Raw genomic sequence first — 57,671 nt, 5'->3', positions numbered from 1 at the left:
ATCCCACAACTGCCCCACCAGCCCGGCGGGGTCATCGTCGCGGCTGTGCAGCACCCGCACCTTGGTCCGGATGTCCTCGGGCAATTCCACCGCGAGGTTGTCCGGCCGCAACCACGCACCTTCGCGGAGCTCGCCGAACCGGCTCTGCAGTAAGGTGTTCCGTAACTCGGCACGGGTACGGGCGTCGGCGCCGACGCTGGTGATCAGCAGCGTCGTCCAGATGCCGCCCCACGGTCGTTCGTGCGGTTCGATGGCGCCGTCCTGGCGGCGCTGCCGCGCCAGCAGCCGGTCGGAGAGCCGGTAACCGTCCGCCGAACGCACCAGATCGCCCGCACCCACCATCCGGGTGAGCGCCACCCGCAGCGTCGACTCCCGGATACCGAAATCAGCTGTCAACAGCACGAGTTCGGCCGCCGATGCCCAGGCGGGGTGCGCACCGAGCAGGACGCTCAGCACCACCGAACGGGCGGTCAGGCGCACCGGTCAGACTCCGGAGGCGCGGCGGCCGTGATCGCCCAGCGGTTCGTCGCGGTGCCGGACGGCCTCCCGGAAACCGTGCTCGCGCGCGTCGGCGACGAACGCGTGCCCCTCCGGGGTGTGCCGGGCGATACCGTCGAAGACGGTGCTGACCATCCGGCTGGTGGCCACGCCCTGTTGCAGCAGCGCGGTGTTGCAGGCCAGCTTGGCCATGATGAGCTGGTTCACCGGCATGGCGGCGATGCGGGCCACCAGGCGCTCGGTGCGCTCGTCGAGGTCCTGCGGTTCGGGGGCTTCCACCGCCAGACCCCATTCCGCGGCTTGCGCGCCGGTGAGGCAATCACCGGTCAGCAGTAGGCGTTTCGCGCGTTGATCACCCAGGCGGTGCGCCCACAGGCCGGCCGCGGGCACACCCCACACCCGCATCGGCGGGTAGCCGATCTTGGCGTCCGAGGCGGTGATGACCTGGTCGGCGTGCAGCGCGATATCGGTGCCACCGGCGATGCAATAGCCGTGGATCTTGACCACCGTGGGTTTGTCGCAGTGCATCAGGCTGGAGAAGCCGCGCACGAACCGGCTCATCATCTGGTAGTCGATCATCGGATCCCACGGCTGATCGGGCAGGTGGTTGACGGCCTGGGTGCGGCCGTCGAGCACGGTGCCACGGCGGTCCGCACCGGCCGAGGAGCTGCCATCGGCATAGGCCCCGAGATCGAAGCCCGCGCAGAAGCCCGCTCCGGCACCGGAAACCAGGATGACGTGGACGCCCGGGTCCAGATCGGCGCGCTCCACCAGTTCCGCCAGTTCGACGGGGGTGGCGGCGATGATGGCGTTGCCCTTGTCGGGGCGATTGAAGGTGATCCGGGCGATGCGGCCGGTCACCTCGTAGGTCATGGTCGTCAGCGTGTCGATGCTCATCCCTTGACCAACGCGCGCTCGATGATGGGCGCCAGGTCCAGGCCGGTCGGCAGCGTGCCGAAAGCGCCGCCCCACTGCCCGCCGAGCCGGCTGGCCAGGAACGCCTCGGCGACCGCGGGATGCCCGTGGCGCACCAGCAGCGCACCCTGCAGCGCCAGCGAGATGTCCTCGGCGACCTGCCGTCCGCGGTACTCGATATCGCCGAGGCTGCTCAGCGACGCCTTCAGCGCGGTCACGTGCGCATCAAGCCGTGGGTCCTGCGCCTGGGCGAGTTCGTCGAACAGCACGTCCACACATTCCGGGCGGGTTGCCATGGCGCGCAACGTATCCAGTGCGCTGACATTGCCCGACCCCTCCCAGATGCCCATCAGCGGCGCCTCCCGGTACAGCCGCGGCATCCCGGAGTCCTCGACATAACCGTTGCCACCCAGACACTCCATCGCCTCGGCGGCATGCGGTGTCGCCCGCTTGCACACCCAGTACTTCCCGGCCGCCAGGCCGATCCGGCGCAACAGCGACTCGCGTTCGTCACCGCGCACCGCTCGATCGGTCGCCCCGGCCATCCGCATGGCCAGCATGGTCGCGGCCTCGGCCTCGACGGCCAGGTCGGCCAGCACGTTGCGCATCAGCGGTTGGTCGATCAGGTAGGCGCCGAACGCCTTTCGGTGCTGGGCATGGTGAACGGCACGGCTGAGCCCGGTGCGCATGCTGGTGGCGCTGCCCAGCGTGCAATCCAGCCGGGTCAGGTTGACCATCTCGATGATGGTCTTCACCCCGCGGCCCTCCTCGCCGACCAGCCAGGCCGTCGCCCCGTCGTATTCGACCTCGCTGGAGGCGTTGGCGTGGTTGCCGAGCTTGTCCTTGAGCCGCTGCAAGAACATCCGGTTACGGGTGCCGTCGGGCAGCACCCGAGGCAGGAAGAAGCAGCTCAACCCACCGGGTGCCTGGGCGAGGACCAGGAACACGTCGCACATCGGTGCCGAGGTGAACCATTTGTGTCCGGTCAGCGTGTAGGTGCCGTCGGCATTGGGTGCCGCCTCGGTGGTGCCCGCCCGCACATCGGAGCCGCCCTGCTTCTCGGTCATCGACATACCCGCGGTGAGACCGGCCTTGGTGGTGGGCACCTTGAGCTCCGGGTCATAGACCCGGCTGGTCAGCAGCGGTTCGTAGGCAGCGGCCAGTTCGGGGTTGAAACGCAGCGCGGGAACCACCGCGTAGGTCATCGAGATCGGGCAGATGTGGCCCGGTTCGGGTGTCCACACCGAGGTCTTGGCGGCCCGGACCACGTGGGATCCGGTGCGATCATCGGCCCACGGTGCGCCGTGCAGTCCGTGCGTGACAGCGACATTCATCAGTTCGTGATAGGCCGGGTCGAATTCGACCTCGTCGACGCGGTGACCGTAGCGATCGTGGGTGTGCAGCACCGGGCGGTGACGGTCGGCGAGTTCGCCCCAGCGCTGCGCCTGATCCGACCCGCTCAGGGCGCCGAGTTCGGTGACCTCGTCGGCTCCCCAACCGCCGCCCTCTCGGACCAGCGCCTCCATGAGCACCGGTGAGGCGGCCGGATTGTGATCGCGCAGCGGAGGAACCTGGTTGGTGACGACGTGAGTGGCCATGCCCCACTGTTACATTTTCTCGACAGCTGCACAAGATACGTAACACAGTGCATACTCGTGCGGTGCAGCCCAATACCGCCATCCACGCCGCCGCGCTGGCGCTCACCCACGAGCCGGTGCCCGCCGACCAGTCCGTCGCGGGCGACCCGAGCACGGCAGCCTCGACGCTCGCCCAGTTCGGCGGTTTGGAGATCGGCGTCTGGGAGATGTCGGTCGGCACCATGACCGATGTCGAGGCCGACGAGGTGTTCGTCGTCCTCGCCGGTGCCGCCACCGTCGAATTCGCCGACGGCACTGCGCCGCTGCACCTGCGCGCCGGCGATATCGGACGCCTGGCCGCCGGAGCCGAGACCACCTGGACGGTCACCGACACCCTGCGCAAGATCTACCTGACCTGAGCCACCGAGGCCTTACGCCGTGACTCGTAGGCGTGCCCGGCGTAGATCACCGCGGCGGCAAGGGCCCAGCCCAGCAGGATGTCGATGACGTAATGCTCGGCGGTGTAGACCAGCGTGAACGCCATGACCAGCGGATAGGCCACCAGCACCGGACGCCACCCGCGGTGCAACCGGTTCCACAGGAACGCGGCCAGCGCCGCCGACATCCCCGCGTGCAGGGACGGGATCGCGGCCACCAGGTTGACGCTGGCCTGGCCCTGGTCCAGCAGGGCGGTCGCGGTGTGCATGTTCAGGTTTCCCCACCCGCGCGTCACGATGCGCTCGATCCAGTCGTTGGCGCCGTCCCGCACGCTCTCCATACCGCCGAGCACACCGCCGTCAGGGACGCCGCGCGCGGACTTGAACATGCAGCGCGGGCCCGACGGTCCGCCGGCGACGTCCTCGGGGGTACAGCGCGCCGCCGCCCACGGCGGCGCGGCGGGCACCAGCGCGTAGATCACCAGCCCGGCGAAGTTCAAGCCGACGAAGAGCTTGACGAACCGCTTCCATTCCTCGCGGTCGCGCAGCCACAGCACCCCGGCGATGACGTACGGGAGCACGAAGAACGACATGTAGACGGTGCTGATCCCGACTTCCCACCAGGGTGGATGCGGCAGCTTCAGGCGCTCCTGCAGCCAGACGGTCGGCATGGTGCCGCCGAACAGCCAGCGGTCGGCGTCGGCCTGCCAGTGCCACAGCGTCGGGCGACCGACGAAATCGGCCGCTCCCCGGCTGAGGTCGTATGCGATCAGCAGCAGCGCGAAGGGCAGCCAATCGCGCAGCACGTAGAACATGCGCCGGCCCTGGCCGATGCTGGCCGCGATGAGTCCGGTGCTGATGTAGAGCAGCACCAATTCCCGGTTGAACGCGAAACCGTCGGTCACCGTGCGCCACAGCACGACGCCAGCCCAGACGGTAATCGCGGCGTAGCGCAGATAGCGCAGGCGCTGGGTGCGACGGCCGGGCGTCGCGACGCGATGGACGACGATCGATTGTTCCTCGTCAATCGTCGCCACGAGTGGTGAGCCTAGTTCACCTGTGCGTCGCCCGCCGTTTGCCGAAAATTCCGGTGTGCCGTCAGAGGTTGTCGCGCAGGAAGGCGATGTCGTCCTTGCGACCCTCTTCTGAGGTCTCGCAGATCACCGGGGCGCCGGCGGCCTTGACCACAGCCACCAGCAGGTCGGGGTCGATCTGCCCGGTGCCGAAGTTGGCGTGCCGGTCCGCACCCGAGCCCGCGGCGTCCCGCGAATCGTTGCAGTGCACCAGGTCGATGCGGCCGGTGATGGACTTGATCCGGTCGACGGCGTCGATCAACGCCTCGCCGGCCGCCCAGGCGTGGCAGGTGTCCAGGCAGAAGCCGATCCCCTTGTCGCCGATGTGATCCCACAGCCGGGCGATGGTGTCGAAATGCCGCGCCATGGCGTGGTCACCGCCGGCGGTGTTCTCCAGGTACACCGGCACCTCGGTGTTCAGGCTGGCCAGCGCCTTGACCCAGCGCTCGAAACCGGCCTCCATGTCATTGTCGTCGGCGTGCCCGCCGTGCACGATGACCGCGGTGGCGCCGATCTCGGCGGCCGCATCGCAGGTGTCCTGCAGGATCTTGCGCGACGGGATCCGTACCCGGTTGTTCGCCGAGGCGACGTTGATCAGGTACGGCGCATGCACGTATAGCGGCACGCTGGAGGCCTTGAGCGCCTCGGCGTCCTCGCGCGGCTTGGGCTTCTTCCAGCTCTGCGGGTTACCGAGGAAGAACTGGACGGCGTCGGCACCTTCGGCGGCGGCCGCGGCGATCGGGTCTTCGGGATTCACATGTGAACCAATGAGCACGGGGCCCAGTTTAGGCGCGGGGTCCGACGCGGCGATTTGGGCGCGGCAGCGTTCACTGAGCGGACGTCAGCGCGCCTAAGCCAGCTAGAACTCGTCGCTGTCCGGGCCGCACGAGACTGAAGTCAGGTAGACATCGGTGCCCAGATCCCTACGTGGCTTCCGGATCGTCGACCGCGGCCGCACGAGACTGAAGTCAGGTAGGTCCCGTGAACACACGCGATGACATTTCGGATCCGGGTAGGTCTGCACGACATGAGCAATGACGTATGGCCCCTCGTGCACGCCGAGCGCCGGGCTCTCATCGCCGAACTCGAAGGCCTCGCTCCCGATCAGTGGGCGCAGCCGTCGCGGTGCGCGGGATGGACCGTGCACGATGTCGTCGCCCATCTCGTCGACGTTGCCGAGTCCACCCGGCTCGGCTTCGCCCGCGACATGCTCACGGCTCGCTTCGACTTCGACCTCCAGAACGAGCGCGGTATCGCGCGGGCCAAAGGCGCGACACCCGCCCAGACGCTGCAGCGCCTGAAGAAGGCCGCCGCCCGCACGACGACACCGCTCGCCCCGACGGACACCCGCATCGTCGAGGAGGTCGTGCACGGCGAGGACATCCGCGGCCCGCTGGGTCTGCAGCGCAACTATCCGGTCCAGTCCATCGAGCGTTCGCTACGCCAGCAACTCCGCACCTCGACAAAGTTCGGCGGGGCCAGAGAACTCGTCGCCGGGGTACGGCTCGTCGCCACCGACACAGATCTGACCATCGGGACCGGGCGCGAGATCCGCGGCACCGCAATCGAATTGCTGCTGGCCTGCGCGGGCCGCAATGACCTGCTCGCCAGCTGACACGAAAAAGCCCCCGCTCGAAAGCGGGGGCTTCTCCGTACTGAGTTAGCGGTAGTCGCTGTATCCGTAATCGTCCAGCGGCACCGCAGCACCGGTGCTCTGGCCGAAGTCCGGGCTGTAGTACTGATCCTCGTAGGACGGGATCGTGTACGCCGCGGCGCGGGCCTCTTCGGTCGGCTGCACCTGGATGTCCCGGTACCGGGCAATACCGGTACCGGCCGGGATCAGCTTGCCGATGATCACGTTCTCCTTCAGACCCATCAGCTTGTCGCTGCGGCAGTTGATCGCCGCATCGGTCAGCACGCGAGTGGTCTCCTGGAACGACGCCGCCGACAGCCACGAATCCGTGGCCAGCGATGCCTTCGTGATACCCATCAGCACCGGACGGCCGGCCGCAGGCTCGTTGCCCTCGGCGACGACCCGACGGTTCTCCGACTCGAACTCGCTGCGCTCGGTCAGCGATCCGGGCAGGAACTCCGTGGCACCGGAATCGATGATCGTCACGCGGCGCAGCATCTGCCGCACGATGACCTCGATGTGCTTGTCGTGGATCGACACACCCTGGGCCCGGTAGACCTCCTGGACCTCCCGGACAAGGTGGATCTGCACCTCACGGGGGCCCTGCACACGCAGCACCTCGTGCGGATCGGCAGCACCTTCCATGAGCTGCTGACCCACGGTGACGTGGTCACCGTCGGAGAGCAGACGCTCGGAACCGTCGTCGTGCTTGAACACCTTCAGGCGCTGGCGACGGGTCAGCTTGTCGTAGACGACTTCCTCGCCACCATCGTCGGGGACGATGGTGATCTTGTAGAACTTGTCGGTCTCCTCCAGCTGCACCAAGCCGGTGACATCGGCGATCGGGGCACGGTTCTTCGGCACGCGGGCCTCGAACAGTTCCTGCACACGCGGCAGACCACCGACGATGTCGGCGCCACCGGTGACACCACCCTGGTGGAAGGTACGCATGGTCAGCTGCGTACCGGGCTCACCGATGGACTGCGCGGCGACGATACCGACGGCCTCGCCGATGTCGACGAGCTTGCCGGTGGCCATCGAGCGGCCGTAGCACATGGCGCAGACGCCGGTGCCCGTGGTGCAGGTCAGCACGGAGCGGACCTTCACCTCGGTGATACCGGCGGCCAGCAGCGCGTCGATGGCCGGGTCACCCAGGTCATGGCCGCGCTGGATGACGACGTTGCCGTTTGCGTCCACCGCGTCGGTGGCCAGCGTGCGGGCGTACGCCGACGTCTCGATGTGCTGATCGCGGACCAGCGAGCCGTCTTCCTGCTTCTCAGCGAGGGTGACGTTGATACCGCGCTCGGTCTGGCAGTCGGTCTCACGCACGATGACGTCCTGGCTGACGTCCACCAGACGGCGGGTCAGGTAACCCGAGTCGGCGGTACGCAGCGCGGTGTCGGCCAGACCCTTACGGGCACCGTGGGTGTTGATGAAGTACTCCAGCACGGTCAGGCCCTCGCGGAACGAGGACTTGATCGGACGCGGGATGTACTCACCCTTCGGGTTGGTCACCAGACCCTTCATGCCCGCGAGTGTGCGGGTCTGGGTCAGGTTGCCCGTGGCGCCGGACTTCACGATCGTGATGATCGGGTTGTCCTCGGGGTAGTAGGCCTCCAGGGCCTTACCGACCTCTTCGGTGGCCTGCTGCCAGATCTTCACCAGTTCGCCGTTGCGCTCGACATGGTTGAGCTTGCCGCGCTGGTACTGCTTCTCGATGCTCTCGGCTTCGCCCTCGTAGCGCTCCAGGATCTCCTGCTTCTGCGGGGGAACCAGCACGTCGGACATGGAGATGGTCACACCCGAACGCGTCGCCCAGTGGAAACCGGCGTCCTTGAGCTTGTCCACCGTCTGCGCGACGACGATCATCGGGTAACGCTCGGCGAGATCGTTGATGATCGCGGCCTGCGCCTTCTTGAACATCTGCGCGTTGACGAACGGGTAGCCCTTGGGCAGCAGCTCGTTGAAGAGCACGCGACCCAGCGTGGTGTCGGCAATCCAGGCGTCGCCGTATTTCCAGCCCTCGGGGAACAGCTGTGCCTCGACGTCGGCGGACGGACGCTGGTGGGTCAGCCGCACCTTGATCTTGGCGCGCACCGACAGCGCACCGCGGTCCAGGGCCATGATGGCCTCGGCCGGGGAGCTGTACACGCCGGTCTCCGGGGTGTCCGTCGCCGCCGGGGTGTACTCGCCGGTGTCACCGGGGATCTCGGTGGTCAGGAAGTACAGACCGGTCACCATGTCCAGACGCGGCATGGCCAGCGGGCGGCCCGACGCGGGAGACAGGATGTTGTTCGACGACAGCATCAGGATGCGTGCCTCGGCCTGCGCCTCCGCGGACAGCGGAAGGTGCACGGCCATCTGGTCACCGTCGAAGTCGGCGTTGAAGGCCTCACACACCAGCGGGTGCAGCTGGATGGCCTTGCCCTCGACCAGCTGCGGCTCGAAGGCCTGGATACCGAGGCGGTGCAGCGTGGGTGCACGGTTCAGCAGCACCGGGTGCTCGGCGATGACCTCTTCGAGGACATCCCACACCTGGGGACGCTGACGTTCCACCATGCGCTTGGCGCTCTTGATGTTCTGCGCGTGGTTCAGGTCGACGAGACGCTTCATCACGAACGGCTTGAACAGCTCCAGTGCCATCAGCTTGGGCAGACCGCACTGATGCAGCTTGAGCTGCGGGCCGACCACGATGACCGAACGGCCCGAGTAGTCGACGCGCTTGCCGAGCAGGTTCTGGCGGAACCGGCCCTGCTTGCCCTTGAGCAGATCGGACAGCGACTTGAGCGGACGGTTGCCCGGCCCGGTGACCGGACGTCCACGACGGCCGTTGTCGAACAGCGCGTCCACCGACTCCTGCAGCATCCGCTTCTCGTTGTTGACGATGATCTCGGGCGCACCCAGATCGATCAGTCGCTTGAGCCGGTTGTTGCGGTTGATCACGCGGCGGTACAGGTCGTTGAGGTCGGAGGTCGCGAAGCGGCCACCGTCCAGCTGCACCATCGGGCGAAGCTCCGGCGGGATCACCGGCACGGCGTCGAGCACCATGCCCATCGGCGAGTTGCGGTTCATCTGGAACGCCGCGACGACCTTGAGCCGCTTCAGCGCACGCAGCTTCTTCTGGCCCTTGCCGTTCTTGATGGTGTCGCGCAGGCTCTCGGCCTCGGCGTCGATGTCGAAGGTCTCGATGAGCTTCTTGATCGACTCCGCGCCCATGGCGCCCTCGAAGTACTCGCCGTAGCGGTCGATGAGCTCGCGGTAGAGCACCTCGTCCACGATGAGCTGCTTGGGAGCCAGCTTGGTGAAGGTGGTCCAGATCTCGTCGAGACGCTCCAGCTCACGGCCGGCACGGTCGCGCAGCTGGCGCATCTCGCGCTCGCCGCCGTCGCGCACCTTGCGGCGCACGTCGGACTTGGCGCCGTCGCGCTCCAGCTCGGCCAGGTCGGCTTCGAGCTTCTGGGCCCGGGCCTCCAGGTCGGCGTCACGCTGATCCTCGACGGCCTTCTTCTCGACGACCATCTCGGCCTCAAGGGTCGAGAGCTCGTTGTGGCGCATCTCGGTGTCGACCGCGGTGATGACGTAGGCCGCGAAGTAGATGATCTTTTCCAGATCCTTCGGGGCCAGGTCCAGCAGGTAGCCCAAGCGCGACGGAACGCCCTTGAAGTACCAGATGTGCGTGACGGGTGCGGCCAGCTCGATGTGGCCCATCCGCTCACGGCGCACCTTGGCACGGGTCACCTCGACGCCGCAGCGCTCACAGATGATGCCCTTGAAGCGCACGCGCTTGTACTTGCCGCAGTAGCACTCCCAGTCGCGAGTAGGTCCGAAGATCTTCTCGCAGAACAGGCCGTCCTTCTCTGGCTTGAGCGTGCGGTAGTTGATGGTCTCCGGCTTCTTGACCTCGCCGAAGGACCAGTTACGGATGTCGTCCGCGGTCGCGAGACCGATGCGGAGTTCATCGAAGAAGTTGACGTCTAGCACGTAACTCCCTTTCCCCTTGCGGGACTAGATATTTAAGCGAGATCTTCGACAGAGGCAGATTCGTTGCGCGACAGGTTGATTCCGAGGTTGGCAGCAGCGCGCTCCAGGTCCTCGTCGTCTCCGTCTCGCATCTCGATCGCCGCGCCGTCCGAAGACAGCACCTCGACGTTCAGGCAGAGCGACTGCAGCTCCTTGAGAAGCACCTTGAACGACTCCGGGATACCGGGTTCGGGGATGTTCTCGCCCTTGACGATGGCCTCGTACACCTTGACGCGACCCACCGTGTCGTCGGACTTGATGGTGAGCAGCTCCTGCAGCGTGTAGGCCGCACCGTAGGCCTGCATGGCCCAGCACTCCATCTCGCCGAACCGCTGACCACCGAACTGCGCCTTACCACCGAGCGGCTGCTGGGTGATCATCGAGTACGGACCGGTCGAGCGGGCGTGGATCTTGTCGTCCACCAGGTGGTGCAGCTTCAGGATGTACATGTAGCCGACCGTCACCGGGTACGGGAACGGCTCGCCGGAACGACCGTCGAACAGCTCGGCCTTGCCCTGCGCGTTGACCATGACGTCGCCGTCGCGGTTGGGCAGCGTCGAGCCGAGCAGGCCCTCCAGCTCCCCTTCCTGGGCACCGTCGAACACCGGGGTGGCCACGATGCTGTCGGCCGGAGCGGACAGCATGCCCTCGGGCAGTTTGGCTGCCCACTCGGGTGAGCCCTCGATGTTCCAGCCGGCCTTGGCCACCCACCCGAGGTGGGTCTCCAGGATCTGGCCGATGTTCATACGACGCGGCACACCGTGGGTGTTCAGGATGATGTCCACCGGGGTGCCATCGGGCATGAACGGCATGTCCTCGATCGGCAGGATCTTGCCGATGACGCCCTTGTTGCCGTGGCGTCCGGCGAGCTTGTCACCGTCGGAGATCTTGCGCTTCTGGGCCACGTAGACGCGGACCAGCTCGTTGACGCCGGCGGGCAGCTCGTCGTCATCCTCGCGGGAGAACACGCGGATGCCGATGACCTTGCCCGACTCGCCGTGGGGCACCTTGAGCGACGTGTCGCGGACCTCGCGGGCCTTCTCACCGAAGATGGCACGCAGCAGACGCTCCTCCGGGGTCAGCTCGGTCTCACCCTTCGGGGTGACCTTGCCGACCAGGATGTCGCCGTCGCGGACCTCGGCGCCGATGCGGATGATGCCGCGCTCGTCGAGATCGGCCAGCACCTCATCGGAGACGTTCGGAATGTCCCGGGTGATCTCCTCGGCGCCCAGCTTGGTGTCGCGGGCGTCGATCTCGTGCTCCTCGATGTGAATCGAGGTGAGCACGTCCTCTTCGACCAGACGGCTGGAGAGGATGATCGCGTCTTCGTAGTTGTGACCCTCCCACGGCATGACGGCGACGAGCAGGTTCTTGCCCAGCGCCATCTCACCGTTCTCGGTGCACGGACCATCGGCCAGCACCTGGCCGGCCTCGACACGCTGTCCGGTGTCCACGATCGGGCGCTGGTTGGCGCACGTGCCGTGGTTGGACCGGGCGAACTTGCGCATCCGGTAGGTCTGGCGCGAGCCGTCGTCGGCCATCACGGTGATGTAGTCGGCCGAAACCTCTTCGATCACACCGGTCTTGTCGGCGACAACCACGTCACCGGCATCGATGGCGGCACGCAACTCCATACCGGTACCGACCAACGGGGCCTCGCTGCGGACCAGCGGAACCGCCTGGCGCTGCATGTTGGCACCCATCAGGGCACGGTTGGCGTCGTCGTGCTCGAGGAACGGGATCATCGCCGTCGCGACCGACACCATCTGGCGCGGCGAGACATCCATGTAGTCCACGTCGGTGGCGGAGACGAACTCGACCTCGCCGCCCTTACGGCGAACCAGGATCTTCTCTTCGGTGAACCGGCCGTCGCCGTCCAGCGGCGAGTTGGCCTGCGCCACGATGTGGCGGTCCTCCTCGTCGGCGGTCAGGTAGTCGATCTGGTCAGTGACCTGGCCGTCGACCACCTTGCGGTACGGCGTCTCGATGAAACCGAACGGGTTGACCCGTGCGTACACCGACAGCGAACCGATCAGGCCGATGTTCGGGCCTTCCGGGGTCTCGATCGGGCACATCCGGCCGTAGTGGCTGGAGTGCACGTCGCGGACCTCAAGGCCGGCACGCTCACGGGACAGACCGCCGGGGCCCAGCGCCGACAGACGACGCTTGTGGGTCAGACCCGACAGCGGGTTGTTCTGGTCCATGAACTGCGACAGCTGGCTGGTGCCGAAGAACTCCTTGATCGCCGCCACGACGGGACGGATGTTGATCAGGGTCTGCGGCGTGATCGCCTCGACGTCCTGGGTCGTCATGCGCTCACGCACGACACGCTCCATACGCGACAGGCCGACCCGGATCTGGTTCTGGATCAGCTCGCCCACGGTACGCAGACGACGGTTGCCGAAGTGGTCGATGTCGTCGACCTCGACGGGCACCTCGACGCCGCCGGGAGCGGTCATCGAGGTCTGGCCCTCGTGCAGACGCACCAGGTACTCGATCGTCGCGACGACGTCCTCTTCGGTCAGCGTCGAGTTGGTGATCGGCTGGCCGGCGTTCAGGCCCAGCTTCTTGTTGACCTTGTAGCGGCCGACGCGAGCCAGGTCGTAGCGCTTCTCCTTGAAGAACAGGTTCTCCAGCAGGGTCTGCGCGGACTCCTTGGTCGGCGGCTCGCCCGGGCGCAGCTTCCGGTAGATGTCCAGCAGCGCCTCATCGGTACCGGCGGTGTTGTCCTTCTCCAGCGTGCCCATCATGATCTCGGAGAAGCCGAAGCGCTCGGTGATCTGCTCGTTGGTCCAGCCGAGCGCCTTCAGCAGCACGGTGACCGGCTGGCGGCGCTTGCGGTCGATGCGGACGCCGACGGTGTCGCGCTTGTCGACGTCGAACTCCAGCCACGCACCGCGGCCCGGGATGACCTTGACGCTGTGCAGGTCCTTCTCGGTGGCCTTGTCGATCGACGAATCGAAGTACACGCCCGGCGAACGGACCAGCTGGGACACCACGACACGCTCGGTGCCGTTGATGATGAAGGTGCCCTTCTCGGTCATCATCGGGAAGTCACCCATGAAGACCGTCTGGCTCTTGATCTCACCGGTGTTGTTGTTGATGAACTCGGCCGTGACGAACAGCGGAGCCGCGTACGTCATGTCCTTGTCTTTGCACTCGTCCACCGGCGCCTTGACTTCGTCGAAGCGCGGGTCCGAGAAGCTCAGCGACATCGAGCCGGAGAAATCCTCGATCGGAGACAGTTCGGCGAGTACTTCCTCCAAGCCTCCGACCGGGTTCACGTCGCCGCGGTCGACCGCCTTCGTCCGCCACCGGTCCGAACCGACCAGCCACTCGAAAGAGTCGGTCTGAACGTCAAGGAGCCCCGGAACCTCGAGAGGCTCACGGAGCTTGGCGAAGGAAATTCGGTTCGGCGCTCCCGGAACGGAGCTATTAGTGGAATCTGACTTGCTCTGGCTCGAGACTGCCAAGATGCACCCTTCCAGCTATATCTGCATCGGTTTGGCTGGCTCTCAAGCCCGAGTCTTCGAAGAACCACGGCACGCGTCTAGATCGCTGAGCAGGGCTCAGGCTAGGTCACGATGTCAGGTGCAGTGAAGGGTGGGCAGGATGCAGCCAGCGCAACGTCCGATACTAGCGCAAGACGGCGCATTCCTCAACCACCGCATGTAGAAGGTGAACCGGGCGCTGGCTGGCGACTCGATCGTGTTCAACCCCTCCTACATTGCTGAAAAACAGACTGGCCCGTTTGCCGCCTTCCGTCAAGAGATAGAGCCGTGTCGGCTGTGGATTTTCCGTCCACGAGCAGTGATCCAGCGGTATTCGGGGTCACCGCGGGGTCCCATCCGGTCGGCGGCCACGCAATGTCGCCGTGCAGGCAACAAAAAACCGCCCGAGCCGAGGCTCGGGCGGTTTCTCGCGGGCTGAAAGTGCTATTCCTTGGCGACGGGAATGGACGTCGTCGGGGTGTCGTCCTCGTGGGCGTGCTGGCGCGAGACGTGACCGGGCTCGTGCGCCTGGTACTTGTGCGTGCCTTCGAGGTCGTCGCGGATGGCTTCCTGGGCGGCCGGGGGCAGGGTGTGCAGGATCTCGCGCACCCGGGCCTGCCGACGACCCACAGCCTTACGCTCGGGCATACCGGGAGTGGCCATCAGCTGCGGGGGCACACCCTCGATCTCCTCGACACCACCGTCATGCTGACCGGCCTCCATCATGGCCTGCTCGGCCGCGGCGGTGGCTTCGTCCTTCTCCTCCGACATACCGATCGGCCCGATACGCCGACCGTTGAGGAACTGCTTCACGACGGGCTCCTCGCTGGTCAGCAGCACCTCGCGGGGCCCGAACATGACCAGCTTCTTGCGGAACAGCATGCCGATGTTGTCCGGCACCGTGCGGGCGATGTTGATGTTGTGCGTCACGATCAGCACGGTCGCGTCGATCTGAGCGTTGATATCGATCAACAGCTGCGACAGGTACGCGGTACGGACGGGATCCAGACCGGAGTCCGGCTCGTCGCACAGGATGATCTTGGGGTCGAGCACCAGGGCGCGGGCCAGGCCGGCGCGCTTGCGCATACCGCCGGAGATCTCACCGGGGAACTTGTGCCCGTCATTGGGCATACCGACGAGCTCGAGCTTTTCCATCACGATGTTGCGGATCTCGGACTCGGACTTCTTGGTGTGCTCGCGCAGCGGGAAGGCCGTGTTGTCGTAGATGTTCATCGATCCGAACAGGGCGCCGTCCTGGAACAGCACACCGAACAGGGTGCGGATCTCGTAGAGCTCCTTGGCCGAGCACTCCAGGATGTTGGTGCCGTCGATGACGATCGAGCCGCGCTCAGGCCGCAACAGGCCGATCAGCGACTTCAGGAACACCGACTTACCGGTACCCGACGGGCCCAGCAACACGCTGACTTCACCCTCGGGAACCGTCAACGTGACGTCTTCCCAGATCTTCGACGATCCGAAAGACTTACTCAGTCCGGTCACGTCGATTTGGACGCCCATACAGGTTCCTTCCGCTCACAGCACCACCGCGCCACCTGCTGCACCCGCCTGTGGCTTGAGTCACTGTAACCTACACAGTTTTTCAGCAACGACGAACCGCACACTGGATGGCCCCACAGACGACTGTGGGCCGGGTCGAATTCGACCCGGCCCACAGTGCGCAGAGAACTACTTGACGGTGACCGATGCGCCGGCAGCCTCAAGCTTGGCCTTGGCGTCCTCGGCGGCCTCCTTGTTGACCTTCTCCAGCAGCGGCTTGGGAGCGCTGTCGACGAGGTCCTTGGCTTCCTTGAGGCCCAGGCCGGAAACGATCTCGCGGACGACCTTGATGACGCCGATCTTCTTCTCGCCGGCACCTTCCAGGATGACGTCGAATTCGCTCTGCTCTTCGGCGGCCTCGGCAGGCGCGCCACCGGCGGCGGGGCCGGCGGCAACGGCGACGGGAGCGGCGGCGGTGACGTCGAAGGTCTCTTCGAACTGCTTCACGAACTCAGAGAGCTCGAGCAGGGTCATTTCCTTGAACGCGTCGAGCAGTTCGTCGGTGGACAGCTTTGCCATGGTGATTCCTTATCTCTAATGGGTGGTGGTGGTTTTGGTCAGGCGGCGTCTTCGCCGGCCTTCTTCTCTTGCAGAGCTGCAGCCAGGCGGGCGATCTGCGACGCGGGCGCCACGAACAGCGCTGCGGCCTGGGACTGCTTCGCCTTCATCGCGCCGGCCAGCTTGGACAGCAGGACCTCACGCGATTCCAGATCGGCGATGCGCTCGACTTCGCCCACGGACAGCGCACGGCCGTCCATGTAGCCGCCCTTGACGACCAACGCCTTGTTGTCCTTGGCGAACTTCTTGATCGCCTTGGCGGCGTCGACGGGCTCACCGCTGATGAACGCGATGGCGGTCGGACCGGTGAACAGGTCGTCGAGACCCTCCACGCCGGCCTCGGCCGCTGCACGCTTCACCAGGGTGTTCTTGGCAACGGTGTAGGTCACACCGTCGCCCAGCGACCTGCGCAGCTCGGCAAGGTTGGACACCTTCAGGCCGCGGTACTCGGTGACGACGGTGGCCGTCGCCTCCTTGAACTTCTCGGCGATGTCGGCGACCGCGGTGGCCTTTTCAGCCTTGGCCATGCTTGCCTCCTCGTAATGGTTGGGACGTCCACCAACCATCGGGGGCAAAGGGCCGAGAAAACACGAACGCCCCGACACAGACAGGTCGGGGCGCGCAAGAATGCTCTACCTCGTCCTCCTGCGTGGGCCGCCCGGGTGATCCGGGACCTTCAACCGATTACTCGGTGACCGACGGTCTTCGGTGGAACCCGGAAAGAATAGCCTGCCGCAGCCCGATCGGCCAAAACGAGGCGGTACGCGCGGAACCGCGTAGGTTCGACGGTGACACCCACTGACCTTGGTTAAGGAGCGAAATCGATGAGTCTGTACGCGGTAGTTGATCCGGCGACCGGCGATGTGGTGAAGGAATATCCCACCGCCACCGACGACCAGATCGAGGCGGCGGTGTCGGCGGCGGCCACGGCGTACAAGGAGTGGTCGAAGACCACCACGGTCGCCCAGCGCGCCGAGTTGATCCGCAAGGTCGCCGCCCTGCACAACGAGCGCAAGGACGAACTGGCCAAGATCATCCAGCGTGAGATGGGCAAGCCGCTGGACCAGTCGGTCGGCGAAGTCGAGTTCAGCGCCTCGATCTATGAGTTCTACGCCGACAACGCCGAGAAATTCCTCGCCGACGAGCCGATCGACCTGCTCGACGGTGAGGGCAGCGCACTGATCCGACGCGGCCCGGTCGGGGTGCTGCTGGGCATCATGCCGTGGAACTACCCCTACTACCAGGTGGCCCGCTTCGCCGGCCCGAACCTGGTGTTGGGCAACACCATCGTGCTCAAACACGCACCGCAGTGCCCCGAATCCGCCGCGGCGCTGGCCCAGATCTTCACCGACGCCGGCTATCCCGAGGGCGCCTACGTCAACGTCTACGCCACCAATGAGCAGATCGCCGACGCCATCGCCGACCCCCGCATCCAGGGGGTGTCGCTGACCGGTTCGGAGCGCGCCGGCGCCGCAGTCGCCGAGATCGCCGGACGCAACCTGAAGAAGGTCGTGCTGGAACTCGGCGGCTCCGATCCGTTCATCCTGCTGTCCTCCGACGACCTGGACGCCACCATCGAGGCGGCCGTGGACGGGCGCTTCGAGAACACCGGGCAGGCCTGTAACGCGGCCAAGCGGATCATCGTCGCCGAGGGCGTCTATGACGAGTTCCTCGACAAGTTCACCGCCAAGGTGCTGGCCAAGGCCGACGGGCTGGCCCCGCTGTCCTCGGTGGCCGCCGCCGAGCGCCTCGAGGAGCAGGTCCAGCGCGCCGTGGCCGCGGGTGCCGCGCTGACCTCCGAAGGCGAGCGCAACGGGGCGTTCTTCCCGCCCGGGGTGCTGACCGGATTGTCCCCGGATTCGCCGGCGGCCAAGGAGGAACTGTTCGGACCGGTGGCCACCGTCTACAAGGTCGCCGACGAGGACGCCGCGGTCGAGCTGGCCAACGACACCCCGTTCGGGCTGGGCTCCTACGTCTTCACCACCGACCCCGAGCAGGCCAAGCGGGTCGCCGACAAGATCGAGGCCGGCATGGTGTTCGTCAACGCCGTCGGCGCCGAAGGCGCGGAACTGCCCTTCGGTGGCGTGAAGCGTTCCGGTTTCGGCCGCGAACTCGGCCGCTTCGGCATCGACGAGTTCGTGAACAAGAAACTCATCCGCATCGCCAAGTAGCTCACCGCACCAGGGCGGCGGCGCCGACCAGTCCGGCGTCGCCCCCGAGGTCGGCGGGCACCACCCGCAGATCGCGGATGAACGTCAACCCGGTGTGGCGCGTCAGCGCCTCACGCAAGGGGCCGAACAGCACCTCACCGGCGTTGGCCACCCCGCCGCCGATCACCACCAGATCGAGATCGCAGACCGCCGCCGTGGAGGCGATCACCGCGGCCAGCGCCGTGGTCCCCCGCCGGAACGCCGCCAGCGCGACCGCATCGCCGGCCTTGGCCGACGCCGCAAGGTCTTTGGCGTCCGCGCCGGTCCAGCCCTGCTGCTGCGCCCACCGCGTCATCCGCGGACCCGATGCAAGCGTCTCCACGCAGCCGTGCCCGCCGCACACGCAGGGCTCTCCGTCGGCGTCGGCGACCATGTGACCGACGTGCCCGGCGTTGCCGGTGCGCCCGTCATAGGGGACGCCGTCGAGCACCAGGCCGCCGCCGATCCCGGTGGACACCACCATGCCGAGCATGAACTGCGCTCCCCGGCCGGCCCCGCGCCAGTGTTCGCCGAGCGCCATGCACAGCCCGTCACCGCCGAGCCGCACCGGCAGGCCGGTCAGCTCTGCGACCCGCGCGGCGATCGGAAAGTCCTGCCAGACAGCAATATTGACCGGGCTGATGGTGCCGGCATGAAGCGCCACCGGCCCGGCCGACGCGATGCCCACCGCACGCACAGGCGCCACCGACCGTGCCTGCCCGATCAGATCCGCGGTCACCCGCCAGGCGGCTTCGGCGGAGTCCCGCGGGGTGGGTAGCTGGAACCGCTGCAGCACGGTGCCCTCATCGTCGACGATGCCCACGGCGATCTTGGTGCCGCCGATGTCGAGCGCCAATACGGTCCCCATCAGTGTGTGTGGGTGTTGTCGGGCTGGCGAGGATCACCGGGATGCTCATAGCCGGGTGAGAGCTCGACGAGTTCGGCGCACCGCGCGTCGAGCCACAGCCGGAAGGCCCGGCGCCGCGCCGCCGCCCCGAGGTGTGCGGCGATCAGCGGGCGGGCCCTGGCGAAGTCCGCGACGCCGGTCCGGCGGGCCGCGAACCGGCCGGGGTTGCGCCGGTGGTAGGCGACGATCTCGATATCGGTGACGCCCACCCCGGCGGTGACGCGGGCGAACGCGGCCCGGCCCGCCTCGGTGGCCAGCACCGCCGCGGCGATGCTGCCGATCTCCAGCCGCGCGGCCATGTCCGGCAGCACGTCCTCGAGATCCGGAATCTGTTCGGCACCAGAGTTTTCCAGCGCCACCACCCGTTCCGCGGTCACCAGCTGGGTGAGCCAGCGCCGCAGCTGACGGCCCTCGCTGGTGCCTGGGCGCGGCAGTGCCGAGGCCATGTTGCCGGCCCGCAGCAGGCGTTCCCGTTCGTCGATCTCGGCGACGGTGACCACCTGGCCGGCCACCAGTGCCGCGGTCACGTGACCACCACCGCCACCGCAGGCGAGTAGACGAGCTTCCCGGCGCAGGCCACCCGGATCAGTGCCCACCACGTTCCGGGCTGCACCCACGGCGGCGGCGCGACCTCGAAGTCGATCCGCGCGGTCCCACCGGCGGGCAGGTCGGCCCCGGTTGCCGCCGGGCCCAACCACTCCCAGGTCCCCCACGGGCTGATCAGGTGTGCTTCGGCCGCCAGGTCGGCGCGGGCATCGGTGCCGACGGTGACACCGAGGCGGGCCGTCTGGCCCGCGCGCACCCGCACCTCGGTCGGGCCGGCCACCAGCCGCAGTATCTCGGCATCTTCGGCGTCGCCCACCCGGACGGTGCAGACATCCTCGACGACCTGGCGCCAGGACGGCGGCAGCCCACCGCGCCCGTTGAGCGCGAGTTCGACCCGGATCGGGTACAGCCCCGGCGGCTGCCCAGCCGGTATCGCGACGGTGGCGTCGGTGTCCAGGTAGTCCCCCGGCGGCAACACGAACGGCAGCTCCGCGGTCGCGGCGTTCCAGCCGGGCGGGCAGATCAGCCTGAGCAGACCGTGGACCGGGGCATCGGTGCAGTCGCTGGCCACGGTCAGCCGCAGGCGCACCTGCTCGCCGGCTTCGCCCTGCAGCTGGTGCGGATGCAGGTGGGCGACGGCGGGCAGCCCGCCCAGCGGCGCGGGGCCGCGGTTGTGCAGCCAGTAGCGGGCGTACAACGGCTGTGCCGCTTCGGCTTCCGGTGCGAGCTGCTCGTTGTCGGCGTTGAGGATCTTCACCGCATCCAGGTGGGTCAGCATGGTGGCGATCTGATAGCCGTGCAGGGTGAATCCGGCGCTGCGGTCCAGGCGGCGCTCCAGCAGATCGGCCGGAAGCAGCGGGGCGACCGCGCTCAGGCCGGAGCGGACCACGAACTGCGTGGTACGCCCGTGTGTTTCGACGATGCGCAGGGCCACCGAGGCCGGGTCGACGGTGTCGGCGCTGCCCGCCGCGATGGGGTTGCCCGCGGCCTTGAGCGCACCGAGTTGCACTCCCCCACCGGCGGAGTCGACGTCGAGCAGCGCCCCGTGCGAGGGCAGCCCGTCGGTTCCGGCCCGGCGGTTGAGCACCGCGAGCAGCGGGTGCGAGAACGCGGCACTGCGGCTGGGGATCTCGCTGTCGCGCCAGTCGCCCTCGTCGGCGACGATGGCGTAGTCGAAGGTGTGCGTCCAGTGCTGGAGTTGGAAATTGGAGCCGTCGGGCGCGGTGCGCCGCGGCGGGTCGATCCAGGTGCCAGACGGCCAGCCGGTACAGGAGCGCATCAGCGAGGTGTGCAAGGTGCCGTCGGGTTCCACGGCGAAGCCGGGCACCCCCCGGTTCAGCAGCGCCACCGTGGCCGGCTCGAACGGTTCCACGCCGCCATCGGGGTGCTGACGCACCGAGATCTCCGCGTCGCCGATCTCGTCGATGAGTGCCTCGACACCGCCGACGACGATGAGCACCGGCAACGCCCGCGATCCCTTCAGATCGGCACCCGGAACCCACTCGTGGGCCAGCGTCGCCGCCGCGGGCACCCACACCCGCGCGGCGCCGGTGGCGCCGATCTGGCGGTCCAGCTCGGCGCGGTACTCCGGCGCAGTATCCAATACCTTTGCGGCAAAAGCATTCTCGTCGGGATGACCGATGACGATGCGCACATCCGGCAGGTTCGAATCGACCGCCAGGTCGCCGTAGCGCGGGTGTTCGGCGACGCTGCAGGTGGCGGTGACCCCGGCGCGCACCAGCGCGACCATCAGCGCGCGTTCGTCGAACGACGCGTCGGGGGTGACGACCTCGGCGACCGAGACCGCGCGCACCCCAGCCCCGATCCGCACGCGCAGCATGGAGGACAGCCCGAACCAGCCGTAGGCAGGGTTGTCCAGGGTGTGCGGGTGCTCCGCCGAGTCCACGGCGTCCGGGGAACCGTGCCGGTGTAGCAGCCCGAAGCCGCGTCCGATGACGGCGTCACCGACCTCGCTGACCGGCATGGCCCCGGGTACCGGGCACGGCCAGCGCAGCCGCAGGAGCTTGTCGGCTCCGGTGAATTCGTCGATGGTGGTGCGACATTCGACGCGGTCGATGCCGTCCCACAGGGTGAGGGTCTGGGTGTAGCGCAACACGTCGGCGATCCGCCCGGTGATCACCAACCGTTGCCCCAGCGCGCTGCGGTGGGCCTGCACCGTCGCCGGGAACTCCGACGAGCCGATCACCGGCCCCTTGGGCAGCAGATGCCAGGGGCCTTCGCCGGCCTGCGGGTGGGCCGGATACTCGTCGTAGACGGCCAGTTCGTTGCCGACCCGGCCGTCGGCGATGAGCTCGCGGCCGTCGGCGACCAGCGAGCTGACCCCACCGCCGCGGGCCGGGTCGACGGTCAGCGTGTAGTGCGCGTTCGCGATGGTCGCGCCATCGATCTGCTGCCAGCGTGAGCCGTCGGTATCGTCGTCCCACTGGTAGCCCTGCCAGCCCAGCGAACCGATATCGTCGACCCGCCACGTGACGGTGTGGTCCTCGATCAGGGTGGGCAGGGCGGTGCCGTTCATGTCACGTACCACTCCGGAGAACGGTTCGTCCAGGTGTGCGGTCACCATGTCGGTGCGGCCGTGCGCCAACGGATTCCACACCACCACAGCGGAATCCACTGCGCCGGTGAGCAGACGCAGCGCATTGTCGCGGGCGGTGCGCCCGATCTCCCAGGCGTCGCGCCAGCCCGTCAGCAGGTCGAGGTACACCTGGTCGGATTCCGAGCCGGTGATGGCGTCATGGTGGGCGCCGTAGGCCAGCTGCACCCAGGCCTTGGCCAGCGCCGCCTGCGGATAGGTTGCGCCGCCCAGCAATCCGGCGAACACGGCGAACCGTTCGGCTTCCAGCACCGCGTTCTCGGCGGCCCGGTTGGCCTGCTTGGTGTCGATGTAGGAGACATCCTTGCCGGTGTAGATCGGGTTCATGTCGCGGGTCTGCACCGACGCCCGGGCCCCGCGGGTGTCCAGTTCGGTACGCACCGCGGCGAAGAACTCCTTGGGCAGCGCGCAGACGAACCGCGGCCAGGTGTAGCGGCTGTTCCAGTCGCGGTGAATCTCGGTGACCCACTTGTTGGGTGGGGTGTAGTCGGTGCCCACGGGCAGCAGCACGTTACGGGTCAGCGCCACCTGCTTCAGCCCGGCGAACAGCTTGTAGGTCTCGGCCTCCGCGTCGGCCAGCGATGCCGCCGAATCCATCCACCAACCGCCCGCGTAGTGCGCGGGCATGTAGTGGGTCAGCAGTCCCCGGCCCGACGGTGCCGTCCACTCGAACTCGCTGGCGAACTGCATGCGGGTCGGGTCGCCGTCGCCGGCCATCGGGCCCCACTGATGGTGCGGCCCACGCGCCCACGAACTGGAGGTCAGCCCGGCGTCGGCGGCCATCCCCGGGAACTGCGGGTCGTGCCCGAACACGTCGAGCTGCCAGGCGGTGGCCGGGTCACCGCCCAGCACATCGCGCTGAAACCCGATGCCGTGCACAAAGTTCCGGATCGCGGTCTCGGGGCTGGTGAGGTTGGTGTTGGGCTCGTTGTAGGTGCCGCCCATGATCTCGATGCGGCCCTCGCCGATCAGCCGGCGCAGATCGGCGCGTTCCTCGGGGTGGGTGTCCCAGAACGGTTTGAGGTAGTCGACCTCGGCGAGCACGAACTTGTAGTCGGGGTCGCGGCGCGCCATTTCCAGGTGGGCGGTGACGAGGTCGAACGCGTTGGTCTGCCGGCAGGCGCCGGGCGGGTCCTCGGTCCAGACGCTGGTATAGGCGGCCTGGGTGTTCCACCACACCGGGTCGTAGTGGAAGTGGCTGATCATGTGCATCGTCCAGCCGGGTTCGGCGTCGGTGAACGTGAAGGCCGTGTTGCCGATGGCGGCCTCCCGTCGCCGGCCGGGCTCGGGATCGGCGACGGTCATCGGCACTTCCACCGTGGACGCATCCGGGCGGGCGACGGCCTCGCCCTCGATGCCGGTGCCCGTCACCCGCACCGGGGTCGGCGCCGCGCAGTCGGTGTAGGTGATGCGGACCAGTTGCACCGGTGCGTCGGGTGGTCCGACGAACAGGTCCGTCGACTCCGCTCCCGTGACGCGCATCCTGGCACCCTACGTTCGGGCGCCCGCCCTCCGGAGCCGTTCGGCGGCGGTTCGCACCGCGTCGGCCACCTCGACGGGCTCAAGCACCTCGAAATCACAGCCCGGCATGGCCAGGTAGAGCGCCATCACCGCCGGGTCATCGGCGCCGGTGGTCAGGATGCACGAATCGGGTCCGTCCGCTTCGATGTGCACCGATGCCGACGAGAAGGTCTGCGCCACAACATCGCGGGCGGCGAAGTACCGCACACGCGCCACATACCGGTACGGCGAGCTGGTGATGGCGCGCTGCACGTACTGCGCCGCGTCGGGGGCGTCGCGGGGGGTGAAGGTGCTGCCCAGCGCCCGAACGTCGGCCATCCGGTCCAGGCGCAGGCTGCGCCAGTCCTGTTTGTCGCGGTCATAGGTCAGCAGATACCAGCGCCGACCGGTGGTGACCAGCTGATAGGGCTCCAACCGGCGTGCGGTGGCGTTGCCCCGGATATCGGTGTAGCCGGTGTTGACGTGCTCGTGGTCGCGGCAGGCCCGCGCCAGGGTCATCAGCACCTCGGGGTCCACCGGCACGTCCTTGCTGGTCGGGGTCAGCGTCACCGTGGTCTCGTGAACGGCGGCGACCTGCGAGCGCAACCGCGCCGGCATCACCTGGTCCAGCTTGGACAGTGCGCGCAACGCCGACTCCCCCACCCCGGCGACGCTGCCGCCGGCGGCCAGCCGCAGGCAGACCGCCATCGCGACGGCCTCTTCGGGGTCCAGCAGCAGCGGTGGGAGCGCCGCGCCGGCGCCCAGTTGGTAGCCCCCGCCGTGGCCCGTGCTGGCGTGCACCGGATACCCGAGGTCACGCAGCCGTTCGACATCGCGGCGCACGCTGCGGGTGGTGACGGCCAGGCGCTGCGCCAGTTCCTCGGAGGTCCACACCCGCCGGGACTGCAGGAGGCCGAGCAGCTGGAGGATGCGCGCGGTGGTTTCGGACATGTCCACAGTCTGCCGAACTTTTAGGACAGGAACTGTCCTATATGGGTGTCAGAGTGAACTCATGAACACCGACCTCCTCGCCGATCAGCTGGACTTCCACTGGTCCCACCAGCTGCGGCCCCGACTGGACGGCCTCTCCGATGACGAGTACTTCTGGCAGCCGGTGCCCGGCTGCTGGACCGTGCATCCCGACGGCGGCGTCGACTTCGTCTATCCAGAGCCGGAGCCGACACCCTTCACCACTATCGCCTGGCGGCTGGCGCACGTGATCATCGGCGTATTCGCGATGCGCAACCACTCGCATTTCGGCGGCCCGGCCGCGGACTACGAGAGCTGGCCCTACGCCACCGACGCCGCGACCGCGCTGGCCCAGCTGGACACCGAATACCAGCGGTGGACCGCCGGGGTGCGTGCGCTCTCCGATGACGATCTGAACCGCCCGTGCGGACCGGCCGAGGGCCCGTACGCCGATGAACCGATGTCCGTGCTGGTGCTGCACATCAACCGTGAGGTCATCCACCACGGCGCCGAAATCGCTCTGCTCCGAGATCTGTACACCCATATGAAGGAGAACTGATATGCCCGCAATGCCCCCGCCGATCGCCGACGAGCGCGCCGGCCTCAAGGAGTACGTCGCCGCCCAGCAGTACGCGTTTCACGCCATCGCCTTCGGGCTCACCGATGAGCAGGCGCGTTCCGCGCCGTCGGTGAGCTCGCTGTCGATCGGCGGGCTGATCAAGCACGTCACGTCGTGTCAGGCCGGGTGGATGGAACGCGTCGCGGCCGCCCCGGACATGACCGAGGGTGACAAGCGGCCGATGGAGGAGCAGGCCGCCGACTACGGCGACGAGTTCGTCATGGGTGAGGACGAGACGCTGGCCCAGATCCTGGCGAAGTTCGAGGAGCAGAACGCCGAGACCATCCGGCTCATCGAGACCGCGGATCTGTCTGCGGCCGTGCCGATTCCGCAGCACGTGCCGTGGTTTCCGAAGGATGTGCCGGCGTGGTCGGTGCGCTGGGTGATCTTCCACATGATCGAGGAACTGGCCCGCCACGCCGGTCAGGGCGACATCATCCGGGAGAGCATCGACGGCGCGACGCTGTACGAGCTGCTGGCGGGTCTGGAGGGCTGGCCGGCGACCGAGTGGCTGACGCCGTGGGGCACGGAAGCCGTTTCCTAGACGCCCCTTGTTGGTGGCGAAACTCGCGTACCCGGGGTTTTCACGGCCCAACCAACCCCGGGTACGCGAGTTTCGCCGCTACGGACGGCCATCCCAGCCGCGGGCGATCAACACCGTGCGGGCGTGCGCGACGAGATCGTCGCCACGGTCTTCCTTGACCGCTCTCATGAGGTGCCATCGCATCCTCTGCAGTTCCCGACCGACCCACACATCGCGGGCATACACCGTGCGATCGGTCAGATGCTGTTCCCCGTCGTACTCGACACCGACCTTGTATTTCTCCCACACCATGTCGAGACGCTTGATGTAGCGGCCGTCGGCGGTGTACACGACGAACTGTGTTGTCGGCCTGGGCAATCCGGCGTCGACGAACAGCATGCGCAGCCAGCTCTCCTGAGGAGACTCGGCCCCGCCATCGACATGAGGCAGAACCTCCCGAAGGTTGACCAGACCGCGCGCACGCGGGTGCACCTTGGTCAACAGCATGACGTCTTCGACCGCAAACGGCGACGCATTCATCAGCGCGTCCATCCGCTTGATGGCCGGAACCCGCTCGAGTCGCCGGCCGAGGTCGAATGCCGTGCGAGCGGGTGTGGTCACCGGAATCCCCCGTACTGTCGTCGCTTCGCCCTCGCACAACGTCTCCTCTCGCCCCTTGAGACCCGGCTGTGGCCGGCAACGTCCGATCAGGTCGATGGTCACGTCGTCATCCACCCACTTCGCCCCGTGCAGCGCTGATGCCGCGGTGCCCGCGATCACCGCGTGCGGCACGGCCAGACGGGCGGCGGCGATCCGTTCGAACAGCGTTGGCCGGTGATCTTTCAGAAGGTAGACACCGCGGAAGACGGGCCTGTAGCGGTGACGCAGTTGGTCCGGGGTGAGTAGGCCGCCGGCCAACGCGTCAGCTCCGAGAATGGGAATGGCCATGTCTTGTTGGACGCAGCAGGGCCGAAATCGGCTCCACTCAAGTTGGCGAAACTCGCGTACCCGGGCCTCAAGACCCATCGCGAGCCCCGGGTACGCGAGTTTCGCCGCAAAATAGGCAGGCAGGGGGGTCAGCGGCGGAAGAAGTGCAGGGCCGCAGTTACCACGACGTCGAGATCATCGCCCAGGGCGCCGGAGAGCCACTGCTGGGCCAGCTCGGCCATCGCCCCGGTGTACAGCGCCGCGCCGATGCGTGTCGCGACCGGATTCGAGCCCGGGTGCAGCCGCGAACCCTCCTCCAGCACCGCGGCGAGCAATGCGTCCTGCAGGGCCGCCCGGCGCGCGGTCAGCACCGGGTTCGCGCGGGCGTCGGTGAACAGCACCCGGCCCCGCCTCGGGTCGGCGGAGCTGAAGCCGAGCACCGCCGCCATCCCGGCCCGGGTGCGCGCGGTCGGTGACTCGCCGACCGCCGTGATCGCCGCGTCCACCTCTACCCCGAGCTCGGCGGACACCTTGTCGAACACGGCACCGAGCAGCTCGTCGGTGTCGGCGAAGCTCTCGTAGAAGTAGCGGGTGTTCAAGCCGCAGGCACGACACACCGAACGCACCGTCAGCGCGGCCTCACCGCCGTCGCCGAACAACGCGTAGGCGGCGTCGATCAGGAGCCCACGCCGCTCGGCGCGCCGGTCGATCAGAGCGACACCAGCCCACCGAGTCATCCACTCAGACTAGTTCTGGTCACGGCCGTAGCCAAAGGCTATTCTGGCTACAGATGTGACCAGATAGACGTGACCAGATAAGGGGCTCGGCATGGACATGCCGCACCAGGCGCTCGAGCAGATGCTGCAGCGCAAGTTCGACCAGGACATCCGCAAGCACTACTTCCGCGGCATGGAGTTCGCCGAACCGGCGGGCGATCCGGGCTGGTTCGGACCGGGCAGCGCGGTCTGGCACGTGCACTCCCACACCGAGGCGCTGATCTTCGGGCTGCAGTGCGCGGCCTACATCGAGCGCCTCGACCCGTCCATCTACTGGATGGGCATGCACCATTCGCGGTTGGTGAAGCGCGATGACCAGGGCAACGCGATCCCGGTCATCGACCCCAAGGGGGCCGCGGTACGGCTCGGGCATTCCATCGCATTCTTCATCGGCACCGCGTACGGCAACACCGAGACCGCCGAGCGGATGGCCAAGATCGTGCGCTCGATGCACCACACCATCAAGGGCACCCGCCCCGACGGCGCGGTCTATGACGCCGACGACCCGGACTGGCTGCGCTGGAACTACGCCACCGTGGTGTGGGGCATCGCGACCGCGCACGAGATCTACCACCCGAACCCGTTGCGCGGTAAGAAGCTCGACCGCTACTACGGCGAGTTCATCCGCGTCGGGCACGCCCTGGGCGGCACCGATCTGCCCACCACCAAGGCCGAGACCCTGGAGTGCCTGCACTCCTATCTGCCGCGCCTGGCGCTCACCCACGGGGCGGCGATGGCCACCGGCTCCAACCTGCCGATGCCGCAGGCCGCGGTGGACTGGGCCATCCGCGACACCATGCCCACGTGGGCCAAGCAGCTGATCGGGCATACCAACCCGAATCCCATCGAGCGGGCCGCCCGGCGCGCCGCGGTCTGGTCGGTCATCAACGGTCTGCACACCGCGGCAGGCGCCACCCCGGAGTTCCGCCAGGCCCAGGCCCGGGTGGCGGACGGCACCACCTGCGCGCACACCGAGCCGGCATACATGCTGGGTAGCGACCCCGCACTCAGCCGCGACGCCATCGAGCACAGCTTCGTGTGAGTGTGATGCGAGACACATTCTTGGGTGGTACCGCGGGTTTTGAGACACTGCAGGGATGAGTTCTACGCCGAAGACCAAGCACCGTGAGCCCGCAAGGCTGGATCGGGTGCCGCTGCCGGTCGAGGCCGCCCGCATCGGCGCGACGGGCTGGCAGATCACCCGCACCGGCGCCCGAGTGGCCGGAAACCTGATCGGCAAGGGTTCACTGCAGCAGAAGATCGCCAAGCAGATCCCGCAGACCTTCGCCGATCTGGGACCCACCTACGTCAAGTTCGGGCAGATCATCGCGTCCAGCCCGGGCGCCTTCGGGGAGCCGCTGAGCCGGGAGTTCCGGAGCCTGCTGGACCGGGTCCCGCCGGCCAATCTCCAACAGGTGCACAAGCTCTTCAAAGAGGACCTGGGCGACACCCCGCAGAACCTGTTCAAATCGTTCGACGAGAAGCCGTTCGCCTCGGCCTCCATCGCGCAGGTGCACTATGCGACGCTGCATTCGGGCGAGGAGGTCGTGGTCAAGATCCAGCGCCCGGGTATCCGCCGCCGGGTGGCCGCGGACCTGCAGATCCTCAAGCGCGGGGCGCGTCTGGTCGAGTTCGCGAAGCTCGGGCAGCGGCTTTCCGCCCAGGACGTGGTGGCCGACTTCGCCGACAACCTGGCCGAGGAGCTGGACTTCCGACTGGAGGCCCAGTCCATGGACGCCTGGGTGGCGCATATGCACGCGTCCCCGCTGGGTGCCAATATCCGTGTGCCCCAGGTGTATTGGGACCTGACCAGCGAGCGCGTACTCACGATGGAGCGCATTCAGGGGGTGCGGGTAGACGATGTCGCGGCCATCCGCAAGAAGGGCTTCGACGGCGAGCAGCTGGTGAAGGCCTTGCTGTTCAGCGTGTTCGAGGGCGGGCTGCGGCACGGCCTGTTCCACGGCGACCTGCACGCCGGCAACCTGTATGTCGACGACGACGGCAAGATCGTGTTCTTCGACTTCGGCATCATGGGCCGTATCGATCCGCGGACCCGTTGGCTGCTGCGCGAACTCGTGCACGCACTGCTGGTGAAGAAGGATCACGCGGCGGCCGGAAAGATCGTGGTCATGATGGGCGCGGTGGGCACCGTGAAACCGGAGGCCCAGGCCGCCAAGGACCTGGAGAAGTTCACCACCCCGCTGACCATGTCGTCGCTGGGCGATATGAGCTATGCCGATATCGGCAAGCAGCTCTCCACGCTGGCCGACGCGTATGACGTCAAGTTGCCCCGTGAACTGGTGCTGATCGGCAAGCAGTTCCTCTACGTGGAGCGGTACATGAAGCTGCTCGCCCCGCGCTGGCAGATGATGAGCGACCCGCAGCTCACCGGATACTTCGCCAACTTCATGGTCGAGGTCAGCAGGGAACACAAGGCGGGCCAGGAGTGATTGCCCGCACCGGCACCGCCAAGTCCGGCGATCTGGACATCGTCTACGAGGATTTCGGCAACGAGGACGATCCGGCGGTCCTGCTGATCATGGGCCTTGGCGCGCAACTCGTGTTGTGGCGCAAGGATTTCTGCGAGAAATTGGTCAACCAGGGCCTGCGCGTCATCCGCTTCGACAACCGTGATGTCGGGTTGTCCTCGAAGCTGCCCGGCGCGCACAGCGGCGCCCCGCTGATCCCCCGGATGGCGCGCTCACTCGTGGGCGTCAAGAGCCCGGCCGGCTACACCCTGGAAGACATGGCCGATGACGCCGCCGCGCTGCTCGACCACCTCGGGCTCGACCGGGCGCATGTCGTGGGCGGCTCCATGGGCGGGATGATCGCCCAGGTGTTCGCCGCCCGGCATGCCGCCAGGACGCGGTCTCTCGGGGTGATCTTCTCCTCCAACAACCGGGCGCTGCTGCCACCGCCGGGCCCCCGTCAGCTGCTGGCGCTGCTGCAGAAGCCCGCCGACACCAGCCGGGATGCGGTGATCGCGAACACGATCCGGATGACGCGCATCATCGGCAGCCCCGGTTTCCCGGTGCCCGAGGACAAGGCGCGCGCCGACGCCATCGAGAGCTACGAGCGGTCCTACTGCCCGGCCGGTGTCGGCAGGCAGTTCGCGGCCATCCTGGGCAGCGGCAGCCTGCTGCCCTACAACCGTCAGACCAGTGCGCCGACGGTGGTCATCCACGGAAAGGCCGACAAGCTGATGCGCCCGTCCGGTGGCCGCGCGATCGCCCGGGCCATTCCCGGGGCACGGCTGGTGCTCTTCGACGGTATGGGACATGAACTGCCAGAACCGCTCTGGGATGACATCATCGGCGAGCTCAAGTCGAACTTCTCGGTCTGAGGCGCCCTCACCCCGAGCCCCGGTTGGCGTCGGTGAGCGTGGTCAGAGCGAGCGCGCAGGTCTTGAGGGCGACCGTCGACACGTGCTTACCGAAGAAGGTGGCCACCACCGCGTCGACGACCGGCTGTGCCCGGTGGAACACATCGCGTCCCTCATCGGTCAGCTCCGCCCACGTCGACCTACGGTCCTCCGGCACGGATTCCCTTCGCACCCAGCCGCACTTCTCCATCCTGTCCACCAGGCGAGTGGTGCCGCTGCGCGAGATCATCAGCTCGGCGGCCAGGGTGCCCATCCGCAGCCGTCCGCCCCCGCGGTGCAACGCATCCAGGACCTCGCGTTCGACGTAGACGATGCCAACGCCGGCGCGCAGGTGCTCGTTGAGCGCGGCGACCAGCAGCGCATCCGCGCGGTACAGCGCACGCCAGGCCGCCAGCTGAACTGTGGTCGCCGGGAAGCTGCCGCTCCCGGTCACGGGGCGCCTCGCACATCGGCGGTGGCGTGCCGACGGGCATGCGCGACAGCCTCTTCCAGCGTCTCGATGAGGTGGTTCTCGTGACGCAGCGAGGCGATGATGCCGATGTTGGCGAGCAGGTCCCGGTGCTCGGGTCGGACGCCCTTGATGATGACGGTGATTCCCCGCGATTCGAGTTCCTCGGCGATGCAGGCCAGCGTGTGCGCTCCGGTGGCGTCGAGCATGCCGAGTTGTGACAGCGCAATGATGACCACCCTCGCCTCCGCATGGGAAGCATCGAGGATCTCGGTCGAAATACGTTCCGCCGCACCGAAGAACATCGCTCCGTCCAGCCGTAGCAGCACGATGTGCTCATCGCCGGGCTGTTGGGGAAACGGGAGGTCCTCGCGGCGGACACCGCTGCGCCGCGCCACGGCGGCCAGCGCGAAGACCGCCGTCACGACGATCCCGATCTCGACGGCCTGCACCAGGTCGAAGCAGACGGTGACGACCGCGGTGATCGTGAACGAGGCGGCAGCGGCGCGGCTGGACCGGATGATCCTGACGATGACCCGCCACGAGATCATCCGGACCGCTGTCACCATCAGCACCGCCGCCAACGCCGCCAGCGGAATCGCACCGACCGGGCCGCTGACGAGGTACACCACCCCGAGCAACAGGATCGAATGCGTGATGGCCGCCATCCGGGTTCGCGCACCGGATCTGACGTTGACCGCGGTGCGCGCGATCGCGCCGGTTGCCGGCATGCCTCCGAACAGCCCGGAGGCCACCGAGGCCAGGCCCTGCCCCACCAGTTCGCGGTCGGGGTCATAACTGCCGGCCTCCGACATGGTGGCCGCGACCCGCGCCGACAGCAGCGACTCGATGGCCGCCAGAGCCGCGATGGCCAGTGCCGCGCCGAGCAGGGTGTGCACCGTGGCGATATCGGCCTGCGGCCACACCGGGGTCGGCAGCTGCGAGGGCAGCACCCCGATGCGGGCGGTCGTCAAACCCGCCACCGATGCCAAGACGGTGACGGCCACGACCGCCACCAACGACGCCGGGATCGCCGGATGCAGACGCGGCAGGATCACCATCGCCACGACGACGACGGCCACCACCACGAGGGCGGGGCGGATGGTGGCGGCGTCGGCGTCCATCACCACCTGCGCCGCGGCGACCAGGGGGCGCTGACCCTCCGGCACGGATTGTCCGATCGCCGAGGGGATCTGCTGCAGGAAGATGATGACCGCGATGCCGAGGGTGAAACCCTCGATGACGGGCCACGGGATGAAGGTCACCGCTCGGCCCAGCCCACTGACGCCGGCGAGGACGACGATGACGCCCGCCAACGCCGTCACGACCGCGACACTGCCCACCCCGTACTGGGCGACGATGGGGGCCAGCACCACCGCCATCGCGCCGGTCGGCCCGGAAACCTGGACGTGTGAGCCGCCGAAGACGGCGGCCACCACTCCGGCCACCACGGCGGTCACCAGACCAGCCGCCGCACCCACCCCGGAGCTGATCCCGAACGCCAGCGCCAGCGGCAGCGCCACCACCCCGACGGTGACACCGGCGAGCACGTCGCGTCGCCAAGACCGTTGCAGCCCGGCGTAGTCGCGGCGGTGCGGCAGCAGCGGCAGTACCCGGTCGCGGAGGGCGCGGGGTGTCACGGGGAGGTGCCGATGGGGGGCAGCAATCCGATGACATCGAGCTGGTCGCGCCGCGCGGAGAGCGTGTCGGTCAGGAAGATGCGGGCGATGACGAGCAGTTCGGCGATCTTGGGATGGGCGAGCTCATAGAACACCGCATTACCGACGCGCTGTCCGCGGACCACGTGGTGGCGCTTCAGCACGGCCAGGTGCTGGGAAAGCTGCGTCGGCTCGATATCGCTGTCGGACAGGATCGCACTCACCGGTGTCGGGGTGGGGCTGGTGGACAGGATCTTCGAGCACCCGGATCCGCGCCGGGTGCGCGAGCGCCTTGAACAGATTGGCCTTGATCTCGTACAACGGCTGTTCGGGACCACCGGACAAGATGTCCATCACCCGTCACCACTCTCACAACTTGATGGATTGCAACAATTCGCAATCCATCATACCAAGAGCTAAGCTCGCCGAAATGCGGACCGATCAGAGCTCCCCCACGACGCCACGGCCGTGGCAGTACATCGCCTACTGCTACGGCAAACGCCTGCCCGATTCGATGCGCCAATGGGTGGCCAACGACCTGGCCGGCCCGGGAGCCACCGTCCGCATGATGTGCCGGGTCGCCGTGCCGGCCATCGCGATCCTGGCTCCGATCTGGTTCATCCCCATGTCGCTGTACCTGCATGTGAGCATGACGTTGCCGATCTTCATCCCGTTCGTCTTCTTCTCCCACGCCCTGAACAAGGTGTGGCGCCGGCACATGCTGGCCAAGCACGGGCTCAATCCCTACCTCGTCGACGCGATCTCGCGGGAACGCAATGCGCACGTGCACCAGGCCTACGCCGAACGCTATGGACCTCGATCGGGGCCGGCCGGCAGCCACGACATCTGACATCTCGCAGCCGTCGATCGTGAAGGGCGAGGCGCACGCGGCGCCCGCCGGGTTCGGGTTCACCGCGACGCGTTGCGCCGGCACCACGCGCGGACGCTGGGCGGTGTGGCCGAGGCGCTACAGTCTCTTTAGAGCGAAGTCCGGCAACGGGCTTCCGGGGGCTGCATCGACGACGATCAGCCCACGATGACGACGTACTAGACGACAACTGAAGGTTCGACTCCACCGACGGTCAAGACGTGGCCCGAGCTGGGATTTATGACACGCTGCAGGCGTCCCGAGTGACCGGGCTCACTGCGGGTAAGGTCTCCACCGAGTGGACACCCGCACCCGGTGGACGCCGCAGTGCACCATCGAGAAGGGCAATCGCTTCCATGTCTGACAACTCAACCAGTACTGCGGATATGCGGCCTCACTTCGAGGACATCCAGGCTCATTACGATTTGTCGGACGACTTCTTCGGCGTCTTCCAGGATCCGACCCGCAAGTACAGCTGCGCCTACTTCACCGGGCCCTACGTGACGCTGTCCGAGGCCCAGATCGCCAACGTCGACCAGCACCTCGACCAGCTGAACCTCAAGCCCGGCATGACGTTGCTGGAAGTCGGCTGCGGCTGGGGACTCACCTTGCAGCGCGCGATGGAGAAGTACGACGTCAACGTCATCGGGTTGACGCTGAGCAAGAACCAGCAGGCGTACTGCGAGCAGCTCCTGAGCAAGATCGACACCGACCGCAAGTTCGACGTGCGCCTGGAGGGCTGGGAGCAGTTCGTCGGCTCCGTCGACGCGATCGTCTCCATCGAGGCGTTCGAACACTTCGGCTTCGAACGCTACGACGCCTTCTTCCAGACCTGCTTCAACAGCCTGCCCTCCGGCGGCCGGATGACCATTCAGAGCAGCTGCGGCTACCACCCCAACGAGATGGCGGCCCGCGGAAAGAAGCTGACGTTCGAGCTGGCACGGTTCGCCAAGTTCATGATCGACACGATCTTCCCCGGCGGACGCATCCCCAGCACCCAGATGATGGTGGATCACGGCGTCAAGGCCGGCTTCACCGTTCCCGAGGTGGTGTCGCTGCGCAACCACTACATCAAGACCCTCGGCATCTGGGCCGCCCGCTTGGAGCACAACAAGGACCAGGCGATCGCCGCGGCCGGCGAGCAGCACTACAACGACTACATGCGATACCTGACCGGCTGCCAGTACTACTTCGTCGACGAGGCGATCGATGTCAGCCTGGTCACCTACGCCAAGCCATAGCTTTTCCGTTGCGCGGCAGCGGCATTCACATTCGTTGTGAAGCGCGCTGATGCGCATCGTCGGCGTGCTGCTGCTCCTGCTCGCGGCCGGCGCCCTGGTGGCGCGGTACGTACCGGCAACCAACCGCGCGGTGTTGGCGACGGCCGCGCTGTCGCCCTATCTGATGTTCGGCGCGCCACTGGCCGTGCTGGTGTTTGCGCTGTCGCGGCACTGGACGCTGGTATCGGTCGCCGCGGTGCTGACCGTCGCGGTGCTGGCGGTGCAGCTGCCGTGGTACATCGGCAGCCCCGACCCCGATACCGGGACCACGCTGCGGTTCGTCTCGGCCAACCTGCTGCTCGGTGAGGCCGAGCCTGCGGCGGTGGCCGGGGTGGCGGCCGAGCACGCCGACATCCTCGCCGTACAGGAGCTCACCCCCGAACTCGCCGCGGCCCTGTCCCCCGCCCTGGCACGAGACTTCCCCTACTCGGCGCTGCGACCGCGGGAGCGGGCGGCCGGCGTCGGGCTGTGGAGCAGGTACCCGATCATCACCTCCGGAAGCGACGAGAGCTTCAGCCGAGGGTTGATCCACGCACGGGTCCAGGTGCCCCACACCGACTTCGCGACGACGGTGGTTTCCACTCACATGCCGCCACCGCGCTCGGCCTTCGATTCCTGGCACAGCGATATCGCTCGACTGGGGCCGGCGCTGCGCGAGCTGCCGCCCGACGGTCCGGTCGTCGTCGGGGGCGACCTCAACGCCACGCCCGACGTCCGTGAGTTCCGCCGGCTGCTGCGCGACGGCTACCGCGACGGTGCGGCGCAGGCGGGGGCCGGCCTGACCCGCACCCACCCGAGCAACGTGATCATCCCGCCGGTGCTGGCGGTCGATCACATCATGACGCGCGATGCGACCGTGACGTCGCTGCGGACGGTGGAGGTGGCCGGGTCCGATCATCTGGCACTGGCCGCCACCGTGGTGTTGCACTGAGTGCAGCGAATATGGTTGGCGGACAGAGATAGTCGGCGCCGGTTCGGCCGCCGAAGAGTATCTACAGCAACGTCAATATGAGTCGTCGCGACGAACGACCGCGCACCGCTGCCGCCAGGTTCGGCGGCCGCCGCGACGCAGCAAACGACCGGTTTGAGCGGAACCGCTCGTCCGTCCCGCAACCCTTGTAGCTGCGATAAACGACGGATCCGCCAATTCGAGCAAACTCTTGGTCACCTCACTACGGTCGTGACTATCCGCCAGCTAACACGATCCGACGGCGCCAGACTTGCTCCGGCACGCTATTTCCAGCGAATTCATGCACTTTCGACGCACAATTCGCACGCGGACAATGCGCACCTTTCAGAAGGTGCACGAGCCAAAGGAAGTTCTAAGGAAATCGCCCTGTACTGCGGAAACAGATTGATAAAAGGCGTGAGGCCTGTAATCTCCACATCACGTTTCAGTGCAACAAGGGGGGAACATGTCGGCCATCGCTCTGAAGATCAATTCCGGGGTCGCTGCGGGTCTCATCTGTGCCGCAGCAACGCTGTCGCCGGTCACTACCGCCAGCGCGGACACCGGCATCGCGAGCGCGGGCACACTGGGTTCCCAGGTCGGGTCCGCCCAGTGCGTCCCGACGGCGACCACGCCGTGCGATCCCATCGGGTTGCCCACAGCCGCCGCCGTGGCGGCGGCGGCGGCCGACCCCACCTTCCCGGACAGCCTCATCCAGAATGACTTCTGGTGGCTCGGCCGCGCGAACCCGAATGCACCGCCCCGGTCCGACATCCTGGTCTTCACACCGATGAGCCTGGTACCCGGTTTCCTCAAGCCGCTCTACGGCTGGTTCACCGCCAATTGGGACCTGGAGGTCTGCGTCTTTGGCCTCACGGCGACGCTGGGGCCGTACGGGACGACGACGGTCTCCGTCGGTCGCGGCTGCAACTAGCCGGCAGCCCCGTCGCGGGCACCGCCCCGCGCCGATACTGTTGGCCCGTAGCTGAACTCGCGCCGCTACAGAGCGCTCTTCACGATCAGTCCGTGCCACTGCCTGTTTTGCGCCGGCCGGCGGACAACAACGACCGCCACCGTACTGCGCGCGTACCCGCATAGGCGGGACACTGCCCGACCGCACAGCGCGCAATCCACCCCCGGGCGATAGTGCTCATGCGCGGCTCCGCCATGACCGCACCGACATCTCTCGCTGGACCGTGCTGAATCTAGGTCGTCCACAACGAGACTCGCCGCAACCGTCGCGAGGCGTTGCGGGATACGCCCCGCGGGCCCCTCCGAATCACTCCTGTGCACGAGATCACATCTACAGCAACGTCAATAAAGCCTGGAGCAGACCACGAACACGGCCACGGGACGCAAATCCTAGCTACCGCGCAGAGGTATTCGAGTAACCACAGGGAAGCCGCCCGCCACCTCGCAGAACGCACCCTGTGCGCATCAACAACAAACATCACCGTTCGGTTACAGCTATGGCACCAAGGACTGCGCCGAGAGCCCTTCCCTCCCCGTCAGCAAACTTCAGCAATGGCCACCGACATTCGAGGAGGAAAGGCGAAATCTGAGCCGTTGCGAATGCAACATTTGCGCGATTCGGTCAATCGCGCATGAACGGGACGCTACCGAGGAACTCTCCGAAACATAGCCCGCTAGCTGCGGCTTTGTTATTGACAGCCGAGTCACAGCATGCGATGCTTCTCACAACTTCATGCCCGTCTTAGGGGGACAAATGTCAGCGATCGCTCGCAAGATAAATATCGGTCTGGCGGCTGGCGCAATGGCCGCCGCAGCAACGCTCACACCCATCAACGTCGCCCAGGCGGATACCACCACCTTCGCTGTCAGCACCGTCGGCTCGCAGATCGGCGCGGCCCAATGCGTGCCGACCGAAGCGGCGCCCTGCGTGCCGATGGCAGCCGCCAACTTCCAGTCGGCCAATGCGACTCCGGGCAGCATCATCCAGAGCATTTTCCAGAACGATCTGTGGTGGATCGGCCGGGCCAACCCGACGCCGCCTCCGCGGGCCGACGTCCTGGTGTTCACCCCGATCAGCCTGGTCCCCGGTTTTCTCAAGCCGTTGTACGGGTGGTTCACTCAGAACTTGAACTTCGAGGTGTGCTTGCTGGGCGGAACTGTGACGGTCGGTCCATACGGCACCACGACCGTCTCCGTCGGGCGAGGCTGCAACTAGTTGACTTCCGCACGACTTCCGATGTTGCCGGCGCAAGTCAGATGTAAGGGCTTGTCCCCAGCGCGGAAAGCCTGCTGAGTGCAGACACGCAGGCTAGACGGCGATGACGAGCGCGATCCAGACGACTACGAAGACGGACGTCTAGCCAATGTCGCCGAAGTGCTACGGCGGCACCATCGCGCGCTTCTCTTAAGTGGCCTCGCACTGGTCGTTGCACTCTTAGCATTCGGTGCCTGGCTGACCGTCAACGCGTTTGAAGCAAAGTCGAGCCTTGAGCGGGCGCGCCAGGATGCGCAACAGGCGAAAGAGACTCTGCTACAGGGCAAGACGGATGAGGCATCCGGGTTCGCCGACGCCGCCGTGGTCCACGCGCGGCAGGCCCGAGACGCAACACACTCAGTACCGTGGAACATCGCTGCAGCGCTGCCCTGGGTCGGCAGCCCGTTTGAGACCGGCAAGCAGATCTCAGATGTCGTGCTAGGTCTGGCGGCGGACGTGCTGCAGCCTGCAGCACAAGTCGGACTCGCGATCTCTCCCGACCAGCTGTTCGTAAACGGCCGGGTTGATGTCCAGACACTGCGAGACGAAGAGTCGCAGCTTGAAGAGATCTCCGGTGCGGCAACACGGCTAAACGCCGACGCCGCAGCGATCTCCGACCCGCGCTATGTCACCCTGCTCGGCGACGCTCGATCCCAGCTACAGAGCCAGACTGCGGAAGTGGCCAGTCTGCTGGAAAATACCGCGCTCGCCGCGCGTCTCGCTCCGGCAATGATGGGCGCAGACGGTCCCCGCACCTACTTCATGGGGTTCCAGACCAACGCCGAGGCTCGCGGAACCGGCGGCCTGCTCGGCGGTTTCGGCATCCTGCGGTTCGATGACGGCACCCCCACTATCGACACGTTAGCGTCCAATCGCGAACTGATCGGCGCCTACGCACCGATCGATCTCGGCGCCGAGTACAGCAAGACCTATGGCTACACCAATCCGACCACCGACTTCCGCAACAGCAATCTGAGCTCACATTTCCCCTATGCCGCCCAAATCTGGAAGGCCATGTGGGAGAAGGACACCGGCATCAAGGTTGACGGTGCCATCGTTCTCGACCCAGTGGCACTCAGCTACATGCTCGGTGCCGTCGGATCGATCACTTTGCCCGACGGTGAAAAGGTCACCAAGGACAATGTGGTCGAGCTGACGGAGTCCACTGCGTATGCGCGCTTCCCTGACGATCAGATCGCACGGAAGAAGTACCTCCAGGACATCGCCGGCGAGGTCGTCAAGAAGATGACCGGCAAGGTTGAGTCGCCTCGAGCCTTGCTGGATGCGTTGGGCAAGGCGGTAAGCGAACGGCGCATCGCAATATGGAGCGCGGTTCCCGCCGAGCAGGAACTACTCGAAAAGACTCCGCTGGCACATGCCATTCCCGAGGATCCCGCCCCGTACGCGGAAGTCGTGATCAACAATCTCGGTGGCAACAAACTCGACTACTACCTGCGACGTGAGATCGAGTATGTCGCGGATGGATGTGATGGCGAGACCAGAATGTCGACCGTCACAGTCCGGCTGAAGAACGATCTCCCGAACGATTCCGATATACCCGACTACATCGTCGGCACCGCCGGCCTGCTTCCCGAGATACCGCTGAACCTGCCCAAGGGCACCATGGTCACCTCGGTGCGCCTGCTGGCGACGAGCGGAGCCACACTGGAAAGCTCACTGGCCAACGGCGAACGGACCCCGGTGATTTCCGGAACCGAACGCGGCCACCCCACCTTTGAAGTGCAGGTCATCATACCGCCGGCGCAGTCCGGTGAACTGACTTTCCGTCTTTCCGAACCCACATCGCCGGGCGAAGCCCGAGTTCCCGTTCAGCCCTTGGTGGACACCGTAAACCCCGTAGTATCGGTGCCCCAGTGCGGCGAATAGATTCACGGCACACAACGCAGAACGCGACGCCGAACCCGGGCATGCGGGAGCTTGGGCCAGTAGTGAAGGGGTGGCTTTGAAACTGCAGGACTTCGCGAAGCTATTGCGCTCTCGGTGGTTGATCGTTTGCGCAACATTGGCAGCTTCCATCGTGTTGGCGATCATCGTTACTGCCATGACAACGCCTCTCTATAAGGCATCGACCAGACTCTTTGTGTCCACGGAGTCGGGATCGTCACTTGCCGAGGCGTATCAGGGCAACCGGTTCTCGCAGGAACGCGTCAAGTCCTACGCGGAACTCATCGAGGGCCAGACGGTCGCACAACGCACCATCGACAAGCTGGGCCTCGACATCACGGCAGGCGAGCTTCAAGAGAAAGTTACGGCGTCCGCAAAACTCGACACCGTGCTGATAAACGTGTCTGTCTTGGACGAGTCACCAGTCCGCGCTCGCGACATCGCCAACTCACTGTCAGACGAGTTTGTCGTCATGATTCGGGAGCTTGAGACACCAGAACCCGGAGCAACGCCCGACGCCCGCGTTGTCGTCGAGCAGCGCGCATCGATCCCTGAGCGACCCGTGACACCGGACACCACGCGCAACATCGGATTGGGCGTAATCCTCGGCCTGGCGCTCGGAATCGGACTCGCGGTTTTGCGGGACATGCTCGACAACACCGTCAAGGACCGTGCCACGCTGGAAGCGGTCACCGGGAGTGGGGTAGTTGGCAACATTCCACTCGACAAGGAACGAAGGAAGAATCCGGCGATATCGTTCGACAGCGATAGATCGGCCATTTCGGAGGCATTTCGGAAGCTGCGCACGAACCTCCAGTTCCTCGCGGTCGACAACCCGCCCCGTGCAATCGTCATCACAAGTTCCATGCCGGCCGAGGGCAAGTCCACCACGGCCATCAATATTGCTCTTGCGCTGGCGGAGGCCGAGCACAATGTCGTCATCGTCGATGGCGATCTGCGGCGACCTTCACTGCATAAGTACCTTGATCTGGTCGGGACGGTTGGTGTCAGTACCGTGTTGAGTGGTGGCGCATCACTTTCCGAGTCACTCCAGAAAACTCGCTTTCCAGGACTCACAGCGCTTACGTCTGGAGCGATCCCACCGAACCCGAGCGAATTGTTGGGATCTCAAGCTGCCAAGAACCTTCTGGCGGAACTTCGTGCGGAGTTCGACTACGTGATCGTGGATTCCACACCCCTACTCGCAGTTACCGATGCAGCCATCCTCGCCGCTGCAGCTGATGGAGTCCTGATGATGGCCCGCTTCGGCAAGACTAAACGGGATGAGCTCTCGCATGCCGTGGGCAGCCTCGAGGGTGTCGGGGCACCGATGCTCGGCACCGTGTTCACGATGTTGCCCACCCGCGGCGGTTCTGCCTACGGCTATGGGTACAGCTACTACGGCGGCGACAACACACAGAGCCCGCTGCAGCAAGATCGCACAAGTACCCCCGCTGAGACTCCTAGCCCTCAGAATTCTGCCCAAGGAGTCGCAGCCCAGGCGCAGAAGCACGAGGTGCCCGAATGAATCGACCGGTAGCTGTCTGCCAGAGGGACGAGCAGCGATCGACGCGAACGCCGTCCCGCGACCAACTAAGTCTGTCGCCATGGTCAAACGCGCGCTGATAACCGGAATCACTGGACAAGACGGCTCATATCTGGCGGAGCTTCTCCTCGCCAAGGGCTACGAAGTTCACGGCCTGATTCGCCGTGCGTCGACGTTCAACACGTCGCGCATCGACCACCTCTACGTTGATCCCCATGCGCCAGAGGCGAGGCTGTTCCTTCACTACGGCGATCTCAGCGACGGTACTCGGCTGGTCACTTTGCTCGCCGGCATAGATCCAGACGAGGTTTACAACCTGGCGGCCCAATCTCATGTGCGGGTGTCGTTTGACGAACCTGAGCACACGGTGGACACAACGGGTGCAGGCACGACCCGAATGCTGGAGGCGGTCCGGCTATCTGGCATCAAGACACGCTTCTACCAAGCGTCGTCATCCGAGTTGTACGGCGCCACACCGCCGCCGCAGAACGAAGACACGCCGTTTTACCCGCGTTCGCCCTACGCGGCTGCCAAGTTATATAGCTACTGGATAACGAGGAACTACCGCGAGGCTTACGGACTCTTTGCCGTCAACGGGATTCTGTTCAATCACGAATCGCCGCGTCGGGGCGAAACCTTCGTGACCCGAAAGATCACGCGGGCGATCGCCGCAATCAAGGCCGGGCAACAGCAACATCTGTACATGGGCAACCTTGACGCCGTCCGAGACTGGGGATATGCACCAGAATATGTAGAGGGCATGTGGCGGATGTTGCAGGCTGACGAGCCCGAGGACTATGTCCTGGCGACTGGCAAAGGAATGTCGGTCCGCGATTTTCTGCAGATCGCATTCGACCACGCCGGGCTCGACTGGACCGAACACGTCCGGTTCGACGATCGATATCTGCGCCCGACGGAGGTGGATGCTCTCATCGGGGATGCGTCACGCGCCAACAAAAAGCTCGATTGGGTCCCGACGATACTCGGGCCAGATCTGGCCAGGCTGATGGTCGACGCCGATATCGAGGCTCTCGATCACGCAGGTACCTCATGGATTGACCAAGTGCGACTGGAATCTTGGGAAGTACAACCTCTTGGCGAAGCAACCGACCGATGACTGCTGCGGTCGGTCACTCGCCCCGCGAGCTAGACCGCGAAGCTACTTTCTATGTCGCCGGGCATCGCGGATTGGTAGGTTCGGCGATAGTACGCCGTCTGGAAGCCGTCGGATTCGAAAACGTTGTCGGCAAGACGTCGGTGGAGCTCGATCTCACGAATCGCGAGGCCGTCTTCGCCTACTTTGAGCACATCCGCCCACGTTACGTCGTTCTGGCCGCCGCCAAAGTCGGCGGCATTCTTGCCAACAGCACCTACCCCGTGGACTTTCTCAGTGAGAATATCCGGATACAAGTCAACGTCCTCGACGCGGCGCTGCATCACGGAACCGAACGACTTCTCTTCCTGGGCTCGTCATGCATCTATCCGAAGTTCGCGGCGCAACCGATCACCGAAGACGCCTTGCTGACTGGACATCTGGAACCTACCAACGATGCGTACGCGATCGCGAAGATTGCGGGCATACTCCATGTCCAGTCGGTGCGGAAACAATTTGGACTTCCTTGGATCTCGGCGATGCCTACAAATCTCTACGGACCAAACGACAACTTCTCACCAGCTGGTTCGCACGTCTTGCCCGCCATGATCCGACGTTACAACGAGGCTGTCGCCAGCAAGGCAACGTCGGTCACCAATTGGGGCACCGGATCACCCCGCCGCGAGTTCTTGCACGCAGACGACATGGCTGATGCTTGCCTGCATTTGCTGGAGAACTACGACGGTGCTCAGCATGTCAACATCGGTACCGGCACCGACGTCACCATCGAGGAAATCGCCCGCGAGATAGCCTCAGTTACCGGCTACGACGGAGACACTGTCTGGGATACCGACAAACCTGATGGCACACCCCAGAAGCTCCTGGACGTCACCAAACTGTCAGAGACTGGGTGGAGGTACAAGATCGACCTCCGAGAGGGACTGGAGCGCACCGTGGCTTGGTATCGCCAGCATCTAGATTCACTGCGCACTTAGCATTTCGGAAGGAGCAAGCCATTTCCAGCAAGTTCGTGGACAGCCTGACACTGCGACAGCGGTTCTTTCCGGAAAGCAACGTCGGAGGCTTCAGCGACGCCGATGCGGGTGTCAGACTCTACACACACATCAATGCAGTTTTGCGCCCGACCGACCACGTCTTGGACTTCGGCGCTGGTAGGGGTGAACACATCATTGATGATCAAATCGAGTATCGGCGTTCTCTATTCAACCTCAAAGGCCGATGCGCCCATGTCGAAGGCTGCGACGTGGACGCGGCGGTCCTCACAAACCCGTTCTTGGACCATGCCACCGTCATCGAGGCAGATTGCCCACTTCCTTACCCCGACAACAGCTTCGATATCGTGTACGCGCGCTCGGTGTTCGAGCACATCGAGCGACCCGATCTCATCGCGCAAGAGCTGGTTCGAATCGTAAAGCCCGGCGGTCTCATCGCCGCGTTGACTCCCAATAGGTTCGGCTACGTCGCACTTGCGGCAACCGCAGTGCCCAACCGGTTGCACGTGACGGCGCTGAAACGGATCCAGCCGACACGTAAATCTGTCGATGTATTCCCGACGCTGTACCGACTCAATACGGGCAACGCTGTCCGACGCGCGTTCGGTCCAGGCGTGGATGTGTACGTGGTGTACACATCGGCCGAGCCCGGTTACCACTTCGGCCGACCGGCCCTGTACCGCATGGCAATGTGGTTGCACAAGCACCTTCCTGCCCCCCTGCAACCGTTCATCACCATCTACATACGCAAGCGCTGAACCGAGCGGCTACTCCCCAAAGACGGCCAAAACGGTGTCCTGACTGCACGCTCGGATCTTGTTCTCCCTCGAGCTTGCGCGGGCGGAAGACCGAAGCCCGAATCAGGGCTCGAAACCGGTTCCAGGGCGCAACGTGACTGCTCGGCGGTTGGTAGAGCAATGAACCATGCCCGAGACCAGCAGGTCGTTGGTCGTGATCACCACCGCCATCGTTGTCTCACCGTTCTTCTCGCCTACAGCCGCCAATTGCCTACGACGCCCCACCTTTTGACGGTGCTGCGATCTGTTGGGCGGCCGTGACAACACTCTCGCCATAGGCGTGCAACGCACGTCGTGAGTGATCCCGCCGGGACGGCCCGGACAGGCCCAAAGAAGCTCTCGGGCCACCTGCGCGTGCGAACCGCACGCGCATCAGCCGGCCTCGCGCGTGTTTGCCCGAGGAATGCAGACCAACGTGTAGCAGAGAGCAATCAGATTGCGCGCGAACGGGTTAAGCTGCCTCACATCTAAAGGAATGCGTGGAAGCTCAAGAACGCAGCGTTGGAGCTCATCGGGGAGTCGTCATGAAGATCGCCATCTTGGGCCTAGGTTACGTCGGGATCACCGCTGCGGCGTGCCTCGCAAGCCAAGGCCACGAGGTCATCGGAGTCGATCCCAACCCAACGAAAGTCGATGCCATACTTGCCGGAAGGTCCCCGATCACTGAGCCCGGTGTGGCTGAGTTGCTCTCGGCAGGGGTGGAGAAGAAGCTGATCAGCGCGTGCACCACGCTGGTCCCGCAGATCGCCGACTGCCAACTGGCCATCGTTTGCGTGGGAACACCGAGCGCGGTCGACGGATCCCACAACATGACCCATATCGCAGAGGTCTCCCGCCAATTGGCCGAACTTCTACGATCCAATCCAGAAAGCTCGCTGACTGTCGTCTACCGGTCGACCATTCGACCTGGAACGATCGAAGAGCTGATAGCACCGATCTTCGAAAGCGTGCTCGGGGCCGAATCTAACCGCGTCGAACTGGTATACAACCCGGAATTCCTCCGTGAGTCTTCGGCGGTCAGAGACTTTTTCTCCCCTCCCAAGATCGTCGTCGGCACCGCGACCGGAGAGCGCTGTCCGCTCATCGATGAGATCAATGAGGGCATCGATGCTCCCGTGTTCTATGTCAAATATCGAGAGAGCGAGATCACAAAGTTCGTGGACAATACCTTCCACGCGGTGAAGACGGTCTTCGCAAATGAGATCGGTCGCATCTGTATCCAGCTGGGCATCAGCCCTGCCGAGGTGCACAAGATTTTCATATCCGACACCAAGCTGAACATATCGCCGTATTACCTCAGGCCGGGCGGGGCATTCGGCGGATCCTGCCTGCCAAAAGACGTCAGGGCGCTGCAGTTTGTTTCGAGGCTGTCGGGCGGGCAGACCCACTTGATCGATTCTTTGATCAATTCGAACGAAGCACACAAGACGTTTCTTTTCAACTATGCGACCCGCGACCTCAAGTACGGAGCGCAGGTGCTGATGCTGGGCATCGCCTTCAAAGACAATAGCGACGATCTGCGCGAAAGCCCGAATGTCGACCTGGCTCGAATGTTGATTACCGCCGGCCATCGCCTCGCAATATTCGACCCGAATGTTGCGCCTCAGAACTTGCTCGGCCAGAACCTCGGCGTGTTGTCCAACTCGCCGTTTATTCGCGAACTCCTCGTCGACCAGACGGTCGCGGAACAGACAGAGTGGGACCTCGTAATCGATACCCGCGGCACTGCTGATCGATACGCGATAAAAGCGGACCGGACGATCGACATAAATCGGCTGCAATGAGTGCACTTTCCCAGAGCTGCGGCAGCACATCACTCGATTGGTACAGATAAGGCAAGGAGCGCAGTGCATCCCAATGTTCTCATAGTGTCTCCACAGGTATATCCCGAACCGCACAGTGGAACCGGCATGCGCGCACACTTCCAAGCAGCCCATTTCTCAAGCCTGTGGCCGACAACCGTAGCCTCAGAAACAGGTTTGTACGCTGTTTCAGACGGAAAATTCACCCTTACAAGTTCGCCTCACGCGCGCGAAACATCGAGTGCGAAATCGTACCTCCGAAGCACAGTGAAGGGCACGCACTACTTGTACGAAAAGTACGATTGTCGGAATTGGTCTCTTCCAAGATTTGAGGACTTCAGCCATATCATTGTGCATTACCCCGCACAACTCGAATTCTTGTCCGGTCACCAGTTGGGCCAATCGATCGTAGTCCTTGACACACACAACAACGAACGCGAGTATTTCGAGTCGGTTGCCGCAAATTCGACCAACCCGATCAAAAGGTGGGCCATCCGGCGCCAAGCCGGAGTGTCGGAAGCGCTGATCAAGACCGCAAGTGCGGCGATCGCCGCAACAATCTCGGTGTCAGAGAGCGACAGGGATTGGGTGCGGAGGTTCTGCAGGGCACAAACCGAACACTTCGTCGTGCCCAACAACCTCTTTCGGTACGAACCGACAACGTGGAGCGGCGACAAGACCATCCTCTACGTCGGCACGCTCAATGTCACGATGAACCTGCAAGCGCTGGACTGGTTTCTGAAACATGTTTGGCCGCAGCTTCGTCGGCACGAGCCAGATGTGAAATTTGTCGTAGCCGGGCGCGACCCATCGGCTGAGTTGGTTGCAGACCTTGGCCGGCAAGGTGTGATCGTCGTGCCCAATGCGGCGTCGCTCCGGCCGCTCTACCAGGACGCGATGTGCTCGCTGATCCCCGCTTTCTCAGGCTCCGGGGGAAAAATCAAGGTCTGCGAGTCCCTCGCCCACGGCGTACCCGTCATGACGACGAGTCACGGCATGGTCGGTCAACCGACCGCAATCAGGGACTGCTGTGTTGTCCGTGACGATCCCCAAGAATGGATAGTCGCCATCCAACAACTATTGGCCCGCCCAGAACGCACGACAGCCTCGTGGGACGACCAAGTCCGAAAGACTCTGGAGGCAACCTATTTCGGCACCTCCATAACCCAGATCGCGAACTACATAGAAGGCAGCTGACAGCCTCTGGTCCAGAGAATGACCGAAAGCGTTGACACGGGTGACGCGGTGCCCTGAAGGAGACCTCCGAGCGGAGTGGCGGATACCCGAGGAGCGCTCGCCCCGTTGTCTGAGACTTCTCGCGGCCCGGCCCTTGACGCCAGACCGTCGCGAGCTCGAAACGGACATACCATCGGACATTCTGGAAACGCCGCCTGCACGGGATCTCCTGGATGCCGAGACCGAGGCTTAGTTGACCCAGACCGTATCGAAGTCGAACACCGTTCCGGCTGGTGGGGGTTTGATGTACTCCTCCCAAAACACCCACGGCCCCGTGAGCCCACTGGTGTCGACGGGTGTGGTGATGGGCTCCGCACCTGGGATTTGAACAGTGATGTCGGTAGGCGTGGTCTTCATTGTGAATGTGTAGTCACGGTCGAGGTCGAGGGGCGGGTTGAATCGGCCCTTTGTGACAGGTTCGAAGGGGCCTCCACGGCGAACCGTGAGTTCCCAGGTAGAGCGGTTGGCAGCAAAGTGGACCATGTCGTTGACGAGCTTGTCGTTGCTGCTGATGGCCATTGCGATGGTGGTTTCGTCTCCGTCGCGTAGCTTCCGCCAACGCCCGATCGTGCCCGCCTCTTGTAGAGGGTTGGGGAATTGGCGAGTGGCATACACGGTGTCCTTGCCCGCATAGGTGAATGCGCCGTCCCGTATGAACCCGTCGGTGGCGGCAGGCATGGGGTAGCGGTCCACGTATCCTGCGCGCATGTCCCAGCCATCACCGAGACCGGACGAGGTGTCGGGCCGGTCGAAGGTGTCTGACCACAGTGCGTCAACCGTCACTGGCGCTGTCGTGCCGCCCGGAGTGGTGGTGGCGGTGGCGGTTACGCGGGACTGGTACGGAGGCGGTTCCCGGGTACAGCCCACCAGTACCAACACCGCTACCAACGCGCACGCAAGTTTCACCGCTCCACACTAGATCCTGGAGATGCAATGAGCGGTTGGTGCGTGCCTTAGTTCCTTGCTGCGATCGCCACGATCGCTTCGATGTGCGGCGCCGCCTGGGGTGGCAGACAATGGTGCGGGGTTCTAGGCGGACCTCGGCGGCCTCTTTGTGTGCGGTGTCGTACGGCACCCGTCGTCGTCTTCCCTCACCTGCAACCGGACCCTCGATACTTGAACGTGACTACAGTTCCGAAGAGTTCGGCCACAATGTCCGCAAAGGGGGCCAGCTGTGGATTCCTCGACAACATCGTGCCGGGCGTTGTCCACGAGCGCGCCCGCAACGCCGCCGAATGGAGGGCCTGCCGTGTCAGCAGAAAGCGGGCCGTGGCTGGTGTGGTCGCCACCATGAATCAGCTGCGGCGGGTCCACGATCACCGTACGATCACGCAGGTGAAGGTACTTCGTTATCTTCTTGCAGCAGTGTGCGATTTGAGCGCTGGCCGCAACCCGCCGGCAGCAAACATCCCCGCCACGTTGCGCATGGACAGTGCGAGGAGAGTAGGCGGTATGTCGGGAGGCCATCGGTCGTGACATTGCTGCAGAAGATCCAGACCGGGTCGCGACGTCGATACCGGCAAGCCGAACAATCTGGTCAACGGCTGGATATCCAGGGCCTGCGGATGGTGGCGGTCCTCACCGTGTTCGCAGCGCACCTGTGGGGTTGGCCGCGCGGCGGGTTTGTCGGTGTGGATGTGTTCTTTGTGATCTCGGGCTTTTTGATCACCGGCAACCTACTGCGAACGGCTGAGCGCACCGGAAACGTGTCGTTCCGATCGTTCTACTGGAACCGAATCCGCCGTATCGTCCCGGCAGCCACCGTCGTTTTGATCCTCACATACGCCGCTTCCGTCGTGATCTTTATGCCTTTCCGGTCGCAGCAGGTCGGTATCGACGCGCTATTCGCTTTCGTCTTCGCCGCGAATTGGCACTTCGCCGTTGAGGGTACCGACTACTTCACCGTGGCAGACGGCATATCACCCGTGCAGCACTACTGGTCCTTGTCCATCGAGGAACAATTCTATTTCGTCTGGCCGGCGATCATTTTCCTGATCAGCGTGCTCGTCGCCCGCAGAACCTGGACGCACAGACACCGGATGGGCCTTGCGGGTGTAGTCCTGGCAGTTATCGTCGCAGCGTCGTTCGGGTGGGCAGTGTATGAAACGACGACATCCCCGACCTGGGCATACTTCTCCACCTTTACGCGAGTTTGGGAACTGGGTGTGGGGGCGCTCTTGGCGACGGCTGTCGGAGCCCTGGGCCGCATTCCAGGCTGGGCGAAACCGGTGCTGTCTTGGGCTGGGTTGGTCCTCATCGGCGCGAGCGTCTTCGCCATCAGCGAAGACTCCGCAGGATTCCCAGCCCCGTGGGCGTTACTGCCGGTTGCAGGCGCGGCAATGGTCATCGCGGCTGGTGTACGCGGCGAGCCGAGATACCAACCTTTCCTTCGCAACCCCCTCAGCGTGTACATCGGCAACATCTCGTACTCGCTGTACCTGGTCCACTGGCCAGTGATTGTCCTGGTCGGATCCTTGGTCGCTGGCGGTAGTTTCCTCTACCTGGTCGCGCTCCCACTGACCGCCGGTTTGGCAGTGGCGTCGTACCACTTTGTCGAGACACCTTTGCGGCGTTTCGAGTGGGTCAAGTTCCGTGAAGGGGTGCAACAGATCCGCGAGCGCACCTATGAACCTCACCAGCCCAACGGCATTATCGCCATGGCCACGGTGGCATGCCTGACGTTCGCGCTGTGCGCATACGTCTTGCGCCCCGCCGATACCACCCAGACGCCGACAGCTATCGCCGCCGCCCCAGGAGATTCGACGGCGATCCAGTTCGATCTCGGCCCATTGGGGTCGGCACTGCAGGATGAGATCACGCAGGCACTGTCCGCAACGGAATGGCCAGTGCTGGATCCGACGATAGAGCAGGCGTTCAACGGTCTTGAGTCACCACCGGAGGTTCACGCTTGCACCGACATCGACCCCCTGGCCACCGATATGTGCACGTGGGGTTCGCCATCGGCACCGACCCGGATAGTGATAGTCGGGGATTCGGTCGGCCTTGGGTACGCGGGGTCGTTGCGTGAGATTGCGCTCAACTCCGACGGCCAAATTCAGGTGCATGTCACCACCATGGGGGGGTGCCAGTTCGCGAATGACGCGATTTTCGTTGCGGATCAAGACGTTCAAGATTCTTGTCCGGAACGAAAGACGCGTCAGATCGAACTGATCAACTCCACGAAACCGGATATTGTCATCATCTCCAACGCTTATCGGGAAAAATACGCCGCCGCAGACAGGCAACAATTCAGCGACGGCGACTGGCACAGATCGCTGATCCAGATCATCGAGAAATTTCGCACCAACACCAATAACGTTGTGCTGGTGGCTGCCCCACCCGCTGACAAGAACATCCGCGAGTGCTACAGCGGCAGGACAAGCGTGCCCGCAGATTGCATCAGCCAGGTCGACAGGACGTGGCGGTCGATCGCTCGAATCGAGCAAGGCGTGGCCGAGAGTGTCGGGGGGACCTGGATCGATTCCGTCCGTGGTTCTGTAACGGCGAAGGTCTCTGTCCGAGCTTCGTGGGATCGACGCCCACCAAGCTCGATGCGTTTCACATGACCGCAGCCTACGGCCAGAAGATCTATCCAGTCATCGGTGAATCATTCACCAGTGCCGGTGTTTTCTGAGATCTCGCTAATTGCCAACAGGCCCCTTCGCGCGGTGTTGTCGATCACGCTGAACTCTGCGCAACGCCGGAAAACCCGCACCGGCTACGAACCTGCAATCAGCGCCACGACGCACATGGGCGGCAAGTCACCCGCCCAACCGCGTACTCAACTTAGGTCAGCACACCTGGATCGCTGGAACAATTGGGCAAGTCGACGCGCGATCTCTCCTACTGCGTAGACGGGAAAGAGTGGAGTTATCCCGTGCTTCCGGACGAAGCGCAAGTAGGAGCGAGGTCCGTGCGGAAATCCAAACAGCAAGCGCCAGCGCGTCCGGAAATCGGCTGTTGCGACCCGCTTCGCCAACGAACTGCCTCTTTCGCATGCGCCTATCGGCACCCCGAACACATATGAAGAAACACCCATGGCTTTGGCTCTCAATCCCAAGTCCAGATCGCCGTATGCGTGGGTGTATTTCGGGTCCAAACCGCCGAGAGCATCAAAGACTGCCGCTGGTACCAGTACAACGTTGCCATTGAAGGTGTCGACAGGTACCAACGTCCGATCGAGTTCCGGATTGATGAAGGCAAACGGGCGTAAGCGAGCGACTCGCACAAACCCAGAATAACTGATGTCATCTGTATCCGGCTCACGGAAGGCGCCGACAAGAATGTTCGAAGAATCCCTGCTGAATTGGAGCATGAAATCTACAAAGTTGTCGTCCAGGACAACGTCGTCGTTATACAGCATGTAAGCATCGAATTTCGCACCAGAGGCACGAGAAGACTCATAAGCCAATGCCATTCCACGGTTCCAATACAAGGATCCCGATCCGCGAATCAGAGTGAGGTCCAAGGGTATTTCGCGCACCCGTCGAGCTGTGCCATCGGTCGAACCATCGTCGACCAAGAAAACGTGAAAGTCGAACTCGCGCTGGAGGCGTTGGGACAACATAGCTAGCTGCGTGAGCCCAGTCACCGTCACATCGGCCCGATTGTGCACGGTAACCAATACCGCAATCTGCATGGCACTCAATGAGGACTCCTTCGGTACGTCCGATACGTGAAGTAGAGGCACACAGCTGCGACCAACGCAGCAAAGCAAAGGCAAATGCCAACCGATATCAGCGTCACGGGATAAACGATAAGGACCACCCCCGCCGCAACTGATCCGCCAACGAGCACCAAAACCGGGGATAGAAATCGTGACAGTCTAGATGTGCCGCCGAGGAAGGACCTGCTGACCAAGCCGCCCAGAGCGAACGCGCCACAGTATGCCGCCACCACCACCACAGCAGAATCCAAGAACAACCCCACAACGCCGATCGCGATGTTCCAAATGGCCATCACCGACTGCACACGCACCAGTGGCATCAGGGATCCGCTCGTGAGTTGCCAGTAATAACCCGATAGGCCAATCGTATTGACTGCGTTGCCGGCGGCGAGCATGGCGAAGAAAACGATGAAAGACACACTGTGGAATCCAAGGCCGAGCCACTGGATAGCCGGCGCAGCGAGGATCTGCGCAATCAGCCCGCCAACCGAGAGCGACCACAGGGCCCTGTCGTTCTTCAGAAACACTTCGTGGGTCTCGCCGTGCGGACGTTCCCGCATACGCGCGCCGATGACCAAAAGGGGTTGCAGCGCAGATTGAATCACGATCCGCAGCTGAGTCGTGACTCGAAGCGCAAGCTCGAACTGGGCAATAACCACAAGGGGAGCAAAGAGACTGAGCAGTAGCTTTGTCGCCGGCTCGAATGACAGCCGAATCAGAGCGATTCCCGACAACTGCAGATTCTCCCGCCAAAGAATCCGGATATGCTGTCGCACCGTATCTTCGGGCGGTTGCGCTAGGCGCTTCGTCAGCTGCAAGACGCGGACCCCGCCGAGTATCAACTGGGTTCCAAAGATCACGACGTAGATCCAACCGACGCCGGCAGGACCGGCCATCGTCAGCAGTGGGACTGCCGCCGACAGCCCCGCGAGGTTGCCAAGAATCACCGTAAGGCTCTTGTAGTTGAGGTCGAAAAGGCCTTCGCAGATCGCCAACAGGACATTGGATACGGCCGCGAGCGAGGCGCTCAGCAAAGCTAACCATACCAACGTCCACAACACGTCCGTACTCAACTCAGTGCCATATGTCGTTGTGATGTAGAAGCCGACTACGGGGGCTATGGCTATGCCGAGCAAGAATGACGGCAGACTTGTGATCCACAAGGCCGCCATGGTCATATTTCGAAGATCGATCGGCGCCTTAGTCTTGACCCTCACTGCGAGGACTCTCGATATGTTGGTCCCGGCACCGGAATCCGACACCCGCGCGATCAGAAACAGTCCCTGGAGTAACGACCACACCCCAATCCACTCAACAGATGCGTAGTCAGCAGTGAATCTGAATACAGCGAAGAGGGTGATGGCCGTAGCGATCGATGACCCGACCACGAGCGCCGATGTTCTCCGCTGATAGCCATTCGATCGATCGATCATCCGGCGATTAGCACACTCTGGGTGACAGGAGGCAACGCATCGGGGAGCTCTGGCTGGGCGGGAGCGACAACGCCCGAGGTCGCACCGCGCTCGGCTGCCGTCACCTCTTCACCGATGGGTTCGGCCTTGGCAATTCCGATGGATGCGACTCTTTCGCGATCATGCACAACACAAAGAGCGCGAGAAGTACTCCATAATTTTGGACAATCGAAACGATGAACGTCCACCCCAAGGTCCCTTGGCGAAAGAGGTGGAAGACGATTACCAGAGCTAGCGCGTAGATGACAATGGAGCCATCACTCCAGTTACCCTTCTTGAGCCGGAGGTCGCAACGGGCGGTTACGAAACCCAACAACAGCATCGCGGCAGCCGTCCCTATCGCACCTCCCATGAGGAACGAAGTGCCGATCAGCGTCGAGGCATATCCAACCGTCGGATCCTGAAACGGAGTCGCACCGAGCGCGGCGGTAATGCCGTGCGACAAGTCATAAAATATGGTGGGTTTTCCTGGCCACACTGCCCGAGGGACAGAGTAGAGGAACGATTCGAAGTTGGTCGCGATGATCGCGCTCCACGCCCCGCCGAACATCTGAAGAATGTCCTGCCTGGCCTCTATGGCAACCGAGATCATCTCCACGGATGCGAACTCCAGCGAGTACAGGTAGAACTGCAGAACGGACCCGTCTGCGTACGCAATATTCTTGACGTCCATGTTGTAGCCTGCGACCGCGGCCGGCAAAAACACTCGCGCACTGAGCGTCAGAAAGCCAACGACAACCGCAATAGGTATGGCGATTGGTAGCACCCGAGTGGTGATTGACCGCCTGTAGATGTGAAATCCGACGAGCACCACCATTATTGGCAGAAGGATGACCAATCGTTTACCAGTGAGCAGGTAAGTGAGGCCCAGCGTTATCAACAGCACGAACACCCAGGTTTTCTCGCGCCGTCGTTCGCGCAAGGACCGCAAGGCACCCCACGTGGCAGCCCCGTCGGCAATACCCGACACGGTGACGAGCAGAACTGCCCCTGCGTTGAGACTCTCCACACCCGAGAATTGCCGGACACCATCGGACAGTCTTGTTACCGACTCCGCAAACCCTCCCGTGGACAGGATCAGCATCAGCTTCAGCGCGAGCCCGGCAACGAGCAACCCATACAGCACAACGCCGGCGAACGGCCGCGGAGAGAGTGATTGCGCCGCGCCCTCATCGGAGTGGAGTTCGGCGTCGCCTGACGCGGCGCGCCGCCGCGAGAACATATTTCCGTAGAGGAACGCGGCGACGCCCAGTGTGCTCAACCAGACGGTCTTCTCGAACACTTCACCCGAGTAATAGTCGACTGCCCAGGTGTAGTTGCCCGCGTTGAGGATCAGTAGTGCCGGCAGCAGTATGTACAGGCACACGCTGAGGAGGACCACATTGAAGGTCGAGAGGACTGGGCGAGCTCCTCTATCATCCTGGGGTGCTTGAAGAAACCCGAAGACGAGCAGAATGGCGAGCGCGGCCAAACCGAGCACAGTCACGATGATCTCCTACTGTTCCGCCTGGCCGGACGGCCTACCGGTGCCGCGTGGAGTGCTGATGCTGGGCGACGATGAGGACTCAGTCGCCGCGGCGCCCGCAGAGGCCAAGCGTCGAACCCGCCCCCTCCGCCGATGTGACCCGCCCGCGAGATTTGCACAGTTCTGCGTACGGGCATAAAACCATGCCTCAGCCCGCTCACTGCTAGCGGCCGTGCAAGCCAGATGTCCATCAATCTCCGCCCTCGGTGACCGATTCAACTGCCAGGCAAATCTCCGGCACCTCGCGTCAAGATACCCGGCACCACGAATATTGACCGGATAGTGGTCAAACGAGTGATGCACACAGACCCTCACAAACGTCCTTAGCCGCGTGGCACACGGAAGATCGCCGACGGCCGATGACAACGGTGCGGTCGTGAGCCCGCTGCGATGCGGAGCCAGCGAGGCGCGGCATTGGCGTGGTTCGCACAGACTGACCGCAAAGTGGAACGATATCAACGCGTTTGGGGTTGCGCCGGGTCCGCGAACTGCTTCAATAAATAGACGTCGTCGGAAGGAACCCATGCCTACTGATCGCCGGGCGCCCGCCCTGGTCGCCCGTACGCCCCGTAGCTGCCGCTCGCTCCCCTGTTTACGTCTCCAGGCCTCTTCCGTGAATGGAACGGCACTCTCACTCCATCCGACAGCACACTTGTGGTCACGCATCTTTTTGCTCGATTTCACTTCTGCGCGCGTAGATACTGGCTACCAGGTTTACTTCCCGCAGCTGCCGAAGTTGCTCCAATGATGCGGTCCTTCGCGCGGAGTTTTCATCAGCGCCATAGGTTCGACGAGTTGGAGCTTGATCGCTGGCGAGCAGATACAGGTCTGGACGCGAGCCAGGAGTGGTTCGAGTTGCGACGCCGAGAGCGACTCTTCTTCTGGTGGGCAATCGCAAAGGGCACCGTTCGATTCCCGATGACCGTCGTCCGTGCCGCGACCAACCTTGTGGCGCTGATGGCAGAGTTGGAACGGCTCCACGGGGCACCCAGACGAGCGATGCACACCGGCCGTGGCTGCGTTCTCGACCGGGCGACATGGCTTGTGAACGGTTCCAGCATCGAACTCGGAAACTACGTGAAAGTCTCGGCCTTCTCAGCTTTGATCGCCGGTTTCGATGCCCGAATCACGATAGGCGACTACACGATCCTCGGCCCGGGTGTCTTCGTCGTCGCGGCGAACCACGGAATCGCGGCCTCCGGGGTGCCGATCCGATACCAGTCGTGGTCAGAACGACCGGTCGTGATCGGGGACGATGTCTGGATAGGCGCCAATGCGGTGATCTTGCCGGGCACGACCATTGGCTCTGGGGCGGTGATCGGCGCCGGCACCATTGTCAGTGGAGAAGTGCCCGCAGGGGCCATCGTGCACCAGCAGCGGGGTTCTCTCGTGGTGCGGCAACGACGGTGAGCGTCATGGATCAGTCGACCAGCTGCCCCGTATGCGAACACCAGGGCGACGAAGCCCCCGTTGCCCGGCTTTCGGACCGGAGAAAAGGTCTGAGCGGTCGGTGGGACGTGGTGCGATGCGACGCATGCGACTCGCAATACATGACTCCGACGCCATCCGACGAAGCGTTGACCGAGTACTACAGCGCGTACACGTCAGACTCCGAAGTCGTACTGGTTGACGGACTCGGAACCAAGAAACCGCTTCTCCGCCGCGCGTACCACTGGCTTTCGGGTGATGTCGACCCACGCGACTTTGTCAGCATTCCTGCCGGCGGCAAGGTGCTCGACTACGGCAGCGGCGGCGGGACCTATCTTTCGTACTTCCACTCGCGCGGGGTAGACATCGTCGGCGCAGAGATCTCCGACGTGATGATCGACGCCTGCTCCAAGGCCGGCCTCAGGCTGCACCGGGTTCACAGCTTCGACGACATTCCCTTTCCCGATGCGGAGTTCGACGTCGTGTATCTGATGCAGGTGTTCGAGCACCTACGGAAGCCTCGGCGATTCATGCAGGAACTGGGTAGGGTGCTCAAACCCGGGGGCGTCCTGTATCTCGCCGTTCCAAATGCCGAAAGCGCCTGGCGACGAATCTTCGGCGCGAACTGGGTGAGCGGCTGGTTTGCACCGTTTCACCTCGTGCACTACACCGAGAAGTCGCTGGCCCGATTGGCAGCCGAGTACGGACTCACGGTAGTGAGTTCCTGGAGCCGAACGCCAGAGTCCTGGTTCCGACTCAACCTGAAAGCCGCTCTCTACCGCGACGATCACCGGGTCGAAGCGCACAGATCGCTCATCGACTCAGTGCCATCCAGGTTGGTACTTATGTGCCTCCTGCGGTTGACGGATGTCTTTCTGCGCAAAAGGGATTGTCTTGTGATGTCGTTTCGCAAAGTGCAGGAATAGTGGCTTCTCGCCGTTCGAGCCGGTGTTCACCTCCGGTCTGCATTGATGCGCCGGTTCTGCCCCCGCTGGCTCAACCGAGACGACGGCTGGTGTGGGTATCAGATGCCAGCTTCAGCGCAGC

The 57,671-nt window shown here is 64.6% G+C and carries 45 protein-coding genes and 1 pseudogene (1 of these 46 cut by a window edge); 23 read left to right on the top strand and 23 right to left on the bottom strand.

Annotation, left to right across the window (positions count from 1 at the left end):
• The 3 genes in view from C6A86_RS04600 to C6A86_RS04590 are tightly spaced (at most 3 nt apart) and all read right to left on the bottom strand, a layout consistent with a single transcriptional unit that may run on beyond the window.
• Window positions 1-480 carry the 5' portion of a PaaX family transcriptional regulator C-terminal domain-containing protein gene (locus tag C6A86_RS04600; protein ID WP_105363847.1) on the bottom strand. The gene continues 234 nt to the left of window position 1, outside the view, so the window shows 480 of its 714 coding nt (coding positions 1-480); the start codon lies at window positions 478-480; its stop codon lies off the left edge, out of view.
• Window positions 481-483: 3 nt separating this feature from the next.
• Window positions 484-1,395, bottom strand: a complete 912-nt coding sequence (locus C6A86_RS04595) for a crotonase/enoyl-CoA hydratase family protein (protein ID WP_105363848.1) — start codon at window positions 1,393-1,395, stop codon at window positions 484-486.
• The gene (locus C6A86_RS04590) at window positions 1,392-3,011 is read right to left on the bottom strand and encodes an acyl-CoA dehydrogenase family protein (protein ID WP_105363849.1); all 1,620 of its coding nucleotides are present in this window, start codon (window positions 3,009-3,011) and stop codon (window positions 1,392-1,394) included. The genes C6A86_RS04595 and C6A86_RS04590 overlap by 4 nt, the downstream gene beginning before the upstream one ends.
• A gap of 62 nt (window positions 3,012-3,073) precedes the next feature.
• On the opposite strand from C6A86_RS04590, the gene C6A86_RS04585 reads away from it, so the two are divergent.
• Window positions 3,074-3,409 (top strand): cupin domain-containing protein, encoded by a 336-nt coding sequence (locus tag C6A86_RS04585; RefSeq protein ID WP_199196236.1) that lies wholly within the window; start codon window positions 3,074-3,076, stop codon window positions 3,407-3,409.
• On the opposite strand, the gene C6A86_RS04580 is transcribed toward C6A86_RS04585, so the two are convergent.
• Together C6A86_RS04580 and C6A86_RS04575 are read right to left on the bottom strand one after the other, a co-directional pair.
• Complete coding sequence (locus C6A86_RS04580) at window positions 3,397-4,464, bottom strand: phosphatase PAP2 family protein (protein WP_105363851.1); 1,068 nt, start codon at window positions 4,462-4,464, stop codon at window positions 3,397-3,399. The two genes, C6A86_RS04585 and C6A86_RS04580, sit on opposite strands and share 13 nt — an antisense overlap.
• A 61-nt stretch (window positions 4,465-4,525) precedes the next feature.
• Window positions 4,526-5,275: a deoxyribonuclease IV gene (locus C6A86_RS04575; RefSeq protein WP_105363852.1), complete on the bottom strand. Its 750-nt coding sequence runs from the start codon at window positions 5,273-5,275 to the stop codon at window positions 4,526-4,528.
• Window positions 5,276-5,527: 252 nt separating this feature from the next.
• On the opposite strand from C6A86_RS04575, the gene C6A86_RS04570 reads away from it, so the two are divergent.
• Window positions 5,528-6,115: a maleylpyruvate isomerase family mycothiol-dependent enzyme gene (locus tag C6A86_RS04570; protein WP_105363853.1), complete on the top strand. Its 588-nt coding sequence runs from the start codon at window positions 5,528-5,530 to the stop codon at window positions 6,113-6,115.
• A gap of 45 nt (window positions 6,116-6,160) precedes the next feature.
• Here C6A86_RS04570 and C6A86_RS04565 read toward each other — a convergent pair whose 3' ends face one another.
• The 5 genes from C6A86_RS04565 to rplJ all read right to left on the bottom strand — a co-directional run bounded on the left by C6A86_RS04565 (window position 6,161) and on the right by rplJ (window position 16,286).
• A complete protein-coding gene (locus C6A86_RS04565; protein ID WP_105363854.1) occupies window positions 6,161-10,114 on the bottom strand; it encodes a DNA-directed RNA polymerase subunit beta' in 3,954 nt (1,317 codons plus the stop codon).
• Between the two features lie 32 nt (window positions 10,115-10,146).
• On the bottom strand, window positions 10,147-13,641 hold the full coding sequence (locus tag C6A86_RS04560) for a DNA-directed RNA polymerase subunit beta (protein WP_105363855.1): 3,495 nt from the start codon (window positions 13,639-13,641) through the stop codon (window positions 10,147-10,149).
• Window positions 13,642-14,088: 447 nt separating this feature from the next.
• Entirely contained in the window at window positions 14,089-15,162 is a 1,074-nt protein-coding gene (locus C6A86_RS04555) for an ABC transporter ATP-binding protein (protein ID WP_105363856.1), read from the bottom strand.
• Window positions 15,163-15,330: 168 nt separating this feature from the next.
• The gene (rplL, locus tag C6A86_RS04550; protein ID WP_105364158.1) at window positions 15,331-15,720 is read right to left on the bottom strand and encodes a 50S ribosomal protein L7/L12; all 390 of its coding nucleotides are present in this window, start codon (window positions 15,718-15,720) and stop codon (window positions 15,331-15,333) included.
• Between the two features lie 38 nt (window positions 15,721-15,758).
• On the bottom strand, window positions 15,759-16,286 hold the full coding sequence (rplJ, locus tag C6A86_RS04545; protein WP_105364157.1) for a 50S ribosomal protein L10: 528 nt from the start codon (window positions 16,284-16,286) through the stop codon (window positions 15,759-15,761).
• A 297-nt stretch (window positions 16,287-16,583) separates the two neighbouring features.
• Between rplJ and C6A86_RS04540 the strand changes: the two genes are divergently transcribed.
• Entirely contained in the window at window positions 16,584-17,930 is a 1,347-nt protein-coding gene (locus C6A86_RS04540) for an NAD-dependent succinate-semialdehyde dehydrogenase (protein WP_105364156.1), read from the top strand.
• Between the two features lies 1 nt (window position 17,931).
• Here C6A86_RS04540 and C6A86_RS04535 read toward each other — a convergent pair whose 3' ends face one another.
• The 4 genes from C6A86_RS04535 to C6A86_RS04520 are packed head-to-tail and all read right to left on the bottom strand — an operon-like array spanning window position 17,932 to window position 24,466.
• Window positions 17,932-18,816, bottom strand: coding sequence for an ROK family protein (locus tag C6A86_RS04535; protein ID WP_105364155.1), 885 nt, complete (start codon window positions 18,814-18,816; stop codon window positions 17,932-17,934).
• Window positions 18,816-19,382 carry a malonyl CoA-ACP transacylase gene (locus tag C6A86_RS04530; RefSeq protein ID WP_105364154.1) on the bottom strand — a complete coding sequence of 189 codons (567 nt, stop codon included), beginning with the start codon at window positions 19,380-19,382 and terminating at the stop codon, window positions 18,816-18,818. The genes C6A86_RS04535 and C6A86_RS04530 overlap by 1 nt, the downstream gene beginning before the upstream one ends.
• Window positions 19,379-23,497: an NEW3 domain-containing protein gene (locus C6A86_RS04525; protein WP_105364153.1), complete on the bottom strand. Its 4,119-nt coding sequence runs from the start codon at window positions 23,495-23,497 to the stop codon at window positions 19,379-19,381. Before C6A86_RS04525 ends, C6A86_RS04530 begins: the two co-directional genes overlap by 4 nt.
• A 9-nt stretch (window positions 23,498-23,506) precedes the next feature.
• Complete coding sequence (locus C6A86_RS04520; protein ID WP_105364152.1) at window positions 23,507-24,466, bottom strand: YafY family protein; 960 nt, start codon at window positions 24,464-24,466, stop codon at window positions 23,507-23,509.
• A 61-nt stretch (window positions 24,467-24,527) separates the two neighbouring features.
• On the opposite strand from C6A86_RS04520, the gene C6A86_RS04515 reads away from it, so the two are divergent.
• Both C6A86_RS04515 and C6A86_RS04510 read left to right on the top strand, forming a co-directional pair.
• The gene (locus C6A86_RS04515) at window positions 24,528-25,043 is read left to right on the top strand and encodes a DinB family protein (protein ID WP_105364151.1); all 516 of its coding nucleotides are present in this window, start codon (window positions 24,528-24,530) and stop codon (window positions 25,041-25,043) included.
• A 1-nt stretch (window position 25,044) separates the two neighbouring features.
• On the top strand, window positions 25,045-25,647 hold the full coding sequence (locus tag C6A86_RS04510) for a DinB family protein (protein WP_105364150.1): 603 nt from the start codon (window positions 25,045-25,047) through the stop codon (window positions 25,645-25,647).
• A 78-nt stretch (window positions 25,648-25,725) separates the two neighbouring features.
• Here the strand turns inward: C6A86_RS04510 and C6A86_RS04505 are convergent, their stop codons facing one another.
• Together C6A86_RS04505 and C6A86_RS04500 are read right to left on the bottom strand one after the other, a co-directional pair.
• A complete protein-coding gene (locus C6A86_RS04505; RefSeq protein ID WP_105364149.1) occupies window positions 25,726-26,574 on the bottom strand; it encodes a hypothetical protein in 849 nt (282 codons plus the stop codon).
• A gap of 128 nt (window positions 26,575-26,702) precedes the next feature.
• Window positions 26,703-27,290 (bottom strand): TetR/AcrR family transcriptional regulator, encoded by a 588-nt coding sequence (locus C6A86_RS04500; RefSeq protein ID WP_105364148.1) that lies wholly within the window; start codon window positions 27,288-27,290, stop codon window positions 26,703-26,705.
• A 91-nt stretch (window positions 27,291-27,381) separates the two neighbouring features.
• Between C6A86_RS04500 and C6A86_RS04495 the strand changes: the two genes are divergently transcribed.
• From C6A86_RS04495 to C6A86_RS04485, 3 genes are read left to right on the top strand one after another with little or no spacing between them, the layout of a single operon-like run.
• A complete protein-coding gene (locus tag C6A86_RS04495) occupies window positions 27,382-28,371 on the top strand; it encodes an oxygenase MpaB family protein (RefSeq protein WP_105364147.1) in 990 nt (329 codons plus the stop codon).
• A gap of 55 nt (window positions 28,372-28,426) precedes the next feature.
• Window positions 28,427-29,779 carry an AarF/ABC1/UbiB kinase family protein gene (locus C6A86_RS04490; protein WP_105364146.1) on the top strand — a complete coding sequence of 451 codons (1,353 nt, stop codon included), beginning with the start codon at window positions 28,427-28,429 and terminating at the stop codon, window positions 29,777-29,779.
• A complete protein-coding gene (locus C6A86_RS04485) occupies window positions 29,776-30,672 on the top strand; it encodes an alpha/beta fold hydrolase (RefSeq protein ID WP_105364145.1) in 897 nt (298 codons plus the stop codon). Before C6A86_RS04490 ends, C6A86_RS04485 begins: the two co-directional genes overlap by 4 nt.
• A 7-nt stretch (window positions 30,673-30,679) precedes the next feature.
• On the opposite strand, the gene C6A86_RS04480 is transcribed toward C6A86_RS04485, so the two are convergent.
• From C6A86_RS04480 to C6A86_RS04470, 3 genes and pseudogenes are all read right to left on the bottom strand, one after another.
• Window positions 30,680-31,144, bottom strand: a complete 465-nt coding sequence (locus C6A86_RS04480; RefSeq protein ID WP_199196257.1) for a MarR family winged helix-turn-helix transcriptional regulator — start codon at window positions 31,142-31,144, stop codon at window positions 30,680-30,682.
• Window positions 31,141-32,799, bottom strand: coding sequence for a SulP family inorganic anion transporter (locus C6A86_RS04475; RefSeq protein ID WP_396834727.1), 1,659 nt, complete (start codon window positions 32,797-32,799; stop codon window positions 31,141-31,143). The genes C6A86_RS04480 and C6A86_RS04475 overlap by 4 nt, the downstream gene beginning before the upstream one ends.
• A pseudogene (locus tag C6A86_RS04470) lies at window positions 32,796-33,171 on the bottom strand (ArsR/SmtB family transcription factor). The gene C6A86_RS04475 and the pseudogene C6A86_RS04470 overlap by 4 nt, the downstream one beginning before the upstream one ends.
• Before the next feature lie 76 nt (window positions 33,172-33,247).
• Here C6A86_RS04470 and C6A86_RS04465 point away from each other — a divergent pair.
• The 12 genes from C6A86_RS04465 (at window position 33,248) to C6A86_RS04410 (ending at window position 47,494) form a co-directional block, all read left to right on the top strand.
• Window positions 33,248-33,667: a DUF5313 domain-containing protein gene (locus tag C6A86_RS04465; RefSeq protein WP_105364143.1), complete on the top strand. Its 420-nt coding sequence runs from the start codon at window positions 33,248-33,250 to the stop codon at window positions 33,665-33,667.
• Between the two features lie 374 nt (window positions 33,668-34,041).
• Window positions 34,042-34,926, top strand: a complete 885-nt coding sequence (locus C6A86_RS04460) for a cyclopropane mycolic acid synthase family methyltransferase (RefSeq protein ID WP_105364142.1) — start codon at window positions 34,042-34,044, stop codon at window positions 34,924-34,926.
• 49 nt (window positions 34,927-34,975) lie between these two features.
• The gene (locus C6A86_RS04455) at window positions 34,976-35,896 is read left to right on the top strand and encodes an endonuclease/exonuclease/phosphatase family protein (RefSeq protein WP_105364141.1); all 921 of its coding nucleotides are present in this window, start codon (window positions 34,976-34,978) and stop codon (window positions 35,894-35,896) included.
• 484 nt (window positions 35,897-36,380) lie between these two features.
• Complete coding sequence (locus tag C6A86_RS04450; protein WP_105364140.1) at window positions 36,381-36,848, top strand: hypothetical protein; 468 nt, start codon at window positions 36,381-36,383, stop codon at window positions 36,846-36,848.
• 792 nt (window positions 36,849-37,640) lie between these two features.
• Window positions 37,641-38,102 carry a hypothetical protein gene (locus C6A86_RS04445; protein WP_311101037.1) on the top strand — a complete coding sequence of 154 codons (462 nt, stop codon included), beginning with the start codon at window positions 37,641-37,643 and terminating at the stop codon, window positions 38,100-38,102.
• A 159-nt stretch (window positions 38,103-38,261) separates the two neighbouring features.
• Window positions 38,262-40,028, top strand: coding sequence for a DUF4012 domain-containing protein (locus C6A86_RS04440; protein ID WP_233213067.1), 1,767 nt, complete (start codon window positions 38,262-38,264; stop codon window positions 40,026-40,028).
• A 76-nt stretch (window positions 40,029-40,104) separates the two neighbouring features.
• Window positions 40,105-41,574, top strand: a complete 1,470-nt coding sequence (locus tag C6A86_RS04435; protein ID WP_105364159.1) for a polysaccharide biosynthesis tyrosine autokinase — start codon at window positions 40,105-40,107, stop codon at window positions 41,572-41,574.
• Window positions 41,575-41,653: 79 nt separating this feature from the next.
• Window positions 41,654-42,709 (top strand): GDP-mannose 4,6-dehydratase, encoded by a 1,056-nt coding sequence (gene gmd / locus C6A86_RS04430; RefSeq protein ID WP_105364138.1) that lies wholly within the window; start codon window positions 41,654-41,656, stop codon window positions 42,707-42,709.
• Window positions 42,706-43,680 carry a GDP-L-fucose synthase gene (locus C6A86_RS04425; RefSeq protein WP_105364137.1) on the top strand — a complete coding sequence of 325 codons (975 nt, stop codon included), beginning with the start codon at window positions 42,706-42,708 and terminating at the stop codon, window positions 43,678-43,680. The genes gmd and C6A86_RS04425 overlap by 4 nt, the downstream gene beginning before the upstream one ends.
• Window positions 43,681-43,715: 35 nt before the next feature.
• A complete protein-coding gene (locus tag C6A86_RS04420) occupies window positions 43,716-44,456 on the top strand; it encodes a class I SAM-dependent methyltransferase (RefSeq protein ID WP_105364136.1) in 741 nt (246 codons plus the stop codon).
• A 563-nt stretch (window positions 44,457-45,019) separates the two neighbouring features.
• Window positions 45,020-46,279 carry a nucleotide sugar dehydrogenase gene (locus tag C6A86_RS04415; RefSeq protein ID WP_105365357.1) on the top strand — a complete coding sequence of 420 codons (1,260 nt, stop codon included), beginning with the start codon at window positions 45,020-45,022 and terminating at the stop codon, window positions 46,277-46,279.
• 411 nt (window positions 46,280-46,690) lie between these two features.
• The gene (locus C6A86_RS04410; protein WP_158263321.1) at window positions 46,691-47,494 is read left to right on the top strand and encodes a glycosyltransferase family 4 protein; all 804 of its coding nucleotides are present in this window, start codon (window positions 46,691-46,693) and stop codon (window positions 47,492-47,494) included.
• Between the two features lie 228 nt (window positions 47,495-47,722).
• Here C6A86_RS04410 and C6A86_RS04405 read toward each other — a convergent pair whose 3' ends face one another.
• Complete coding sequence (locus C6A86_RS04405; RefSeq protein ID WP_105365355.1) at window positions 47,723-48,316, bottom strand: hypothetical protein; 594 nt, start codon at window positions 48,314-48,316, stop codon at window positions 47,723-47,725.
• A gap of 689 nt (window positions 48,317-49,005) precedes the next feature.
• Here C6A86_RS04405 and C6A86_RS04400 point away from each other — a divergent pair.
• The gene (locus tag C6A86_RS04400; RefSeq protein ID WP_311101036.1) at window positions 49,006-51,099 is read left to right on the top strand and encodes an acyltransferase family protein; all 2,094 of its coding nucleotides are present in this window, start codon (window positions 49,006-49,008) and stop codon (window positions 51,097-51,099) included.
• A gap of 215 nt (window positions 51,100-51,314) precedes the next feature.
• On the opposite strand, the gene C6A86_RS04395 is transcribed toward C6A86_RS04400, so the two are convergent.
• The 3 genes from C6A86_RS04395 to C6A86_RS04385 all read right to left on the bottom strand — a co-directional run bounded on the left by C6A86_RS04395 (window position 51,315) and on the right by C6A86_RS04385 (window position 55,157).
• Window positions 51,315-52,172 (bottom strand): glycosyltransferase family 2 protein, encoded by an 858-nt coding sequence (locus C6A86_RS04395; protein ID WP_105365354.1) that lies wholly within the window; start codon window positions 52,170-52,172, stop codon window positions 51,315-51,317.
• A gap of 5 nt (window positions 52,173-52,177) precedes the next feature.
• The gene (locus tag C6A86_RS04390; RefSeq protein WP_142407061.1) at window positions 52,178-53,632 is read right to left on the bottom strand and encodes a hypothetical protein; all 1,455 of its coding nucleotides are present in this window, start codon (window positions 53,630-53,632) and stop codon (window positions 52,178-52,180) included.
• 100 nt (window positions 53,633-53,732) lie between these two features.
• A complete protein-coding gene (locus C6A86_RS04385; protein WP_158263320.1) occupies window positions 53,733-55,157 on the bottom strand; it encodes an O-antigen polysaccharide polymerase Wzy in 1,425 nt (474 codons plus the stop codon).
• 783 nt (window positions 55,158-55,940) lie between these two features.
• On the opposite strand from C6A86_RS04385, the gene C6A86_RS04380 reads away from it, so the two are divergent.
• Window positions 55,941-56,606: an acyltransferase gene (locus C6A86_RS04380; RefSeq protein WP_105365351.1), complete on the top strand. Its 666-nt coding sequence runs from the start codon at window positions 55,941-55,943 to the stop codon at window positions 56,604-56,606.
• Between the two features lie 5 nt (window positions 56,607-56,611).
• Entirely contained in the window at window positions 56,612-57,550 is a 939-nt protein-coding gene (locus tag C6A86_RS04375) for a bifunctional 2-polyprenyl-6-hydroxyphenol methylase/3-demethylubiquinol 3-O-methyltransferase UbiG (RefSeq protein ID WP_142407060.1), read from the top strand.
• Window positions 57,551-57,671: the final 121 nt, after the last annotated feature.

The organism is Mycobacterium sp. ITM-2016-00316 (genome assembly GCF_002968335.2).
GTDB lineage: Bacteria > Actinomycetota > Actinomycetes > Mycobacteriales > Mycobacteriaceae > Mycobacterium.
The sequence above is the reverse complement of the archived record's forward strand: the minus strand, read 5'-3'. Positions and strand labels throughout refer to the sequence as shown.

What these genes read in the sequence shown, in the direction of transcription:
- C6A86_RS04595 (WP_105363848.1), bottom strand. Translation starts at nt 1,395, where the DNA reads ATGAGCATCGACACGCTGACGACCATGACCTACGAGGTGACCGGCCGC.
- C6A86_RS04590 (WP_105363849.1), bottom strand. Translation starts at nt 3,011, where the DNA reads ATGGCCACTCACGTCGTCACCAACCAGGTTCCTCCGCTGCGCGATCAC.
- C6A86_RS04570 (WP_105363853.1), top strand. Translation starts at nt 5,528, where the DNA reads ATGAGCAATGACGTATGGCCCCTCGTGCACGCCGAGCGCCGGGCTCTC.
- C6A86_RS04555 (WP_105363856.1), bottom strand. Translation starts at nt 15,162, where the DNA reads ATGGGCGTCCAAATCGACGTGACCGGACTGAGTAAGTCTTTCGGATCG.
- rplL (WP_105364158.1), bottom strand. Translation starts at nt 15,720, where the DNA reads ATGGCAAAGCTGTCCACCGACGAACTGCTCGACGCGTTCAAGGAAATG.
- rplJ (WP_105364157.1), bottom strand. Translation starts at nt 16,286, where the DNA reads ATGGCCAAGGCTGAAAAGGCCACCGCGGTCGCCGACATCGCCGAGAAG.
- C6A86_RS04540 (WP_105364156.1), top strand. Translation starts at nt 16,584, where the DNA reads ATGAGTCTGTACGCGGTAGTTGATCCGGCGACCGGCGATGTGGTGAAG.
- C6A86_RS04535 (WP_105364155.1), bottom strand. Translation starts at nt 18,816, where the DNA reads ATGGGGACCGTATTGGCGCTCGACATCGGCGGCACCAAGATCGCCGTG.
- C6A86_RS04525 (WP_105364153.1), bottom strand. Translation starts at nt 23,497, where the DNA reads ATGCGCGTCACGGGAGCGGAGTCGACGGACCTGTTCGTCGGACCACCC.
- C6A86_RS04520 (WP_105364152.1), bottom strand. Translation starts at nt 24,466, where the DNA reads ATGTCCGAAACCACCGCGCGCATCCTCCAGCTGCTCGGCCTCCTGCAG.
- C6A86_RS04515 (WP_105364151.1), top strand. Translation starts at nt 24,528, where the DNA reads ATGAACACCGACCTCCTCGCCGATCAGCTGGACTTCCACTGGTCCCAC.
- C6A86_RS04510 (WP_105364150.1), top strand. Translation starts at nt 25,045, where the DNA reads ATGCCCGCAATGCCCCCGCCGATCGCCGACGAGCGCGCCGGCCTCAAG.
- C6A86_RS04505 (WP_105364149.1), bottom strand. Translation starts at nt 26,574, where the DNA reads ATGGCCATTCCCATTCTCGGAGCTGACGCGTTGGCCGGCGGCCTACTC.
- C6A86_RS04500 (WP_105364148.1), bottom strand. Translation starts at nt 27,290, where the DNA reads ATGACTCGGTGGGCTGGTGTCGCTCTGATCGACCGGCGCGCCGAGCGG.
- C6A86_RS04495 (WP_105364147.1), top strand. Translation starts at nt 27,382, where the DNA reads ATGGACATGCCGCACCAGGCGCTCGAGCAGATGCTGCAGCGCAAGTTC.
- C6A86_RS04490 (WP_105364146.1), top strand. Translation starts at nt 28,427, where the DNA reads ATGAGTTCTACGCCGAAGACCAAGCACCGTGAGCCCGCAAGGCTGGAT.
- C6A86_RS04465 (WP_105364143.1), top strand. Translation starts at nt 33,248, where the DNA reads ATGCGGACCGATCAGAGCTCCCCCACGACGCCACGGCCGTGGCAGTAC.
- C6A86_RS04460 (WP_105364142.1), top strand. Translation starts at nt 34,042, where the DNA reads ATGTCTGACAACTCAACCAGTACTGCGGATATGCGGCCTCACTTCGAG.
- C6A86_RS04455 (WP_105364141.1), top strand. Translation starts at nt 34,976, where the DNA reads ATGCGCATCGTCGGCGTGCTGCTGCTCCTGCTCGCGGCCGGCGCCCTG.
- C6A86_RS04450 (WP_105364140.1), top strand. Translation starts at nt 36,381, where the DNA reads ATGTCGGCCATCGCTCTGAAGATCAATTCCGGGGTCGCTGCGGGTCTC.
- C6A86_RS04445 (WP_311101037.1), top strand. Translation starts at nt 37,641, where the DNA reads ATGTCAGCGATCGCTCGCAAGATAAATATCGGTCTGGCGGCTGGCGCA.
- gmd (WP_105364138.1), top strand. Translation starts at nt 41,654, where the DNA reads ATGGTCAAACGCGCGCTGATAACCGGAATCACTGGACAAGACGGCTCA.
- C6A86_RS04425 (WP_105364137.1), top strand. Translation starts at nt 42,706, where the DNA reads ATGACTGCTGCGGTCGGTCACTCGCCCCGCGAGCTAGACCGCGAAGCT.
- C6A86_RS04415 (WP_105365357.1), top strand. Translation starts at nt 45,020, where the DNA reads ATGAAGATCGCCATCTTGGGCCTAGGTTACGTCGGGATCACCGCTGCG.
- C6A86_RS04395 (WP_105365354.1), bottom strand. Translation starts at nt 52,172, where the DNA reads ATGCAGATTGCGGTATTGGTTACCGTGCACAATCGGGCCGATGTGACG.
- C6A86_RS04390 (WP_142407061.1), bottom strand. Translation starts at nt 53,632, where the DNA reads ATGATCGATCGATCGAATGGCTATCAGCGGAGAACATCGGCGCTCGTG.
- C6A86_RS04380 (WP_105365351.1), top strand. Translation starts at nt 55,941, where the DNA reads ATGATGCGGTCCTTCGCGCGGAGTTTTCATCAGCGCCATAGGTTCGAC.
- C6A86_RS04375 (WP_142407060.1), top strand. Translation starts at nt 56,612, where the DNA reads ATGGATCAGTCGACCAGCTGCCCCGTATGCGAACACCAGGGCGACGAA.